Annotated in this window: 47 protein-coding genes and 1 riboswitch (2 of these 48 cut by a window edge); of the genes, 28 read left to right on the forward strand and 19 right to left on the reverse strand. The window is 66.3% G+C overall.

Going from position 1 to position 57,089, the window contains the following annotated elements:
• The 6 genes from acnD to pbpC all read left to right on the forward strand — a co-directional run.
• Positions 1–288, forward strand: partial view of a Fe/S-dependent 2-methylisocitrate dehydratase AcnD gene (gene acnD, locus AC3WTC_RS06905; RefSeq protein ID WP_333622722.1) — the 3' portion only. The gene continues 2,331 nt to the left of window position 1, outside the view; 288 of the gene's 2,619 nt are visible here — the last part of the coding sequence; its start codon lies off the left edge, out of view; it ends in the stop codon at positions 286–288.
• Positions 289–382: 94 nt separating this feature from the next.
• On the forward strand, positions 383–1,087 hold the full coding sequence (locus tag AC3WTC_RS06910) for a hypothetical protein (protein ID WP_492711167.1): 705 nt from the start codon (positions 383–385) through the stop codon (positions 1,085–1,087).
• Positions 1,088–1,121: 34 nt separating this feature from the next.
• Entirely contained in the window at positions 1,122–2,300 is a 1,179-nt protein-coding gene (gene prpF / locus AC3WTC_RS06915) for a 2-methylaconitate cis-trans isomerase PrpF (protein ID WP_492711169.1), read from the forward strand.
• A gap of 186 nt (positions 2,301–2,486) precedes the next feature.
• The gene (locus AC3WTC_RS06920) at positions 2,487–3,947 is read left to right on the forward strand and encodes a bifunctional 2-methylcitrate dehydratase/aconitate hydratase (RefSeq protein ID WP_492711171.1); all 1,461 of its coding nucleotides are present in this window, start codon (positions 2,487–2,489) and stop codon (positions 3,945–3,947) included.
• A 175-nt stretch (positions 3,948–4,122) separates the two neighbouring features.
• Entirely contained in the window at positions 4,123–9,030 is a 4,908-nt protein-coding gene (locus tag AC3WTC_RS06925) for an alpha-2-macroglobulin family protein (RefSeq protein ID WP_223482756.1), read from the forward strand.
• A 49-nt stretch (positions 9,031–9,079) separates the two neighbouring features.
• A complete protein-coding gene (gene pbpC / locus AC3WTC_RS06930; protein ID WP_492711173.1) occupies positions 9,080–11,464 on the forward strand; it encodes a penicillin-binding protein 1C in 2,385 nt (794 codons plus the stop codon).
• A 697-nt stretch (positions 11,465–12,161) separates the two neighbouring features.
• On the opposite strand, the gene AC3WTC_RS06935 is transcribed toward pbpC, so the two are convergent.
• Together AC3WTC_RS06935 and AC3WTC_RS06940 are read right to left on the reverse strand one after the other, a co-directional pair.
• Complete coding sequence (locus AC3WTC_RS06935) at positions 12,162–12,743, reverse strand: ferritin-like domain-containing protein (RefSeq protein ID WP_033831761.1); 582 nt, start codon at positions 12,741–12,743, stop codon at positions 12,162–12,164.
• A 30-nt stretch (positions 12,744–12,773) separates the two neighbouring features.
• Positions 12,774–13,256 (reverse strand): peroxiredoxin, encoded by a 483-nt coding sequence (locus AC3WTC_RS06940; RefSeq protein ID WP_025877032.1) that lies wholly within the window; start codon positions 13,254–13,256, stop codon positions 12,774–12,776.
• 259 nt (positions 13,257–13,515) lie between these two features.
• Between AC3WTC_RS06940 and AC3WTC_RS06945 the strand changes: the two genes are divergently transcribed.
• Positions 13,516–14,406, forward strand: a complete 891-nt coding sequence (locus AC3WTC_RS06945; RefSeq protein WP_025877033.1) for a DnaJ C-terminal domain-containing protein — start codon at positions 13,516–13,518, stop codon at positions 14,404–14,406.
• 179 nt (positions 14,407–14,585) lie between these two features.
• Here AC3WTC_RS06945 and pilH read toward each other — a convergent pair whose 3' ends face one another.
• Positions 14,586–14,957, reverse strand: coding sequence for a twitching motility response regulator PilH (gene pilH, locus AC3WTC_RS06950; RefSeq protein ID WP_005410644.1), 372 nt, complete (start codon positions 14,955–14,957; stop codon positions 14,586–14,588).
• A gap of 88 nt (positions 14,958–15,045) precedes the next feature.
• A complete protein-coding gene (locus AC3WTC_RS06955) occupies positions 15,046–16,041 on the reverse strand; it encodes a YhdH/YhfP family quinone oxidoreductase (RefSeq protein WP_032976611.1) in 996 nt (331 codons plus the stop codon).
• Positions 16,042–16,193: 152 nt separating this feature from the next.
• On the opposite strand from AC3WTC_RS06955, the gene hflK reads away from it, so the two are divergent.
• From hflK to AC3WTC_RS06980, 5 genes are all read left to right on the forward strand, one after another.
• Positions 16,194–17,330 (forward strand): FtsH protease activity modulator HflK, encoded by a 1,137-nt coding sequence (gene hflK / locus AC3WTC_RS06960; protein ID WP_492711186.1) that lies wholly within the window; start codon positions 16,194–16,196, stop codon positions 17,328–17,330.
• The gene (gene hflC, locus AC3WTC_RS06965) at positions 17,327–18,190 is read left to right on the forward strand and encodes a protease modulator HflC (protein ID WP_025877040.1); all 864 of its coding nucleotides are present in this window, start codon (positions 17,327–17,329) and stop codon (positions 18,188–18,190) included. The genes hflK and hflC overlap by 4 nt, the downstream gene beginning before the upstream one ends.
• Positions 18,191–18,257: 67 nt before the next feature.
• Positions 18,258–18,443: a DUF2065 domain-containing protein gene (locus tag AC3WTC_RS06970; protein WP_025877042.1), complete on the forward strand. Its 186-nt coding sequence runs from the start codon at positions 18,258–18,260 to the stop codon at positions 18,441–18,443.
• 286 nt (positions 18,444–18,729) lie between these two features.
• Positions 18,730–20,022 carry an adenylosuccinate synthase gene (locus AC3WTC_RS06975; protein ID WP_025877044.1) on the forward strand — a complete coding sequence of 431 codons (1,293 nt, stop codon included), beginning with the start codon at positions 18,730–18,732 and terminating at the stop codon, positions 20,020–20,022.
• Between the two features lie 144 nt (positions 20,023–20,166).
• Positions 20,167–20,823, forward strand: coding sequence for a hypothetical protein (locus AC3WTC_RS06980; protein WP_431601497.1), 657 nt, complete (start codon positions 20,167–20,169; stop codon positions 20,821–20,823).
• Between the two features lie 30 nt (positions 20,824–20,853).
• Here the strand turns inward: AC3WTC_RS06980 and AC3WTC_RS06985 are convergent, their stop codons facing one another.
• From AC3WTC_RS06985 to AC3WTC_RS07000, 4 genes are all read right to left on the reverse strand, one after another.
• Positions 20,854–21,510, reverse strand: coding sequence for a M23 family metallopeptidase (locus AC3WTC_RS06985; RefSeq protein ID WP_312401841.1), 657 nt, complete (start codon positions 21,508–21,510; stop codon positions 20,854–20,856).
• 4 nt (positions 21,511–21,514) lie between these two features.
• Positions 21,515–22,474 (reverse strand): L,D-transpeptidase family protein, encoded by a 960-nt coding sequence (locus AC3WTC_RS06990; RefSeq protein ID WP_492711189.1) that lies wholly within the window; start codon positions 22,472–22,474, stop codon positions 21,515–21,517.
• Positions 22,475–22,564: 90 nt separating this feature from the next.
• Positions 22,565–23,947, reverse strand: coding sequence for a hypothetical protein (locus AC3WTC_RS06995; RefSeq protein WP_492711191.1), 1,383 nt, complete (start codon positions 23,945–23,947; stop codon positions 22,565–22,567).
• A complete protein-coding gene (locus tag AC3WTC_RS07000; RefSeq protein WP_312401839.1) occupies positions 23,934–25,283 on the reverse strand; it encodes an AAA family ATPase in 1,350 nt (449 codons plus the stop codon). The genes AC3WTC_RS06995 and AC3WTC_RS07000 overlap by 14 nt, the downstream gene beginning before the upstream one ends.
• Positions 25,284–25,501: 218 nt before the next feature.
• Between AC3WTC_RS07000 and AC3WTC_RS07005 the strand changes: the two genes are divergently transcribed.
• On the forward strand, positions 25,502–27,628 hold the full coding sequence (locus tag AC3WTC_RS07005; RefSeq protein WP_025877051.1) for a methyl-accepting chemotaxis protein: 2,127 nt from the start codon (positions 25,502–25,504) through the stop codon (positions 27,626–27,628).
• 84 nt (positions 27,629–27,712) lie between these two features.
• On the opposite strand, the gene AC3WTC_RS07010 is transcribed toward AC3WTC_RS07005, so the two are convergent.
• Together AC3WTC_RS07010 and AC3WTC_RS07015 are read right to left on the reverse strand one after the other, a co-directional pair.
• Entirely contained in the window at positions 27,713–28,003 is a 291-nt protein-coding gene (locus AC3WTC_RS07010) for a hypothetical protein (RefSeq protein WP_223482762.1), read from the reverse strand.
• 14 nt (positions 28,004–28,017) lie between these two features.
• Positions 28,018–28,557 (reverse strand): hypothetical protein, encoded by a 540-nt coding sequence (locus AC3WTC_RS07015; protein ID WP_032976617.1) that lies wholly within the window; start codon positions 28,555–28,557, stop codon positions 28,018–28,020.
• Positions 28,558–28,708: 151 nt separating this feature from the next.
• Between AC3WTC_RS07015 and AC3WTC_RS07020 the strand changes: the two genes are divergently transcribed.
• Entirely contained in the window at positions 28,709–29,443 is a 735-nt protein-coding gene (locus AC3WTC_RS07020) for an alpha/beta fold hydrolase (RefSeq protein WP_492711194.1), read from the forward strand.
• Here the strand turns inward: AC3WTC_RS07020 and AC3WTC_RS07025 are convergent.
• A complete protein-coding gene (locus AC3WTC_RS07025) occupies positions 29,440–29,928 on the reverse strand; it encodes a hypothetical protein (RefSeq protein WP_049468652.1) in 489 nt (162 codons plus the stop codon). The genes AC3WTC_RS07020 and AC3WTC_RS07025 overlap by 4 nt on opposite strands.
• A gap of 21 nt (positions 29,929–29,949) precedes the next feature.
• Positions 29,950–32,046: a catalase gene (locus tag AC3WTC_RS07030; protein ID WP_492711196.1), complete on the reverse strand. Its 2,097-nt coding sequence runs from the start codon at positions 32,044–32,046 to the stop codon at positions 29,950–29,952.
• A 118-nt stretch (positions 32,047–32,164) separates the two neighbouring features.
• Here AC3WTC_RS07030 and AC3WTC_RS07035 point away from each other — a divergent pair, with 118 nt between their 5' ends.
• The 3 genes from AC3WTC_RS07035 (at position 32,165) to AC3WTC_RS07045 (ending at position 34,855) form a co-directional block, all read left to right on the forward strand.
• A complete protein-coding gene (locus tag AC3WTC_RS07035) occupies positions 32,165–32,887 on the forward strand; it encodes an AraC family transcriptional regulator (RefSeq protein WP_025877061.1) in 723 nt (240 codons plus the stop codon).
• Between the two features lie 81 nt (positions 32,888–32,968).
• On the forward strand, positions 32,969–34,339 hold the full coding sequence (locus AC3WTC_RS07040; RefSeq protein ID WP_032951979.1) for an amino acid permease: 1,371 nt from the start codon (positions 32,969–32,971) through the stop codon (positions 34,337–34,339).
• Between the two features lie 105 nt (positions 34,340–34,444).
• A complete protein-coding gene (locus AC3WTC_RS07045) occupies positions 34,445–34,855 on the forward strand; it encodes a VOC family protein (protein WP_025877065.1) in 411 nt (136 codons plus the stop codon).
• 100 nt (positions 34,856–34,955) lie between these two features.
• On the opposite strand, the gene gcvP is transcribed toward AC3WTC_RS07045, so the two are convergent.
• The gene (gene gcvP, locus AC3WTC_RS07050; RefSeq protein ID WP_025877067.1) at positions 34,956–37,823 is read right to left on the reverse strand and encodes an aminomethyl-transferring glycine dehydrogenase; all 2,868 of its coding nucleotides are present in this window, start codon (positions 37,821–37,823) and stop codon (positions 34,956–34,958) included.
• Between the two features lie 61 nt (positions 37,824–37,884).
• Positions 37,885–37,987, reverse strand: a riboswitch (glycine riboswitch).
• A 299-nt stretch (positions 37,988–38,286) separates the two neighbouring features.
• Between gcvP and AC3WTC_RS07055 the strand changes: the two genes are divergently transcribed.
• From AC3WTC_RS07055 to AC3WTC_RS07065, 3 genes are all read left to right on the forward strand, one after another.
• Positions 38,287–39,513, forward strand: coding sequence for a multidrug effflux MFS transporter (locus AC3WTC_RS07055; protein WP_025877069.1), 1,227 nt, complete (start codon positions 38,287–38,289; stop codon positions 39,511–39,513).
• A gap of 141 nt (positions 39,514–39,654) precedes the next feature.
• Positions 39,655–40,551 carry a siderophore-interacting protein gene (locus AC3WTC_RS07060; RefSeq protein WP_180830844.1) on the forward strand — a complete coding sequence of 299 codons (897 nt, stop codon included), beginning with the start codon at positions 39,655–39,657 and terminating at the stop codon, positions 40,549–40,551.
• Positions 40,552–40,628: 77 nt separating this feature from the next.
• Positions 40,629–41,021, forward strand: a complete 393-nt coding sequence (locus tag AC3WTC_RS07065) for a hypothetical protein (protein ID WP_025877073.1) — start codon at positions 40,629–40,631, stop codon at positions 41,019–41,021.
• Between the two features lie 121 nt (positions 41,022–41,142).
• Here the strand turns inward: AC3WTC_RS07065 and AC3WTC_RS07070 are convergent, their stop codons facing one another.
• From AC3WTC_RS07070 to AC3WTC_RS07085, 4 genes are all read right to left on the reverse strand, one after another.
• Positions 41,143–43,107, reverse strand: coding sequence for a M2 family metallopeptidase (locus AC3WTC_RS07070; RefSeq protein ID WP_025877075.1), 1,965 nt, complete (start codon positions 43,105–43,107; stop codon positions 41,143–41,145).
• 537 nt (positions 43,108–43,644) lie between these two features.
• The gene (locus tag AC3WTC_RS07075; protein WP_492711201.1) at positions 43,645–45,294 is read right to left on the reverse strand and encodes a phosphoethanolamine transferase; all 1,650 of its coding nucleotides are present in this window, start codon (positions 45,292–45,294) and stop codon (positions 43,645–43,647) included.
• The gene (locus AC3WTC_RS07080) at positions 45,291–46,043 is read right to left on the reverse strand and encodes a phosphatase PAP2 family protein (RefSeq protein WP_313282223.1); all 753 of its coding nucleotides are present in this window, start codon (positions 46,041–46,043) and stop codon (positions 45,291–45,293) included. Before AC3WTC_RS07080 ends, AC3WTC_RS07075 begins: the two co-directional genes overlap by 4 nt.
• A 112-nt stretch (positions 46,044–46,155) precedes the next feature.
• Positions 46,156–47,859 carry an ArnT family glycosyltransferase gene (locus AC3WTC_RS07085; RefSeq protein ID WP_492711203.1) on the reverse strand — a complete coding sequence of 568 codons (1,704 nt, stop codon included), beginning with the start codon at positions 47,857–47,859 and terminating at the stop codon, positions 46,156–46,158.
• A gap of 132 nt (positions 47,860–47,991) precedes the next feature.
• On the opposite strand from AC3WTC_RS07085, the gene AC3WTC_RS07090 reads away from it, so the two are divergent.
• Together AC3WTC_RS07090 and AC3WTC_RS07095 are read left to right on the forward strand one after the other, a co-directional pair.
• Positions 47,992–48,702: a response regulator transcription factor gene (locus AC3WTC_RS07090; protein WP_025877081.1), complete on the forward strand. Its 711-nt coding sequence runs from the start codon at positions 47,992–47,994 to the stop codon at positions 48,700–48,702.
• Positions 48,692–49,972 carry a sensor histidine kinase gene (locus tag AC3WTC_RS07095; protein ID WP_032951976.1) on the forward strand — a complete coding sequence of 427 codons (1,281 nt, stop codon included), beginning with the start codon at positions 48,692–48,694 and terminating at the stop codon, positions 49,970–49,972. Before AC3WTC_RS07090 ends, AC3WTC_RS07095 begins: the two co-directional genes overlap by 11 nt.
• An 87-nt stretch (positions 49,973–50,059) precedes the next feature.
• Here the strand turns inward: AC3WTC_RS07095 and AC3WTC_RS07100 are convergent, their stop codons facing one another.
• Positions 50,060–50,449, reverse strand: coding sequence for a VOC family protein (locus tag AC3WTC_RS07100; protein ID WP_025877085.1), 390 nt, complete (start codon positions 50,447–50,449; stop codon positions 50,060–50,062).
• Positions 50,450–50,605: 156 nt separating this feature from the next.
• On the opposite strand from AC3WTC_RS07100, the gene AC3WTC_RS07105 reads away from it, so the two are divergent.
• Complete coding sequence (locus tag AC3WTC_RS07105) at positions 50,606–51,856, forward strand: DUF819 family protein (protein WP_025877087.1); 1,251 nt, start codon at positions 50,606–50,608, stop codon at positions 51,854–51,856.
• 176 nt (positions 51,857–52,032) lie between these two features.
• Positions 52,033–53,172, forward strand: coding sequence for a DUF3103 family protein (locus AC3WTC_RS07110; protein ID WP_492711207.1), 1,140 nt, complete (start codon positions 52,033–52,035; stop codon positions 53,170–53,172).
• A gap of 357 nt (positions 53,173–53,529) precedes the next feature.
• Here the strand turns inward: AC3WTC_RS07110 and AC3WTC_RS07115 are convergent, their stop codons facing one another.
• The gene (locus tag AC3WTC_RS07115) at positions 53,530–54,510 is read right to left on the reverse strand and encodes an AraC family transcriptional regulator (protein WP_025878548.1); all 981 of its coding nucleotides are present in this window, start codon (positions 54,508–54,510) and stop codon (positions 53,530–53,532) included.
• Positions 54,511–55,201: 691 nt separating this feature from the next.
• Between AC3WTC_RS07115 and AC3WTC_RS07120 the strand changes: the two genes are divergently transcribed.
• The 4 genes from AC3WTC_RS07120 to cpaB form a co-directional block, all read left to right on the forward strand.
• Positions 55,202–55,384: a Flp family type IVb pilin gene (locus AC3WTC_RS07120; protein ID WP_025878547.1), complete on the forward strand. Its 183-nt coding sequence runs from the start codon at positions 55,202–55,204 to the stop codon at positions 55,382–55,384.
• 100 nt (positions 55,385–55,484) lie between these two features.
• On the forward strand, positions 55,485–56,030 hold the full coding sequence (locus AC3WTC_RS07125; protein WP_032975294.1) for an A24 family peptidase: 546 nt from the start codon (positions 55,485–55,487) through the stop codon (positions 56,028–56,030).
• Entirely contained in the window at positions 56,027–56,500 is a 474-nt protein-coding gene (locus tag AC3WTC_RS07130) for a TadE/TadG family type IV pilus assembly protein (protein ID WP_025878545.1), read from the forward strand. The genes AC3WTC_RS07125 and AC3WTC_RS07130 overlap by 4 nt, the downstream gene beginning before the upstream one ends.
• A 24-nt stretch (positions 56,501–56,524) precedes the next feature.
• Positions 56,525–57,089: the 5' portion of a Flp pilus assembly protein CpaB gene (cpaB, locus tag AC3WTC_RS07135; RefSeq protein ID WP_025878544.1), read on the forward strand. It continues 485 nt past the right edge of the window; only the first 565 of its 1,050 coding nucleotides appear in the window; it begins with the start codon at positions 56,525–56,527; the stop codon falls past the right edge of the window.

Raw genomic sequence — 57,089 nt, forward strand, 5'->3', positions numbered from 1 at the left:
CGCATCCACCGCACCAACCTGATCGGCATGGGCGTGCTGCCGCTGGAGTTCAAGCCGGGCACCACGCGCCTGACCCTGGGCATCGATGGCACCGAAACCTTCGACGTCATCGGTGAACGTACGCCGCGCGCCGAGTTGCGCGTGGTCATCCACCGCCGCGACGGCCAGGACGTGATCGTGCCGGTCACCTGCCGCCTGGACAGTGACGAGGAAGTGGCGATCTACGAGGCCGGCGGTGTCCTGCAGCGCTTCGCGCAGGACTTCCTGGAAGGCGCCAAGGTGGCGTAAGGCAGCGGCTGGCTGCCTTGTGTCAAGTTGCCGCCATGCTGGCTTCGGCCCGCATGGCGGTGGTCACGGAGGAGAGGGGCGTAGCCCCATCTGCATGGGAACCGCGTTCTACAACATCGCAGGCACGGTTAACACCGCCTTCATCCTGCTGAGCCTGTTGGGTGTGGGCGCGCAGTTTCGGTTGGTGCGCAACCGTCGGGAGCGTGCGGATGCGACTGACAGTGCCACTGCAGTGCTGTCGCTGAATCAGATTACGGTCAGCTTCCTGGCTTACCTCTCCTTCTTCATCTATGGCTACAGCGTCACACCATTCAATCATTTCATTGTCTGGCCGCGGTTGCTCGCCTCGGTGCTGGTGATGGCCATCCTGGTGGAGATCTGGCGTGACCGCCGGAGCCGCTCCGCGACGACCAGCCTGCTGACAGCCGCGCTGCTGTTGATCTGCGCACTGGCTGGTCTGGCTTGGGGCGATCGTCATGTGGATGAAGGCAGGGTGGTGGCCAGTGCGGTGATCGTGGTCATTACCGCGTTGTTGGCCCAGGGCTACGCTCATCAGATTCTGCTGATTCTGCGCAATGGCCATACCGGTGCGGTGTCGCTGCGGATGAGTCAGCTGATCCTGCTGATGGACCTGTCCACGATTGTGTTTGCCTCCGCCATGGGTCTGCGGCTGGGCTGGCCGTTGCTCCTGCTGGCTGTGGTGAGTGGCAGCACCAAGCTGGCCATCCTGTATCTGTTCCGTTGGCAACGCAGTGCGCAGGCTGACAGCCGCCGGCGGCGGCTGGCGTTGCAGTCCTGATGCTCCCTTCTTTTATTCTGTCGAGATGTCCACCATGACGTTCCTCCCGCAACTCCGTATTCCCGCTACCTACATGCGCGGTGGTACCAGCAAGGGCGTGTTCTTCCGCCTGCAGGACCTGCCCGAGGCCGCTCAGGTGCCGGGTGCCCCACGCGATGCGCTGCTGATGCGCGTGATCGGCTCGCCCGACCCGTATGGCAAGCAGACCGACGGCATGGGTGGGGCCACCTCCAGCACCAGCAAGTGCGTGATCATCTCCACCGCCTCGGTGCCGGGTCACGACGTGGATTACCTGTATGGCCAGGTGTCGATCGATACCGCATTCGTGGACTGGAGCGGCAACTGCGGCAACCTCAGCACCGCCGTTGGTCCGTTCGCGATCGCCAACGGCCTGATCGATCCGGCCCGCGTGCCGCGCGATGGCCTGTGCACCGTGCGCATCTGGCAGGCCAACATCGGCAAGACCATCATTGCCCATGTGCCGATGCGCGATGGGCAGGTGCAGGAGATCGGCGATTTCGAGCTGGATGGCGTGACCTTCCCGGCTGCCGAGATCCAGCTGGAATTCCTCGATCCGTCCGACGATGGTGACGCCGGTGCGATGTTCCCCACCGGCAACCTGGTCGATACGCTGGACGTGCCGGGCGTGGGTAGTTTCGAGGTGACGATGATCACCGCCGGCATCCCGACCATCTTCCTCAACGCCGCCGACCTCGGTTACACCGGCACCGAACTGCAGCCGGCGATCAATGAAGACAAAGCGGCGCTGGAGCGTTTCGAGAAGATCCGTGCCTACGGCGCGCTGCGCATGGGCTTGATCCAGAAACTGGAAGACGCGGCGACCCGCCAGCACACGCCGAAGGTAGCCTTCGTCGCCCCCGCGCAGGATTACGTGTCGTCCAGCGGCAAGGCGATCCAGGCCGCGGACATCGATCTGCATGCCCGCGCGCTGTCGATGGGCAAGCTGCACCACGCGATGATGGGCACCGCTGCAGTAGCGATCGGTACCGCCGCGGCGATCCCCGGCACGCTGGTCAACCGTGCTGCTGGCGGCGGCGAGCGCGAGGCCGTGACCTTCGGGCATCCGTCGGGCACGTTGCGCGTGGGTGCGCAGGCCGCACTCGTTGACGGCCAGTGGACGGTGTCCAAGGCCATCATGAGCCGCAGCGCCCGCGTGCTGATGGAAGGCAAGGTGCGCGTGCCGGCCGGGTGATGGCCTGGTAGTCGCCAACCTTGGTTGGCATGGCGCCGGCATTGCGCGGGTGGCGCTGCACCTGCTCTGGTAGGTGCCAACCTTGGTTGGCATGGAAGCGGCATCGCGCGGGTAAGGCCCAGCGCCAACCAAGGTTGGCGACTACCGGGTTTGTCGCAGCGTGCAACCCCACGAGGAGACCGAACAATGTCCGACAGTCACACCCCATCCAACGCCCGTGCAGCCTGGGATGCGCTGCTGGTGGACATCGTCGACTACGTGCGCGACACGCGCATCGACTCGCCGCTGGCGTTCCAGACCGCGCATCACTGCCTGCTCGACACGTTGGGCTGCGGGTTGGAGGCGCTGTCCTTCCCCGCCTGCAGCAAGCTGCTGGGCCCGCTGGTGCCGGGTATCAGCGTGACCAACGGCGCGCGCGTTCCCGGGACCAACTTCGTGCTCGATCCGGTGCAGGCGGCCTTCAACATCGGCGCGATGGTGCGCTGGCTGGATTTCAACGACACCTGGCTGGCCGCAGAGTGGGGCCACCCCTCGGACAACCTCGGTGGCATCCTCGCCGTGGCCGACTGGCTTGGCCGCAACGCGGCGGCGTTGCGACGCCCGCCGCCGACCGTGCACGACGTGCTGCTGGCGATGATCAAGGCGCACGAGATCCAGGGCGTGCTGGCGTTACGCAACTCTTTCAACCGGGTCGGCCTGGATCACGTGCTGCTGGTCAAGGTGGCCACCACCGCCGTCGTCGCGCAGATGCTGGGGCTGGACCGCGAGCGGATGCTCAATGCGGTGTCGCTGGCCTGGGTGGATGGACAGGCGCTGCGCACCTACCGGCATGCGCCCAACACCGGTTCGCGCAAAAGCTGGGCGGCCGGTGATGCGACCAGCCGTGGCGTACGCCTCGCGCTGATGGCCGCCACAGGCGAGATGGGCTACCCCAGCGTGCTCAGTGCACCGACCTGGGGCTTCGAAGCGGTATCGATGCATGGCCAGGCGCTGACCCTCGGCCGCCCCTTCGGCAGCTACGTGATGGAGAACGTGCTGTTCAAGATCAGTTTCCCGGCCGAATTCCACGGGCAGACGGCGGTGGAGGCGGCGATCATCCTGCACCAGCAGCTGCGCGCGCAGGGGCGAACGGCCGAGGACATCGAACACATCGCGATCCGTACCCAGGAAGCCTGCATCTGCATCATCGACAAGCAGGGGCCGCTGCACAACCCGGCCGACCGCGATCACTGCGTGCAGTACATGGTGGCCATCGCGCTGCTGCATGGGCGGCTGGTGGCCGAGGATTACGAGGACGACATGGCGGCCGATCCGCGCATCGACGCGCTGCGCGCGAAGATGACCTGCCATGAAGACCCGCAGCTCAGCGCCGACTACCTGGACCCGGACAAGCGCAGCATCGCCAACGGGCTGACGGTGCGCTTCAACGACGGCAGCGCGCTGCCGGAGATGCTGGTGGAGTACCCGCTGGGCCACGCACGCCGGCGCGCAGAGGGTATCCCGCTGCTGATGGACAAGTTCCGCCGGCACCTGGCGCACCGCTTCCCCACCGCCCAGCAGCAGCGCATCCTGGCCGCCTCGCTGGACCCGGTGGCCTTGGCGGCGATGCCGGTGACCGACTACGTGGACCTGTACCTGCCGGGGTAGGAAGCGCTCTGGTGGGTGCCAACCTTGGTTGGCATGGGCCCAACGCCAACCGGGGCTGGCGGCTACCGCGCCGGGCATGGCCCGGCGCTACCGTTCCGATGCATTCCTGCCGAATCCGCGTCAACGCCTTGACGCGACGCGCCTATAATGGCCACCTCGATCAAGGAGTGACGACATGAGCGGTCCGGCACGGCGGATGCGGTGGGGATGGACGGCAGCATTGCTGGCAGGAGGGCTGTTGCTGGGTCTGGCCGGTTGCCGCAACGACAGCGGGCAGCTGCCAAAGGCCAGCGGCGAAGCCATCGCCACCAAGGCCGAGCAGGTGAAGGAGTTCACCCTGCTGCGTGCCTACCCGGACCAGAAGAGTGAAGGCCTGTCGCTGGCGCTGGAGTTCTCGCGCCCGCTGGTCGGCACCCAGGACTTCGACAAGCTGGTGCGCTTCGAAGAGAAGGTCGGCAACGATGACAGCAGCTGGACCCTGTCCGATGACGGCCTGACCCTGCGCTATCCCTTCGTCGAAGCCGGCAAGGAATTCAGCCTGGTGGTCTCGCCGGACCTGCTGGCCGCTGATGGCAGCCGCTTGGGCAAGGAACTGAAGCAGAAGGTCTTCAGCGGCGAGCTGAAGCCGGTGGCCGGTTTCGCCTCGCAGGGCAGCGTGCTGCCGGCCAAGGACAGCCGCGGCCTGCCGGTGGTGTCGGTGAACGTGCCGGAGGTCGATGTCGAGTTCCTGCGCGTGCGCGAAAAGGATCTGCCGACCTTCTTCAGCCAGTACCAGCGCGGTGGTCGCCGTGGCAGCTGGGAACTGAGCAGCGACTACGAGCGCAGCCCGATCAACAAGCTGGCCGAACCGGTCTACGTCAACCGCTTCATCCTGGGCGGCAAGCAGAACGAGCGGGTGCTGACCTACCTGCCGACCCAGGACATCAAGGAACTGCAGGAACCGGGGCTGTATTTCGCCCTGCTCAAGCGCACCGGTGACTACGAGGGCGAGTTCGATACCGCGTTCTTCTCGGTCAGCGACATCGGCCTGCACACCCGCGCGTACAAGGACAAGCTGTTCGTCCATACCGCCGCGCTGAAGGACGGTGCATCGCTGAAGGGCATCGACCTGCGTGTGCTCGATGCCAAGGGCGAAGTGGTGCTGAAGGGTAGTACCGACAGCAACGGCAATGCGCTGCTGAACTACACCCTGGATGCCACCCACGTGCTGGTGGCAAGCAGCGGCAAGGACACCAGTTTCCTGCCCTTCAACCAGCCGGCGCTGGACCTGAGCGAGTTCGCCGTGGCCGGCCGTGACAACGCCTGGTTCGATGTCTATGCCTGGTCGGGCCGCGACCTGTACCGCCCGGGTGAGACGGTGCGCCTGTCGGCGCTGCTGCGCGACAACGACGGCAAGCCGATCAAGAGCCAGCCGGTGTTCCTGCGCCTGAAGCAGCCCGATGGCAAGACCTTCCGCGAAACCCGCGTGCAGCCGGGCGAACAGGGCTACATCAACTTCGAGCAGACCATTCCCGCCGAGGCGCCGACCGGGCGCTGGCAGGTGGAGTTCCGCACCGACCCGGCCAGCAAGGAAGCGATCCAGGGCATGACCCTGCGCATCGAAGAGTTCCTGCCCGAGCGCATGAAGCTGGACCTGGACAGCGCGCAGAAGACGCTGAAGCCGGGGGAAGACCTGCGCCTGCAGGCCAACGGCGCCTATCTGTACGGTGCCCCGGCCGACGGCAACCGCTTCACCGCGCGCATGGCGGTGGCCGCCGAGCAGAAGCCGGTGGAGGGCCTGCCGGGCTACTTCTTCGGCGACCCGACCCTGCAGCTGCCGCGCGAAGCCAAGGATGTCATCGACACCACGCTGCCGGCCAATGGCCAGCTGCGCGAAGACGTGTCGTTGCCGGAAGAGGCGACCAAGGCGAAGGCGCCGATCGCGGTGGTGCTGTCCGGCAGCCTGTATGAAACCGGTGGCCGCACGGTCACCCGCACCCTGAAGCGGGTGGTATGGCCGGCCGCCGCACTGGTCGGCGTGCGCCCGTTGTTCAATCCGGACGACGGCGCTGATTCCAACGGCAACGCGCGGTTTGAACTGATGCGCGTGGATGCGGCCGGCAAGCCGCAGCCGGCCAAGGGCCTGAAGATCACCCTGGTGCGCGAGCTGCGCGACTACCACTGGACCTTCAACGACAACCGCTGGGACTACGATTTCACCCGCCGCTTCGAAAACAAGGAAACCCGTACCGTCGATGCCGGCGGCAGCGCGGTGGCCTTCGACTTCCCGGTGGAGTGGGGCGAGTACCGTGTGGACGTGTTCGATCCGTCCACCGGCCTGACCAGCCGTTATCCGTTCCGCGCCGGCTGGAGCTGGGGCGATGACAACCGTGGCCTCGATGCCCGCCCGGACAAGGTCAAGCTGGGCCTGGACAAGACCGGCTACAAGGCCGGCGATACCCTGGAAGTGACGGTGACCCCGCCGCACGCCGGCAAGGGCGTGCTGATGGTCGAGACCGACCGCATGCTGTACGTGCAGGATATCGACGCCAAGCCCGGTGCCACCTACAAGATCCCGGTCACCGCCGATTGGGAGCGCCACGACGTCTACATCACCGCGCTGGTGTTCCGCGGTGGCAGTGCGCCGAGCAAGATCACCCCGGCCCGCGCGGTGGGCGTGGTGCACGTGCCGATGGATCGCAAGGGCCGCACCGTGGCCGTCGGCCTGGCCGCGCCCAAGCAGATGCGACCGGAGCAGGACTTGCCAGTGACGGTCAGCGCACCGCAGCTGGCCGGCAAGGTCGCGCACGTCACGGTGTCGGCCGTGGACGTGGGCATTCTCAACATCACCCGCTTCCCGGTGCCCGATGCCGGCGCGCACTTCTTCGCCCAGCGCCGCCTCGGCATCGATGCCTATGACATCTACAGCCGGGTGATCGAGAGCTTCGACGGCGGCAGCGGCAAGCTGAAGTTCGGCGGCGACATGGCGCTGCAGGCGTTGCCGCAGGCCAAGCGGCCGACCGCGCGCGTGCAGACCGTGGACCTGTTCTCCGGCCCGGTGCAGCTCGATGCCAAGGGCATTGCCCGCATCCGCCTGAAAGTGCCGGATTTCAATGGCACCCTGCGGGTGTCGGCGCTGGTCTACAGCGATGACCAGTACGGCAAGCGCGATGTGGAAACCGTGGTGCGCGCACCGATCCTGGCCGAGGCCAGCATGCCGCGCGTGCTCGCCCCGGGCGACCGCAGCACGGTGACGCTGGACGTGCAGAACTTCACCGGCAAGCCCGGTCAGTTCAACGTGCGCGTGGACAGCGAAGGCCCGCTCAGCCTGGGCGAAGGCACGCGCAGCGTGCAGCTCAATGCCGATGCCAAGACCACGTTGAGCTTCCCGTTGTCGGCGCGCGAGGGCCACAGCGTGGCCAAGGTGCGCGTGCGTGTGGATGGCAACGGCTTCAAGGCCGACCGCCGCTACGATCTGCCGGTACGTGCGGCGTGGCCGCAGGTACTGCGCTCGCAGGTGCGCACGCTCGATCCGCTGGCGGCGGTGAGCCTGGATGGCAGCCTGATGGATGGGCTGATGTCCGAATCGGTCAATGCCCGCCTGCTGGTCAGCCCGCTGCCGCCGATCCCGTTCGCCAGCGCGCTGCAGGGCGCGCTGAACTACCCGTACGGCTGTGCCGAACAGACCACCAGCAAGGGCTACGCTGCGCTGATCCTGGACCAGGCCACGTCGTCCATGCTCGGCGCTGACGGCCTGGACGCGAAGACCCGTCGCGAGCGCATGGAAGGTGCGTTCGGTCGCCTGGCGTCGATGCAGGTGGCCAACGGCAACTTCTCGATGTGGGGTGACGACGGCTACGTGAACCCGTGGCTGACCCCGTACATCGCCGAGTTCCTGCTCGATGCCAAGGACGGTGGCTTCGCGGTGCCGGACAACGTGCTGCAGAAGGCGCTGAACCGCCTGAGCGAAGACCTGCTGTCCGGTGGCAACCAGTTCTACGGCCAGGAAAAACGCGAAAGCCTGAAGTTCGCCAACCAGGCGTACTCGGGTTACGTGCTGGCCCGCGTCAACCGAGCGCCGCTGGGTACCCTGCGCACGCTGTACGACAACGAACGCAGCAAGGCCGTGGGTGGTCTGTCGCTGGTGCACCTGGGCGTGGCGCTGTCGCTGCAGGGCGATGCCAAGCGCGGCCAGGCGGCCCTTGCGGCGGGCTTTGCCAAGTCCAGCAGCGAGCGCCCGTCCTACTTCGGCGACTACGGCAGTGCCGTTCGTGATGATGCGCTGATGATCGCGCTGACCCACGAAAACAAGCTGGCCAAGCCGGCATGGGATGCACGCGCGGTTGATCTTGGCCGTGGCCTGGATGCGCGCCGCAACAGTGGCTGGATGTGGCTGAGCACGCAGGAACAGGTGGCCATCGCCCGCCTCGGCAAGGCACTGGCCGCCAACCAGAAGGCGCTGGTGGCCGGTGAGCTGGTGATCGGTGGCAACAGCGAGGCCATCGGCGAACGCAAGCTGTTTGGCCGCAACTTCGATGCAGGGCAGCTGGCAGCGGGCGTGCGCTTCACCCCGCAGGGACAGCCGCCGATGTTCGCCAGCATCGACGTGGCCGGCATTCCGCGCAGTGCGCCGGCGCCGGACAACAGCGTGATCGGCGTGGAGCGAAGCTACTTCGGCACCGATGGCAAGCCGTGGTCGCCGCGTCCGCTGAAGGAGGGCGAAGCGCTGATCGTGCGGGTCACCATCACCGCCGACAGCGAGATGCCCGATGCGCTGCTGACCGACCTGCTGCCGGCGGGCCTGGAGATCGAGAACCTCAACCTGGGCGATGCCAAGCAGTGGGCCGATGTGGTGGTCGATGGCATCACCATCAGCGACCGCAGCGAAGCGGCCGATACCAAGCACGAGGAGTTCCGCGATGACCGCTACGTGGCGGCGCTGAAGCTCTCGCGTGGCAGCAAGGCCAACGTGTTCTACCTGGTGCGTGCGGTCACTCCGGGTACCTACACGGTGCCGCCGTCGCTGGTGGAGGACATGTACCGGCCGCAGCTGCGTGGCGTCGGCCGCAGCAACCCGACCACGTTGACGGTGGTACAGCCGTGACCGTGCGGACGGGCCGCGACGGCGCGGCCCGTCCCACTGGATGCCGTGGATGAAGGTGGGATCGCTGAAAACGCGGCTGCCGCGCCTGCGGCAGCGGCTGCAACCGCTGTGGCCGTGGCTGCGCTGGGGCACGACGGCGTTGCTGGCGCTGCTGCTGGTACTGGATTTCGCCTTCCCTCCGCCGCTACCCCGGCAACGCGACACCAGCACGCTGGTGGTCGCCGCTGACGGCAGCCCGATGCGGGCGTTCGCCGATGCCGAGGGCGTGTGGCGCTATCCGGCGTCGGTCGACAGCGTGTCGCCGCTGTACCTGCAGGCGCTGCTGACCTACGAGGATCGCTGGTTCTGGCAGCACCCGGGCATCAATCCGCTGGCGATCCTGCGTGCCGGTGGGCAGCTGCTGCGGGGTGGCCGCATCGTCTCCGGAGGCTCGACCCTGACCATGCAGGTGGCGCGCATTCTCGATCCGCATACGCGCACGCCCTGGGGCAAGCTGAAGCAGATGCTGCGTGCGGTGCAGCTTGAGGTGCACCTGTCCAAGCGCGAGATCCTCGCGTTGTATCTGGAGCGCGCGCCCTACGGTGGCACCATCGAAGGCGTGGAGGCGGCCAGCTGGGCCTACCTGGGTAAGCCGGCCGCGCAGCTTTCGCATGCCGAGGCCGCGTTGCTGGCGGTGCTACCACAGGCACCCAGCCGTTTGCGCCCGGATCGTCATCCCGAAGCCGCGCAGAAGGCTCGCGACAAGGTACTGGCGCGCATGGCCGAGCTCGGCGCATGGACGCCGGAGGAAGTGGAAGATGCGCGCATCGAGAACGTGGTCGCACGCTCGCTGCGTCCACCGCTGCATGCGGCACTGCTGGCCCAGCGCCTGCACTCGGCGCATCCGGGGCAGGCGCGGATCCAGAGCAGCATCGACATCGGCCTGCAGCGCACCCTTGAAGAGCGCGTGGCCAGCTATTTCTCCACGCTGCCCGAGCGCACGTCAGCCGCACTGCTGGTGGTCGACAACCAGACCCTGCAGGCGCGTGCGTATGTCGGCACGCTGTCTTTCGGTGATCGGCAACGGCTGGGCCACGTGGACATGGTGCAGGCCTGGCGCTCGCCGGGCTCCACGCTGAAGCCGTTCCTGTATGCGATGGCACTCGATGATGGCCTGATCCATTCCGAGAGCCTGCTGGTGGATGCGCCGCAGAGCTTCGGCAGCTATCGACCGGGCAACTTCGACATGGCCTTCAACGGCCCGGTCAGTGCTGCCAGTGCGCTGCGCCTGTCGCTGAACGTGCCGTCGGTCGACCTGCTGCAGCGGGTAGGTGCGGCACGCTTCGCCGCGCGCCTGTCGCACGCCGGCATCCAGCTGCGCTTCCCGCCGGGCAGTTCGCCCAATCTGTCGCTGATCCTCGGCGGCACCGGCGCGCGGCTGGAAGACCTGGTCGGTGCGTTCGCTGCGCTCAACCGCAACGGCATTGCCGGCCGCGTGCGCTACACCGATGACGAACCGATGATCGAGCGGCGGCTGGCTTCGCCCGGTGCCAGCTGGATCGTGCGCGAGATGCTGGAATCGAATCCGCGCCCGGGATACGGCGTTGGCACGTTCGACGTTGGCGGGCGGCCGCGCGTGGCCTGGAAGACCGGAACCAGCTATGGCTACCGCGATGCGTGGGCGATCGGCAGTACCCGCCACTACACCGTGGGCGTGTGGGTGGGGCGCCCCGATGGCACGCCGTTGCCGGGGCAGTACGGCGCGGTCACCGCCTTGCCGTTGATGTTCGAGGTGGTCGACAGCCTGCCGCGCCAGCGCGGCGATGCGGCGGCCGCGCCGATGCCGGCCGGCGTGACCCAGGCAGACATCTGCTGGCCAACCGGGGAACTGGCCGAAGGGTTGCCAGCGGCACTCTGCCAGCGACGCCTGTCGGCCTATCTGCTGGACGGTGCGGCACCGCCGACGTTCCCCGAACGCGAGGCACGGCGATGGCAGCCTGGCCGCCAACGCTACCTGGCTGACGCGCGCACCGGACTGCGCGTATCGGCTGACTGCAGCGCGCCGCATGAGGAAGTCGCGCGGGAAATCGCGCGATGGCCGGCGCTGTTGTCACCCTGGCTACCCAAGGCCACCCGCGATGCCTCACAGCTTCCCGCACTGTCGCCGGACTGTCGCGATGATGGCCGCGAGGCCAGTGTGGCCCTGCATATCGATGGCCTCAACGAAGGCGCGACGCTGGCGCGTGCACCCAATGCCGAACACGGCGTACGCCTGCAGCTGCGCGCGTTGGGCAGCGAACAGGCCGTGGACTGGCTGCTGGATGGTCGATGGATCGCGCAGACGCGCGGTGCGCAGCTGATGCAGCGCGAGTTCTCCGATCCGGGGGCGCATACGTTGACCGCGCTGGCTGCTGACGGCGCCTGGACGCAGGTACGGTTCAACGTGCTGCGGTAGCGCCGGGCCATGCCCGGCGGATGTCACGTGATCGGGCACCAACCCGCCGGGCATGGCCCGGCGCTACCGGTCCGCCAGGACCCGGTAGGTGCCAACCTTGGTTGGCACACGCAGACGCTGCCCACCAAGGTGGGCATCTACCAGGGCGTTAGCCGGGCATGGCCCGGTGGTACCGACCCACCAGGACCCGGTAGATGCCAACCTTGGTTGGCATGCGCGGAAGCCGCCCACCAAGGTGGGCGACTACCAGGGCGTTCGCTGGCATGGCCCGGTGGTACCGATCCACCAGGACCCGGTAGTTGCCAACCGTGGTTGGTACGCGCAGAAGCCGCCCACCAAGGTGGGCATCTACCAGGGCGTTCGCTGGCATGGCCCGGCGCTACCGGTCCACCATGACCCGGTAGTTGCCAACCTTGGTTGGCACGCGCAGACGCCGCCCACCAAGGTGGGCATCTACCAGGGCGTTAGCCGGGCATGGCCCGGTGGTACCGACCCACCAGGACCCGGTAGGTGCCAACCTTGGTTGGCACGCGCAGAAGCCGCCCACCAAGGTGGGTATGTACCAGGGCGTTCGCCGGGCATGGCCCGGCGCTACCGGTCCACCATGACCCGGTAGGTGCCAACCTTGGTTGGCACGCGCGGAAGCCGCCCACCAAGGTGGGCGACTACCAGGGCGTTAGCCGGGCATGGCCCGGCGCTACTCCCCGATCCAGCCATCCAGCAGGTCGGCGAACTCGTCGGCGTGCTCCTCCTCCTGCGCCAGGATCTCCTCCAGGATGCGCTTGGTGGTGGTATCGCTGTCGCCGATGAAGTTGATCATCTCGCGGTAGCTGTCGATGGCGATGCGCTCGGCCACCAGGTTCTCGCGGACCATGTCGCGCAGGTCGCTGCCTTCCTTGTATTCGGCGTGCGAGCGTGCGGTCAGCGTGTCCGGATTGAGGTCAGGCTCGCCGCCGAGCTGGACGATGCGTTCGGCCAGCTTGCCGGCGTGCGCCTGCTCCTGCTGTGCGTGTTCGAGGAACTCGCCCTTGACCGCATCGGCCAGCATGCCTTTGGCCATGAAGTAGTGTCGGTAGTAGCGCAGCACGCATACATATTCGGTGGCCAGCGCGTCGTTGAGCAGCTTGATCACCACCTTGCGGTCGGCGCTGTAGCTGTCGGTGATCGCTCCGTCCTCGATGTTCTTCCGTGCCCGCTCGCGCAGGGTCTGGCGATCGCTGATGCCAGCGACCTTGGCGGAAGGGGAGGTGTTGCTGGCTTTGGCTGGCTTGTTGGACATGGCTGGCCGGTTTCCTCTGCAGTCAGGGTTTCAGGTGGGCAGGTGATCCAGTACGTAGTCGGCTGACGACACCTCGAACTGGCCGGGCTCCTCGATCCAGGCCGCGCGCACCGTGCCGTCCACCACGTACAGGGCAAAGCGACGCGAACGCGTGCCCATGCCGGATGAACTTGCATCCAGTTCCAGGCCAAGTGCACGGGTCAGTTCGGCATTGCCGTCGGACAACATCAGCAGACCGTCGGGTACGTGCTGGTCGGTGGCCCAGGCTTTCATCACGAACGGGTCGTTGACCGCCACGCAGTAGACATCGATGCCGCGATGGCGGAACGCCTCGAACTTTTCCACGTACCCGGGCAGGTGGCGGGCCGAGCAGGTGGGGGTGAACGCACCGGGCACGGCGAACAGCACCACCTTGCGCCCGTCGAACAGGGCGTGGGTATCGAGGGTCTCGATGCCTTCGCGGATGCGCTTGAGGGTGACTTCCGGAATACGGTCGCCGACATGGATGGTCATGGGAACTCCTTGCTGGGTGAGGGTAGGGGCCAGGAGGGGACGGACGCGTCAAGACATTGGAAAACCCATGTATACACCCCATCTCCGTCGTCCGCGGCGGGCGGTCAGCCACAGCATGGGGCCGGGCGATGGCAGGCGCATTGCGCTGGATCAGTCGGCCTCACCGTTGCCGCACGACCGGCGGCGTAGCATCGCCGGCGCGTAGAATGAACCCGGGGCGGCGCCCACCGGCGCGGCCGAAGCGAATTGAGGTAGCTGGATGGAATTCAAGGATTATTACGCCACCCTGGGGGTGGAACCGAGCGCGGGCGAGGCGGAAATCAAGACCGCCTATCGCCGGCTGGCACGCAAGTACCACCCGGACGTCAGCAAGGAGGCCGGGGCCGAGGACAAGTTCAAGGCCATCAACGAGGCCTACGAGGCGTTGCGCGATCCCGAGAAGCGCGCGGCCTATGACCAGTTGCGTGCGCAGGGCTATCGTCCGGGCGAGGAATTCAACGTGCCGCCGAACTACGGCGGTGGCGGTTTCAATTTCGAGGAAGTGTTCGGCGGCGGTGGCCCCAACGGTGGTTTCAGCGACTTCTTCGAGAGCCTGTTCGCGCGCCAGCGCGGGGGCCAGGGCGCAGGCCCCGGCCCGGGCTTCAGCAGCCATGGCCATGCGCCCAACCGCGATACCCGGGCCAAGCTGTCGGTACCGCTGGAGGCGGCCTACAACGGCGACAGCCTGCGCATCACCGTCAACGGCAAGCAGCTGGACGTGCGCGTGCCCAAGGGCATCCGTCCCGGGCAGGTGATCCGCCTGGCCGGGCAGGGCAATCACGGCGGCAACCTGCTGCTGGAAGTGGAGTACGCCGCGCATCCGCAGTTCGAGGTCGACGGCCGCAACATCCTGTACACGCTGCCGGTCACCCCGTGGCAGGCCGCGTTGGGCACCAGCATCAGCGTGCCGACCCTGGGCGGCGCGGTGGAACTGAAGATTCCGGCCGATTCCGACGCCGGTCGCAAGCTGCGGCTGCGTGGGCGCGGCCTGCCGGGCAGCCCGGAGGGCGACCAGATCGTCGAGCTGGAGATTGTCGCCCCGGCGGCGACGGACGACGCGCAGAAGAAGGCCTATCGGAATCTGGCCAAGGCGTTTGGCGAAACGATCTGAAATTCGCTTCGTTGGGTGCGGACCACGGTCCGCACGCCTTGCGGTAGTGCCGGCCGCTGGCCGGCAAAGGCGTGCCAACCAAGGTTGGCATCTACCAGAGCAAAGGCGTGCCAACCAAGGTTGGCACCTACCAGAGCAGAGGCGTGCCAACCAAGGTTGGCATCTACCGGAGCGGTGGGTCAGCCTTGACCGGCGAACACCCGCTCCAGCACTTCGGACAGTTCGTCTTCCGAGAACGGCTTGGTGATGTAGGCCTTGGCGCCCTGGCGCATGCCCCACATGCGGTCGGTGTCCTGGTCCTTGGTGGTCACCAGGATCACCGGAATATGCCGGGTCGCCTCATCGCGGGCGAGCGTGCGGGTCGCCTGGAAGCCATTGAGGTTGGGCATCACCACGTCCATCAGCACCAGGTCGGGCAGCTCGGCCTTGGCGGTCTCCACTCCGGCCGCACCATCGGTGGCGGTCAGGATCTGGTGCCCGAGCTTCTCGACGATGCGCTGTATCCCCAACAGCTGCGACGGTGAGTCGTCGACGATCAGAATGCGTGCCATGTTGTTCCCCATGTGATGCCGGAAGTGTAGTGCCGGCATCCTGTTGGCGGGAGGGCGACAGCTGCCGTCCGTCGCCTGCCTGCGACGTTCAGTCGATCCGCACCACCGTGCGGCCAAGCGAGCCGCCCGCCAGCATGCGATCGAACACCGCAGGCAGACCGTCCAGACCGACTTCGGCGGTGCAGATGCGGTCCAGGTGCTGCGGTTTCCACGCGTCACCCAAGCGTGCCCACACTTCTTCGCGCAGCGCGCGCGGGGCATTGGCCGATGAAACGCCGAGCAGCGAGACACCGCGCAGGATGAAGGGCATCACGGTCATGTCCAGCGTCGGGCTGGCGGCCAGGCCCGCACTGACCACGCTGCCGTAAGGCACGGTCTGGGCCAGCAGACTGGCCAGCATCGGCCCGCCGGCATTGTCCAGGCCACCGCCGAAACGTGCCGACTGCAGCGGACCGGTGTCGGCAAGGGCGTCACGCGGCAGCACCTCGGCAGCACCGATGCCGCGCAGGAAGTCGCTCTGTTCCGGTTTGCCGCTGATCGCGTGCACGGCATAGCCGGCGCGGCTGAAAATGTCCACGGCCAGAGCACCGACCCCACCGCTGGCGCCGGTAACCGCCAGTGGCCCAAGCTCGGGCGTCTGCCGGTTGTCCTGCAGGCGCAGCAGCGCCAGCGCGGCGGTGAAGCCGGCGGTGCCCAGCACCATCGCCTCGCGTGGGCTCAGGCCCGCCGGCTGGGCGATGACCGCGCTCGATTCCAGTCGCACGTACTGGCTGTAGCCGCCATCACGGGTTTCGCTGAGGCCGCAGCCGGTGGCCAGTACCGCATCGCCCTCGCGCCAGGCCGGATCGGTGGAGGCGACCACCGTGCCGGCCACGTCGATCCCGCCCACCAGCGGGAAGCGGCGCAGGATGCGGCCTTTGCCGGTGCCAGCCAGGGCATCCTTGTAGTTGACCGAGGACCAGTGGGCGCGGATCAGCACCTGGCCGGGGTTGAGGTCGTCCAGACGCAGCGGGACCAGGCCGCTGCGGTAGCCGGCGTCGTCTTTTTCGATGCGGAAGGCGGTGAACGGGGTGGTGGGGGCCATCGGCGTTGCCTGACTTCGAGGAAAACGCCACCTTACCCGCTCCAGCCCCTTTCAATCCTGCCGGTCCGCCCCATCTTGTATGATCGGTAGTGGTTAATGGCTGGCGTTGCGGGAAGGGCCCGCGTCGCAGCCCACATCTTGATGGAGCGTGCATGGCCTGGAATACACCCGGCGGCAACAAGGGCGGACAAGGCCCCGAGGACAATCGACGCGGGCCGTTCGGGTCGCGCGGCGGTGGCAATGGTGGCGGCTGGGGCGGATTGCCCGGACCGCTGAAGGACCTGTTCGACGGCGGCATCCTGCGTTGGGTGGTGGCGGCAGTGGTCCTGCTGGTGCTGTTCTCCAGCTTCCAGCTGATCGGCGAACAGCAGCGTGGCGTGGTGCTGCGCTTCGGCCAGTTCTCGCGCGTCCTGACCCCTGGCCCGAACTTCAAGTTGCCCTGGCCGATCGAATCGGTCACCAAGGTCAACGCCACCGAGATCAAGACCTTCTCGATCCAGGTGCCGGTGCTGACCCGCGATGAGAACATCGTCAATGTCTCGTTGAACGTCCAGTACCGCATCGATGACCCGCAGCAGTATCTGTTCGGCACCGTTGATGCCAACCAGGTGCTGGAACAGTCGGCGCAGAGCGCGGTGCGCGAGGAAGTCGGTCGCGCCGACCTCAACGCCGTATTGAACAACCGTGGCCCGCTGGCCGTGGCCGCCGAAGAGCGCCTGCAGACATTGCTGCGTGCCTTCAAGACCGGTCTGACCGTGACCGGCCTGACCCTGCAGGACGCCCGTCCGCCGGAGGAGGTCAAGCCGGCCTTCGACGAGGTCAACGGTGCCCAGCAGGTCAAGGAGCGCCTGATCAACGAAGCCCAGGCCTATGCGGCCAAGGTCGTGCCTGAAGCGCGCGGCCAGGCCTCGCGTGCCCGTACCACCGCCGAGGGCTACAAGCAGGCCGTGGTGTCCAAGGCCGAGGGTGATGGTCAGCGCTTCAGCCTGCTGCAGGCCCAGTACAAGGACGCACCGGAAGTCACCCGCAAGCGCCTGTGGCTGGAAACGGTGCAGCAGGTGCTGAGCGAGAACCGCAAGGTCATTGGTGGCGATGGCCGCCAGCTGATCTACGTGCCGATGACCGGTGATACCCGTGCCAGCACCTCGGGACCGGCGCCGGTGCCGAACCCCGATGTGGTGATGCCGTCGCTGCCGGGTACCACCGCAGTGGAAGCTTCCCGTGATCCGGGCCGGCCGGTGGGCCGCCCGACCGGGCGTTCGAGCGGCCGTGAGGAGGGCAGCCGATGAGAAATTCAATCTGGATCGCCGTTGTCGTAGCGGTGCTGCTGGGCCTGCTCGGCTCGGTGTACGTGGTCCGTGAGGACCAGACCGCCATGGTCCTGAACCTGGGCAAGGTGGTGCGTTCGGACATCAAGCCGGGCCTGCACTTCAAGCTGCCGGTGGTGGAAACGGTGCGGGTGTTCGACCGCCGCTTCCAGGTGCTGGACACCGCGCCGGCCCGTTACTTCACGGCCGAGCAGAAGGACGTCAGCGTCGACTTCTTCGCCATCGGTTACATCTCCAACGTGGGTGATTACTTCCGTGCCACCGGTGGCGATCCGCGTATCGCCAACGCCCGCCTGGCACCGATCATCACCGACTCGCTGCGTAACCAGATCAACTCGCGCACCCTGCAGCAGCTGGTCTCCGGCGACCGCAGCGAGCTGATCGCCGAGCAGCTGAAGGGCATCAACGAAGCCGTTGCCGGGCTGGGCATGCAGATGATCGACCTGCGCATCAAGCAGGTGGACCTGCCCACCGACAGCCAGGTGATCAATGACGTGTACGAGCGCATGCGCGCCCAGCGCAAGCAGGAAGCCGCCAAGCTGCGCGCCGAGGGCGAGGAGCAGTCGCTGACCATCCGCGCCCAGGCCGACCGTGACAGCACCGTGCTGATCGCAGAAGCTGAACGCGATGCCCAGCGCCTGCGTGGTGAAGGCGATGCCGAGGCCGCACGCATCTACGGCAAGGCCGGTTCGGCTGACCCGTCGTTCTACGCGTTCTACCGCAGCCTCGAGGCCTACCGCGGCTCGATGACTGACGGCAACGGCGTGATCGTGCTGGACAAGAACGACCCGTTCCTGCAGTACCTCAAGAACGATCGCTGAGTCCGCACGGCAGTACCTCACGGGGCCCGGCCATACGCCGGGCCTCGTGCTTTTCCGGAGTTCCCCCATGAAAGATCTGTTCGCCGCCGTCTGTCTGGTCGCGGTGCTGGAAGGCCTGTTGCTGTTCGTGGCCCCCGTGGCCTGGAAGCGCATGGCCGAACGCCTGCTGGACCTGCCCAGCCCGGCCCTGCGCAGCTTCGGTGGCCTGGTCCTGCTGGCCGGGTTGAGCCTGCTGTGGTGGGTACGGCATTAGCAGGGGTCAGATCCCTTTCCGCAGGAAAGGGATCTGACCCCATTCCGGACGTCCGGACGGGTGGCTGACCGGCTGGTGAAGCCGCCCGTCGGAAAGGTGGCACCGGACCCCGGAAACCCGGATAATGCACAAAAGCCGGACGGGCCTCCCCGTTCGGCTTTTTCCGTGTCTGGGCCTTCCATCGCCGGCCGCTCCCCGTTTGGAGCCGCCACCCAAGCGCTGGCCAGCCCCGCTGCGGTTTACCCGTCCGCGGCCCCGATGGCCGCAACAAATAGAGGAACCCGTCATGGGTCAGTCTGTCGTAGTGCTTGGTGCCCAGTGGGGCGATGAAGGCAAGGGCAAGATCGTCGATCTGCTCACTGAGGAAATCGGCGCCGTCGTGCGCTTCCAGGGCGGCCACAATGCCGGCCACACCCTGGTCATCAACGGCAAGAAGACCGTCCTGCACCTGATCCCGTCGGGCATCCTGCGTGACGATGCGCTGTGCCTGATCGGCAACGGCGTGGTGATCTCGCCGGCCGCGCTGCAGAAGGAAATCGCCGAGCTGGAAACCTCCGGTGTGGAAGTGCGTTCGCGCCTGAAGATCTCCCCGGCCGCGCCGCTGATCATGCCGTACCACATCGCCCTGGACCAGGCGCGCGAACGCGCTGCCGGCGGCAAGGCGATCGGCACCACCGGTCGTGGCATCGGCCCGGCCTACGAAGACAAGGTGGCGCGTCGCGGCATCCGCATCGCCGACCTGCATTATCCGAAGCAGCTGGAAGAACTCCTGCGCACCGCGCTGGATTACCACAACTTCGTGCTGACCAAGTACCTGAACACCGACGCGGTCGATTTCCAGAAGACCTTCGACGAGGCGCTGGCCTTCGGCGAATACGTGCAGCCGATGAAGTCGGACGTTGCCGGCATCCTGCATGACCTGCGCAAGCAGGGTAAGCGCGTGCTGTTCGAAGGTGCGCAGGGCGCGCTGCTGGACATCGACCACGGTACCTACCCGTACGTCACCAGCTCCAACACCACCGTGGGTGGTGCGCTGGCCGGTGCCGGCGTCGGCGCCGATGCGATCGACTACGTGCTGGGCATTGCCAAGGCCTACGCGACCCGCGTTGGCGGCGGCCCGTTCCCGACCGAGCTGGACGATGAAATCGGTCAGGGCATCCGCGACCGCGGCGCCGAATACGGTGCCTCGACCGGCCGCCCGCGTCGCTGTGGCTGGATGGACATCGTCGCGCTGAAGCGCGCCGTGGCCATCAACGGCATCAGCGGCCTGTGCATCACCAAGCTGGACGTGCTGGACGGCATGGAAAAGCTGAAGGTCTGCATCGCCTATGAATACAACGGCAAGCGTACCGAGTACGCGCCGCTGGACGCGCAGGGCTGGGAAGAGTGCACCCCGGTGTACCTGGAGTTCCCGGGCTGGACCGAAAACACCCACGGCATCACCAACTGGGACGACCTGCCGCCGGCCGCACGCGCCTACCTGCGTTCGCTGGAAGAGCTGGCCGGCTGCCCGATCAGCATCGTCTCCACCGGCCCGGACCGCGACCACACCATGGTCCTGCAGGATCCGTTCGCCTGAGCGATGCGGCGATGCCAGACGCTGCCTGGCAACGCTGCCGCACCGGTAGCGCCGGGCCATGCCCGGCGTCGCTGAAAGAAGAAGCCCCGCGAAAGCGGGGCTTTTTCGTTAGTGTGTACGCAATGCCAGCAGGGAAGCGGATCGATGACCGGCGATGTCAGCGCGAAAGGGACGCGGGTGCTGCGGATCACCCTCTGGGTGTTCTGGGGCCTGTGGGCAGTCGCCTGTGTGGTGTTGGCGGTGGGCGCCGTGGCCAACCACCTGGCGTCACGCACGCAGACCCTGCCGCTGGTACTGAGCCCCGGTGCGAGCGCGGAGATCACGGTCTACCGCTTCATTGATGATCGTCTGCGGTTGCGGCTGCGTTACCCGCCCAACGCCGCCGACCCGGCCCTCGACCCCGACGTGCTGATGCGTGTCGACACCCCCAACGAGCATGCGGATTTCCGTGCGGGCGTGCGTTCTGGCCCAGCCGGGACGGATGTTGTGCGCAGGCTGGAAACCGTTGAAACGGCTGTTTTTACCGCCGCGTACTTCGGCTATGGCCGCGGTGATTCATTGCCCCGTGGCCGCTCCTGGCTGCGGGTGACCGTGCTGGAAGTGGAGCCGGCGCTGGCCGGCAGGCCGGCAACGATCGAAGTGCAGCCGCCGTTGGATCTTCTGAAACTGACCGACCTCGATTACCTCTGGCTGTGGCCGTTCTTCTTCTGGAAACTGGCAGCGCTGCTGCTGCTGGTTCCAGGCATCGCACTGGTGATCTTCACCATCGCGCTGCGCAGGCAGCGTCCACGCACTGCCTAGCCGCCACGACCAGACCGTGCGGGTTGCGACTTAATCCCCTCCGTCCCCTTTTTTCAGCAATGGATAGGGATTGATCGACTCGCCCTTCCACCATTGCTTCTCCGGGCCCAGCACGTGCACTTCGAAATGCAGGTGCGGGGCTTCGGGGTTTGCGTTGCCGGTGCTGCCGACGTAGCCGATCACATCGCCGCGCTTGATGGTCTGCTTTTCGGCCAGGCCGTCGGCGTAGCGCTGCAGGTGCGCGTAGTAGTAGCACCAGCGGCCGCTGGGTTCGAACTGATAGATGGTCAGGCCGCCGCGTTCGCTGTCGAACAGCTTCTCGACATGGCCATCGGCCACCGCCAGCACCGGTGTGCCGGCAGCAGCCATGATGTCGATCGCATCGTGCACGCGGCCTTCGCTGCGTGCGTCGGTGAAGGTGTCCTGCAGTTGCGAGGGCGTGATGCCCTGTACCGGCAGCAGCAGGCCGGAGGGTGTGTCGCCCGTTGCTGCTGGGGCGGGCGCGGCGATTGCCGTTGTCGCCTGCTCCACGGGTACGGCACGGGCGCTGTCGGCCGCAGTGGAGGTCTGCGCCACTGCAAGGGGGCGGGCATCCCTGTCATCGGACGGCGTGCCATCGCGCTGCAGCCACCATCCGGCTGCCACGCCCATCACCAGCCCCAGTACGATCAGTTGCGCTAGTCGCATCGGCTCACTCCTGCATGACGACCGGTACCGAGGTATCCACCGCTGCAGCCACGCGCAGCGCATCCCAGTTGGTCATGCGCACGCAGCCGTGCGATTCGGTCTTGCCGACATGGCCGGGCACCGGCGTACCGTGCAGGCCGTAATGGGGTTTGGACAGGTCGATCCAGACCCGGCCGACCGGATTGTTCGGGCCGGGCGGAATCGTGGCCTTGCGATCGCCCTTCCTGGCATCCCAGAACAGCTTCGGGTTGTAGTGGAATGGCGGGTCCGGGTAGACGCCGAGGATCTTCCACTCCCCGATCGGCAGCGGGTCGTGCTCGCTGCCCGACGATACCGGTACCTGCGCGATCACCTTGCCCTGCGCGTCCAGCAGCTGCAGGGTGGAGTCGGATTTGTCGACCACCAGCTTGGTGGCCTTGGGCAATGCAGCGGGCGCAATGTTGGGCACCTGGATGCGGCTGCCGGCTTTGCTCAGATCCACACCGGGATTGAGCGCCTTCAGCAGCTCCGGTGCGGCATGGAAGCGCTCGCCCAGCGATTCCTCCACGCTGCTGAAGCCCAGTGCCTTCAGCTTGGCCTGGTCGGCGGGCTTTTTGGGAACCGCAATGAACGGACCGGCCACGTCCTCTGCGGTCAGCGTGTAGCTGGCAAGGGGGCCGACCGAGTCGGCCTGCAGAGCCTTCCAGGTGGCGTCGTCCAGTTCGCCGCTGACCGTCAGTCCGTGCGCTGCCTGGAAGCCGGACACCGCGCGGCGTTGATTGCTGCCCACTTCGCCATCGATTTCGCCCGGAGAGAAATTGGCGCGGTCCAGAAGTACCTGGGCGTGCAGGGGCGAGTGCGCCGCTGTATCCGGGCCGGCCTTTTCGGCGATGGGTGCTGGCAGCCCGGCGGGCGGGGGCGTCTGCGCAAAGGCGGGCGACATCAGTAGTGACAGTGACAGCACGGTGGCTCGGGCTGAATACATGGAGGACTCCAAGGGAACGCCTTCCCACAATGCCAGCACCGCACGAGCAGCCCGCGTGAAAACGCTGACCCACACCTGAGCCATGTGTCATTACGCGGCGTACGCGGCTCTGCGGATGTTGCCGGTCCGTACAGCGAACGCATAGCGCTCACCGTAGCGCCTGATTACGTCCAACGAAGGAAGGGTGGTCACCGCCAGCGGCGGATTCCAAGCTGGCAAGCTGCGGATGTCGATCCGTTCCGCTTTGCCTCCAGGAAGCCAGAACTCCAGCGAAATCGATGGCAGGACCGGGTCCCTTACCGCAAGGTGACGATGCAGCAGCAGTCCATACAACTCGATGTTGTCCAGATCCTTCCGCTCCTTCTCTTTCAGCTGCTTCGCCTTGTGCTCCTCCGCCAGGGGGCTACGCTGATGCCAAGTGGGAGCGGTGGGGTAGTACTTGAAATCGACCACGACCAACTGGGAGTCGCGCTGCAGCAACAGATCAGGCCGGCGACGGATTCCATTGTTGGCGAATACTAATTGCTGCTGCTGATTCCACGTCTCGCGGTGCTCGATGGCCATGGTATGGGGCGGGAGGTGAGTACTGTCGCAGGAGACGATTGAAGTTCCGCCTGTTTCGCTGGCCTGTTGCATGGCCTCATGCAGACACATGGATTCCCAGACAGGCCAGAAATCCCGCATGCCCCAGATCTGACCCTGCTGCACGCTACCTGCGAGCGCGGGGTGAAGGTAACGCTCCAGCGCCGCGTACAGGGTAAGGAACTCGGAGCTGCGTAGCGTCGCCTGCCTGTAGCATGTTCTCAGCAGCTGCTGGAGTCGCCTCTGCAGCAGCTCCTGCGCCAATGGGTCACCTTCATACAACGAGTCGCCTTGGCGCAGATGACGATGGCGGAAGTCCGTAGCACGCTGCATGCCATCTGGAGCGAAGCGTCCCCACATCATGCCGGGATCGATCTGTAGCAGATTGCGGTAAAAGTCATCTGCCAGGAAAAAGTACAGGCCGACGATGTCGGCAGTCCCGCGTTCGCATACGCTGCGCCGAGTGGGCAGTTTCGGAAAAAAGGGAGCGTCTTCGTCGTTGAACAACGCATGGTGAAGATGGCGATCTGCGTGCTGCAGGTTGCCATCCTGTCGCTCTGCCATCTGCGGTCGCAACGACAGCAGTCGCAATGGATTGGAACGGTTGAACAGCGAGTCGATACTGTATGCGTCGACGAACGAGGCGGGGCCCGATGCAAGCGCCCGTCCGAGAGTGTCTGCTTCAACGCCATCCTGATGATGCGTACTGCTTCGACTTGACTGGACGTTCTTGAAGGCCGCAAATGCCAAGTAGAGCAGACGAAATGCGTCGCGGGGCGCGATATCGGTCGCCATGCCATGCGGTATCCGAAGTTCGGTCCGGCCATTCTCAACGAAAAGGCCGACAGCTTCGGATCGGGCTGCTACGACGCTGACGTCATGCAGCTGCATGCAGCTCTGCCGAAGCGGTGAAGCTGCGGATGAATTCATCGCGCCGCGCGGCAAACTGCCCGAAGGTCCTCAGTGATTCCGGCGGAATCCGCAGCCAATCGGCGAGCGGGGATTTGTCCCTCTCGAAAACGTTGTCCCACAGGTAGAGAAACAGCTTCCCCTCGATATCGCTGGCGGGAATATGGTGAATGATGGGATGGACTTCCTGTGTACTGGCAAGCTTTTCGACGAAGTCCTCGATGATCATTCCATCTTTGGTCTGCGGGAAGTTTATCTTTGACTTGTAGTACGGGGACGTCTCGGTACCGGTGAAAGCAATGGCCTTCAACTTGCGCTTGGCGGATTCGTCAAAGCGCGAGAGCGTGTCGATTGCCTTCAGGGTCTCGGCATTGCAGGACGTCCGGAGCTTACAGAACTCTTCATCGAACATCTGGCTGAAGTCTGCGCCCTGCATGTACGCTGCAGCTCCGGGGGCCAGCCTGCGCAGTTCCGCGATCGTTTCCGCCTGACTCTGCTCCAGGGTAGCAGGCGGTGTCGTTGCAGCGACCAGCCGGGCCTTGATGAACCAAGGGCCGATCATTTTGTCGTCGAGATTTGGCGAGGTGCATTTCTCGATGATCATTGCATTGAGCGAGTCGATCAGCTTCTGCCAGGTTACAGAGGGGTGGCCTTCGATCGTTGCATTGGCCTGGATGGCAGGCACCGAGGTGAACTCGGCTGGACTGAACTCAAAGTTCCAGCGGCGCTTAAACGCGGAGTCCATGAAGAAAATCGACTCATCGCCGGTGTTCATGGTTCCGATCAGGTAGAGATTGGCCGGGAGTCTCAGCATGCGTGCCTCGGTGATGCGTTCGATCAGCTTGCAGGAGTCTTTGCCATCACGATCTGCGAGCCTGCCGATCTCATCGGTCAGCGCCTGCACCGTCAGCTTCGAAGCGCAGACGGAATAGCTGGATTGTCCGTCGTCATCACGGTCCAGCAACTGAAAAATGTCGCCGAATATCTCTGCACAGTTGCCACGGTTGATCTCGTCAATGAGCAGAACAACGTTGCGCGGAGGCGAATCCGCCGAGCTATGTTCAGAACGGTGGCAGGCAAGTGCCAGTGCGCGGATGAAGGGGCCGGCATGTACTTCGTAGTTGACCTTGTTGTCCTTGGACAAGGGCAACAGCCGGGAAACAAAATCTCCGTAGCCAAACTCGGCATGAAAGGTCACGGGGATGACCTCCTCGGCGCCGATGCCGAGTATCGGAGTCTTCTCGTACCGGGCCTTGTAACTCTTGCTCGTTCCCGGTGGACCGAAAATGATCAGCTGGTGGGGAAAGTCTTGGTTCATCAGACGTATCCATTCATCTCCAAGGATCGTTTCGATTCTAAGGGTGCAGATGTATGAGGGGGACCCTTGGCAGCATGTCGGATAACTTTAGGGTGAGTTCCGTCAGAAATCGCCACCATCAACTCACTGAACGGTAACCAGACGGATGCTGCGGCCGGCATCAAGCCGCGTCAGGCAGCGGCCGATATGGGCGCATCCCCCCGTTTTGGATTCACCCCATGAACTACTTGAGGAACGTCAGGGTCGCCTGGCGTCTTGGGCTTGGCTTTGGCCTGTTGTTGCTGCTGGTTGCCGCCGTGGTCGCTACCGGTGCCACCGCCACCATGGTGCAGAAGCGCGCGATGGAGCAGGTGGTCGAGGTCGGCGTAGCCAAGGTGCGGCTGCTGTCGGAGATGCTCGATGCCAACAACCAGATGATGGTCGTGCGCCGCGAGATGCTGATCCGCCAGGGCGAAGACCGTGCCAACGACGAGCAGCGCATCGCCGCTCTGGTCAAGCGCTACGAGGCCAGTTGGACGGCCTACCAGGCCCTGCCCGGCGATGCCGAAGGCAAGGTGATCGGCGAGACCATCGCCGCCAAGCGCGCGCTCGCCCGTCCGCTCAACAAGCAGACCAGCGAACTGATGGAACAGGGCGATTTCCCCGGCGCCGTGGCGCTGACCCTGGGCCCGGTGCAGGAAGCGGCCAATGGCTGGAACAAGGCACTGGCCGATGGCGTGGCCTATGAAGAAAAGGAAAGCCGCGAGGCCGCTGCCGAGGCGATCCGCCTGGGCGAACGCAGCCTGCTGCAGTTGCTGGTGCTGGGTGGCGTGGCGCTGCTGGCAGGCATCGCCGCATCGGTGCTGATCGGTCGCAGCATGACCGGCCCGCTGGCGCGTGCAGTGCAGCTGGCCGAGCGCCTGTCCAAGGGTGAACTGGACCAGGAATTCCGCCTGGGTGGCCGTGACGAGCTGACCCAGCTCGGCGAGGCCATGGCCAGCGTGCGCCAGAGCGTGCAGGCCGCCATCGGCGCGCAGCTGCAGATGGCCGAGCAGCATGAAGCCGGCGCGATCCGTTACCGGATGGACGCCAGTGCGTTCCCCGGCGACTTCGGTCGCATGGTGCAGGCCACCAATCACCTGGTCGAATCGCACGTGCAGGTGCAGCTGCTGATGGCCGAGGTGATGCAGCGCTATGCCATCGGCGACCTCAGCCGCGATCTGCCCGAGTACCCGGGTGAGAAGGGCACGCTGACCCGTACCCTGGCGGCGGTGAAGCAGAGCCTGATGGCGATCAACGCGCAGATCGATGAACTGGCCCGTGCCGCGCGCGCTGGCGATTTCAGCGTGCGTGGCGACGCCGCGGCATTCCAGTACCAGTTCCAGGCGATGGTGAACCACCTCAACGGCATGATGGCCAGTTCGCAGGCCAGCATCGCCGATGTCTCCGACGTGCTGCGCGCCATCTCGCATGGCAACCTCACCGCGCGCATGGAGGGCGAGTACGAGGGCGTGTTCGCGCGCATGCGTGACGATGCCAATGCCACCACCACGCAGCTGACCGGAATCGTGCGTGGCATCCAGGTGGCCGCCGACAGCATCAACAACGCGGCACAGGAACTGGCGGCCGGCAACAACGATCTGTCGCGCCGTACCGAACAACAGGCCGCGAATCTGGAAGAGGCTGCCGCCTCGATGGAAGAGCTGACCTCGACCGTGCGCCAGAACGCCGAGCTGGCACGCCAGGCCGACAGCGAAGCGCATGCGGCCGGCGTTGCCGTGCGCGAGACCGAGCAGGCCATGGCGCAGATGGCCACGGTGATGGGCGAGATCGACCAGTCTTCGGCGCGCATTTCGGAAATCTCCACGGTGATCGATGGCATCGCCTTCCAGACCAACATCCTGGCGCTGAACGCTGCAGTGGAAGCGGCGCGTGCCGGCGAACAGGGCCGCGGCTTTGCGGTGGTGGCCAGCGAAGTGCGTACGCTGGCACAGCGTGCCGGTGTCGCTGCCAAGGAGATCAAGGAGTTGATCGAGGACGCCGCTGCCAAGGTGCAGAGTGGTCTGGCCGTGACCGTGGAATCGGAAGCCGCCATTGCCCGCGTGGCCCAAGCGAGCTCGCGTACCACCCAGCTGATGAGCGACATCGCCGCCGCCAGCAAGGAACAGGCGGCCGGCATCGAGCAGGTCAACCAGGTGGTGGTGCAGATGGACCAGGTGACCCAGCAGAACGCTGCGCTGGTGGAAGAGGCGACCGCTGCCAGCCGCGCGCTGGAAGAGCAGGCGCATGCGCTGACCACGTCGGTGTCGGTGTTCCAGCTGGAGCAGGGGGCACGCATGCCCAGCCTGCCTGCACGCGCGGCGTAAGCCAACGACAGCGCGATGTTGGATGGCGCCCTGCATGCGATGACCCGCATGCGGGGCGTCGATGCACGCAACGGTTGAGGGCCGCTAGCGCCCGCGTGCCGAGCGTTCGATCAACCAACCGGCCGCGTACAGCAACAGCAGGGTTGGCGGAACCAGCACCGCATACGCGGTCGACCAGGGCATGCCGTACAACAGGCTGCCTGCGCCGATGGCATCAAGCGCGGCGGACTGCAGGGTGATGGGGAGTGCCATCAGGATGTAGGTACCCTTCGGGTCGGCGTCTGTCTGCGCGCCGTGGACCAGCCACGCGGTCAACAGCAGGTAGACCACGCAAAGCGCAAGGCCTGTCCAGCTCAGCAGTCGTCGCATCTTCATCTGCAGGCCTCCTGTCAACGGACGTCGAAGCGGGCCTGCAGGGGCAGGCTTACATTCCGCAACAGATCCCTGACCACCACCTGCGCGGTCCACGTGCCCTTCGGGTCACCTGCCTCGGCGACGAACTTCAGCTGCACACTGGTCATGTACAGCAGGGTTGGCGGGCCGGGCAGGGCGGCAGTGAAGCAGGGAACATCGCGTTCGTCGACACTGGTACTGCCGTCCGGGCGAAGCATGCGCAGATCGCAGTGCACCTTGGGTACGCGGTTCTCATCCAGTTGCGGGTTGGACAGGAATGTCAGCAGGAACAATTCTCCGCCCAGGTGGACTTCGCTGGCCTCGGTAAAGCTGGGAGTGCTCTCCGGTGGAGTTTCCCACTTGGCCCGCCAGTCGGCGTCGGAGGTGACCAGCAGGGATGCCGCAAAGCCATCGCTGGATTTCATGGCATCGGTCTGCGGCACCGCCTTGCCGTCGCCATTTATCCAGCCATCGCTGGCAAAGGTGGTCAGTGGCAGCATCAGGGCCATCATGGCCAGTGCGTAGGTCCCTCGCATCAACGCTCTCCTTGGTAGCCGCATCCTGCGGCAGAGCCGGCAGTATCGCGCAACCTTGGCCGGCACAGCAGAGGGAGAGCCAGGAAGAGGTTCCTTCGCCTGCCGATCCGGGCGATGCTTGCCAGCAAAGGAGCTGGCATGGGAACGGGACGTGAGGAAAAAACAGGGCTGTGATGCCGCGTCGGCCGCGCCGCTGCACGTACTGATGCTGCCAGGCCTGGATGGCACCGGCAGCATGTCGACCCCGTTGCTGTCCGCACTGCAGGCTCATGGGCTGACGACGCAGGCGATCGCGCTGCCTGCGCAGGGCGGGCAGGATTACGCCACGCTTGCCAGATGGCTGTGGCCGCAGCTGCCCCGCCACCCCTTCATCCTGCTTGCCGAGTCCTTCTCGGGGCCGTTGGCGATCGAGCTGGCCGCGCGCCCGCCCGCAGCGCTGCGCGGACTGGTGCTGGCCGCGACCTTTGCGCGCCGGCCCGTGCCATTGCCGGCAGCCGGCGCGGCACTGCGGTCACCGGCCTGGCCGGTGCCTCCCGTGGCGATGCTGGCGCGCCTGCTGCTGGGGCGGTGGCGCACCGGCGAGCACATGTCGATGCTGCGCGTTGCGTTGGCTCAGGTTCCAGCGACCACGTTGCGGCAGCGCGCCGCAGCGACCCTGCGGGTGGACGTACGCGCATTGCTGCCGCAGATCGGGGTGCCGACGCTGTGCCTGCAGGCGGGTCATGACCGGCTGCTGTGGCCACCGAGCGTAGCCGAGCTGCAGACCCTGCTGCCGGACGCGCGGCACGTGGCCCTGGACGGGCCGCATCTGCTGCTGCAGGCCTGTGCCGAACCGGCCGCCGCGGTGGTGGCCGGTTGGGTGAGGGCGCTGCCCGCTACCGGCTAATTGCCGGCGCGGGTGCGTGCGGCCTTCTTCGCCGCGGTCTTGCGTACCGCCTTTTTTGCTGCACGGGTCTTCGCGGCCTTCTTCGCTGCGGTGCTGCGTGAGGCGCTCTTCTGCGTTGCCTTCCCGGCGGCCGCCTTCTTTGCAGGGACCTTCGCAGGCGCCTTCTTCACCACCTTCTTTGCAGCAGTCTTCCTGGTGGCGGCCTTCTTCGCAGGCGTCTTCTTCGCAGCGGCCTTATTCGCCACCTTCTTCGCCGGCGCCTTGCTTGCGGAAGCCTTCTTCGCCGTTGTCTTTCTGGCCACCTTCTTCGTTGCCTTGCGCGCGCTGCCGCTGCGCTTGCCACCACCATCCTGCTTGTTCACGGTGGCCCAGGCGATGCGCTCGGCGGTGCCTTCACTGGCACCGCGTTCGCGCTCACTCTCTTCGATATGCTCGGCCTGGCGCTTCTGCTTGTCGGTATAGGCGGATTTGTCACCACGGGGCATGGGGATTCTCCTGTCGGATGGTCAGGCCAGCAGGCGCAGCTTCGGCTCGCGTGCCCACTGGCGGGTGGCGGCAGCGGCGAGGAAGGCCTTGCTGTCTTCGGCCTCCACGGTGCCGGCATCGTTGCCGACGCGCGCTGCCTTCAACAGGGCCTGTGCGCCTTCGTCACTGGCGATGGCTTTCAGGTGCGCCCAGGCATCGCTGACAAAGCCCACGGCTGCCGCTTCCTTGGCCAAGGCCTTGCCGGCGTCGGCACTCAGCACGACCGCCACTGCGTCGAACACCACCGACGGGGTACCGGCCAGCTGTCCATCGGCGGCCTGCGTTTTGCCGTCGCTGAGCGTGGCACCGCCAATTTTCGGTGCGACCAGCTTGACGCTGGCGCCGGCCTTTTCGGCGGACTTGCGCAGAGTGGCGATCACCCGTGCATCGGAGCCCTCGTCGAACAGGATGCCGATGCAGCGCCCCTGCAGCAGGGGCTTGTTGCGGCCGATCACGCGGACCTCGGGTGCGGCGGGCAGGTCCTGTGCAGGGGTTGCCGTCGGTGCCGGGGCGGGCAGGGTGCCCAGTGCCAGCCCGTCGGCCACGCGCTTGGCCAGTCCTTCGTCGATGTTGCGCAGATGGCTGACGGTGCGCACGCGCACCTTCTCGGTTTCCACCTTCGACAACTCGAACACCAGCGCCGAGGCCAGGTGCGCCTGTTCCGGTTTTTCCAGGCTGCGGAAGAACATCCGCGCCTGGCTGTAGTGGTCGGCAAAGCTCTCCGCGCGGGTGCGGCCCTTGCGCCCATCATCGGCGCTGGCGTGGCTGCGGAAACCGGCGGGCGTCTCGCGCGGGCTGTCTTCCTGCAGCGAACTGGGGTCGTAGGCCACGCGCCCCTTCGGCACCTGCATCTGCATGTGGCCATCGCGCTGATGGTTGGCGAATGGGCACTTCGGTGCGTTGATCGGAATCTGGTTGAAGTTCGGTCCGCCCAGGCGGATCAGCTGGGTATCCAGATAGGAGAACAGCCGCCCCTGCAGCAGCGGGTCATTGCTGAAGTCGATGCCCGGCGGCACGTTGGCCGGGCAGAAGGCGACCTGCTCGGTCTCGGCGAAGAAGTTGTCCGGCCAGCGGTCCAGCACCATGCGTCCGATCACCTGCAGCGGCACCAGCGACTCGGGGATGATCTTGGTCGGGTCCAGGTGGTCGAACGGGAAGCCATCGGCCTGTTCTTCGGTAAACAGCTGCACGGCCAGCTCCCACTCGGGGAAGTCGCCGCGCTGGATCGCCTCGAACAGGTCGCGGCGGTGGAAATCGTTGTCGGCGGCCTGCAGCTTCAGCGCCTCGTCCCAGACGGTGGACTGCAGCCCCAGCTTCGGCCGCCAGTGGAACTTGACGAAGGTGGAGTTCCCTTCCTCATCCAGCAGGCGGAAGCTGTGGATGCCGAAGCCTTCGATGGTGCGCAGCGAGCGCGGAATCGTTCGATCGCTCATCGCCCACATGATCATGTGCATCGATTCGGGCATCAGCGAGACGAAATCCCAGAACGTGTCGTGTGCGCTGGCTGCCTGCGGGAAGGCGCGGTCCGGTTCCATCTTCACCGCATGGATCAGGTCGGGGAACTTGATCGCGTCCTGGATGAAGAACACCGGAATGTTGTTGCCGACGAGGTCCCAGTTGCCTTCCCTGGTGTAGAACTTCACCGCGAAGCCGCGCACGTCGCGCGGGGTGTCGACCGAGCCGGCGCCGCCGGCAACCGTGGAGAAGCGGGTGAACACCGGCGTCTTCACCCCGACCTCGGTGAGGATCTTCGCCCGGGTCACCTTGCCCAGCGAGCGGGTCAGTTCGAAGAAGCCGTGGGCGGCCGAACCGCGCGCGTGGACGATGCGCTCGGGAATACGCTCGTGGTCGAAGTGGGTGATCTTCTCGCGCAGCAGGAAGTCTTCCAGCAGGGTGGGTCCACGCGGTCCCTGGCGCAGGGAGTTCTGGTTGTCTGCAACCGGAATGCCCTGGCTGCTGGTCAGTACCGGATGGGCGCCTCCTGCGAGCTGATGCAGTTCATCGCCCTGGCCGCGGCTGTCACGGTCGGCGGAGGTGGTGGCGGGAGCGCGCTTGCCGGTCGGCTTGCTGGCGGCCATGGAGGATCTCCTGGAGCGGGTAGGGGGCAGACTCCAGACAGTGGCGCCGCCGGCGTTAATGCACGGTCCCGTGGGAGTGAACGCGCAGACAAATCGGCGGCTCGGGTATGCTTGCCGCATGCGAGTCGAACCCGCCGACATCGAAGCCCTGTTCGACGCCATTCCGGACGTGCTGTTCTTCATGAAGGACCGCCAGGGCCGCTACACCTACGTCAACCAGACCATGCTGCGACGGCTGGGCCTGCGTGCGCGCAAGGACGTGATCGGACGCACCGCGGCCGAGATCTACCCAACCGGCCTGAGTGCGGACTATGTCGACCAGGACGCACGCGTGCTGTCCGGCGAGGTGATCGAGAACCTCATGGAGCTGCACCTGTTCGCCAACCGCGAACCGGGCTGGTGCCTGACCTGCAAACGCCCGCTGCTGGTGGACGGGCAGGTCGAGGGGCTGATCGGCATTTCCCGCGACCTCGGCCAGAAGGACAGCCTGGGGACCCAGTACGAGCAGCTTCGTCTGGCCTTGGCCCACCTCAATACGCACTACGCCGAGAACGTGCGGATGCAGACGCTGCTGGACATCACCGGGTTCTCGTTGTCCAAGCTGGAGCGCAGCTTCCGCAAGGTGTTCCAGATGACGCCGCAGCAGGTGCTGACCCGGCTGCGGATCCAGATGGCCATGCACCTGCTGCATGGCAACGAGAGCATCGCCTGCATCGGCCAGGCCTGCGGTTTCAGCGACCAGAGCGCGTTCACCCGCAAGTTCAAGGCTGAAACCGGTTTCTCCCCGCGCGCCTACCGCGCCCGTATCGGCGGCAATGTCGGCGAGCCGGTACCGGCCTGAGTTTCCTGCTGCGCTGTGCCTATCCCCGCGGCGGCTGGACACGGTAAGGTGTCGCCCTTGTAGCCGCCGCCAGCCCTGCCGATGCCCGCCACCCCCGATACGACCGCTTCGCCCTCCCGCCTCGGCCATTCGCTCAAGCCACGCCAGCTGATCATGATGGGGCTGGGCAGCGCCATCGGCGCCGGCCTGTTCCTCGGCTCCGGCGTGGGCGTGCAGGCGGCCGGCCCGGCGGTGCTGGTGTCCTACCTGGTGGCCGGTGCGCTGGTGATCATCGTGATGAACGCGCTGGGCGAAATGGCCGCGGCCAAGCCGACCAGCGGTGCGTTCTCGGTGTATGCGGCCGATGCCATGGGCGCCACCGCCGGTGCCACCGTGGGCTGGCTGTGGTGGGTGCAGCTGGTCATCGTGATCGCCGCCGAGGCGGTGGGGGCGGCCGGATTGCTGGCCACGGTCTGGCCGGTGGTGCCGGTACCGATGGCGGCATTGGCCTTCATGCTGTTCTTCACCGCGATCAACCTGCTCGGGGTGAAGAACTTCGGCGAGTTCGAATTCTGGTTCGCCATCCTCAAGGTAGCGGCGATCCTGGCCTTCATCGCCGTGGGCGTGGCGCTGCTGATGGGCTGGCTGCCGCAGGTGGCCTCGCCGGGCCTGAGCAACTTCACCGAGCATGGTGGCTTCGCACCGAAGGGCCTGGCCGGCATCGGCGCGGCGCTGCTGGTGGTGGTGTTCGCTTTCGGTGGCACCGAAATCGTGGCCGTCGCTGCGGCGGAGACCGAAGACCCCGAGCGCAGCATCGCCCGTGCCATCCGCACCGTGGCCTGGCGCATCCTGGTGTTCTACATCGGTTCGCTGAGCGTGATCATCGCTGTGGTGCCGTGGACCAGCGAAGCGCTGAAGTCGCCGTTTGCCGCGGTTCTCGATGTCGCCAATATTCCGGGCGCGGCCACCGCCATCACCCTGATCGCGGTGATCGCCCTGCTGTCAGCGCTCAATGCCAACCTCTACGGCGCCTCGCGCATGATGTATTCGCTGGCGCAACGCCGCGAAGCACCGGCCGTGCTGGGCTGGACCGATCCGCGCCAGGTGCCGGTGATCGCGGTGCTGGCCAGCGTCCTGTTCGGCTTTGCTGCCACCATCATGGAACTGCTGTTCCCGGACAAGGTGTTGCCGGTGCTGCTGAACATCGTCGGTTCCACCTGCCTGCTGGTGTGGACGTTGTCGCTGGTCTCGCAGCTGGTGCTGCGCCGTCGCGCCGACCGCCTGGGCACGCGCCTGCCGTTCCGCATGGCGGGCTTCCCGTGGCTGACCGTCTGTGCGCTGGCGATCCTGGCGCTGATCTTCGGCCTGCTGCTGAGTGAAGCGCATACGCGCCTGCAGTTCCTGTCGATGGTAGCGCTGACGGCGACCATCGCGGCCAGCAGCGCCATCGCCCGGCGCATGCGCGAGGCGTGATGGGGCCGCCGGGCATGGCCCGGCGCTACCGATACGCCGCGCCCACATTCCGCGTGCCATCCTGATCGGGTGGGCCATCACCGGCCCGACGAACGGGAGCACCGCATGCTGCGCAGCCGTCCCTTCCTGATGTTCACCGGCCAGGCCGAAGCGGCGCTGGCCCTGTACGCCGAAGCCTTCGCCGAATTCCGCCTGCTGGCCCTGCAGCGCCACCCGGACGGGGCGGGCGCGGGCGTGCCCGGGCAGGTCCGCCAGGCCATTTTCCTGCTCGGCGGCACCCACTACCTGTGCTTTGACAGCCTGGATGTGCACGACTTCACCTTCACGCCCTCGATGTCGCTGTTCGTCGAGTGTTCCGGCGCCGAATCATTCGAGCGTGCCGCGCGCGTGCTGGGTGACGGCGGGCACTGGCTGATGCCGGTGGGCGAGCAGGATTTCAGCAGCCGCTACGGCTGGGTGCAGGACCGCTTCGGCGTGTCGTGGCAGTTGAGCCTGGGGCAGATGCCCGACCCGTGACGCGTTCTGCCGCTGCGCTCGCCGGGCATGGCTCGTCGCTACCGGAAAACAAGAACGGCCCGCTTGCGCGGGCCGTTCTCATTTCCGATGCCGCGATGGCTTACGCCTCGACTTCATCATCCTTGTAGGCATCGACCGGGATGCAGGCACACATCACGTTCTTGTCGCCGTACACGTTGTCGACGCGGGCTACCGGCGGCCAGTACTTCTGCAGCTTCAGGCTCGGCAGCGGGAAGGCGGCCAGCTCGCGCGGGTAGGCGTGGGTCCACTCGCTGGCGGTCACGGCCGTGGCCGTGTGCGGGGCGTTCTTCAGCGGGTTGTCCTCGCGGTCCAGGCGGCCGTCTTCGATCGCGGTGATCTCTTCGCGGATCTGGATCATCGCGTCGATGAAGCGGTCCAGCTCGTGCAGCGATTCGCTTTCGGTCGGTTCGACCATCAGCGTGCCGGCCACCGGGAAGCTCAGGGTCGGGGCATGGAAGCCGAAGTCGATCAGGCGCTTGGCCACGTCTTCGGCACCGATGCCGCTTGTCTTCTCCAGCGGACGCACGTCCAGGATGCACTCGTGCGCGACCAGGCCGTTGCGACCGGTGTACAGGGTCTTGAAGTGCGGGGCCAGGCGCTTGGCGATGTAGTTGGCGTTGAGCTGGGCAACCTGGGTGGCCTTGCGCAGGCCTTCGGTGCCCATCATCGCGATGTACATCCAGCTGATCGGCAGGATCGAGGCGCTGCCGAAGCTGGCGGCGCTGACCATGCCGACCGGACCGTTGTCACCCAGCTTGCCCGGCAGGAACGGGGCAAGGTGCGACTTGACCGCACACGGGCCAACGCCCGGGCCGCCGCCGCCGTGCGGGATGCAGAAGGTCTTGTGCAGGTTCAGGTGCGAAACGTCCGAACCCCACTTGCCCGGCTTGGCCACGCCGACCAGGGCGTTCATGTTGGCACCGTCGGTGTACACCTGGCCGCCATGCTTGTGGATGATCTCGCAGATCTCCACCACCTCTTCCTCGAACACGCCGTGCGTGGACGGGTAGGTCATCATGATCGCGGCCAGGCGGTCGCTGTACTTCTCGGCATTGAGGCGGATGTCTTCAACGTCGACGTTGCCGTTGGCATCGGTCTTGGTGACCACGACCTTCATGCCGCACATCTGCGCCGAGGCCGGGTTGGTGCCATGCGCCGAATCCGGGATCAGGCAGATGTCACGGTGATCTTCGCCACGCGAGCGGTGGTAGGCGCGGATCGCCAGCAGGCCGGCGTACTCGCCCTGCGCACCGGAGTTCGGCTGCAGGCTGACGGCGTCGTAGCCGGTGCACTCGACCAGCATTGCTTCCAGCGAATCGATCAGTTCCTTGTAGCCAAGCGCCTGCTCGGCCGGCACCAGCGGGTGGATCTGCGAGAACTCCGGCCAGGTCACCGGAATCATTTCGGCGGTGGCGTTGAGCTTCATGGTGCACGAGCCCAGCGGGATCATCGTGCGGTCCATCGCCAGGTCCTTGTCGGCCAGCGAACGCAGGTAGCGCAGCAGTTCGTGCTCGCTGTGGTGGGTGTTGAACACCGGGTGGGTCAGGAACGCGGACTGGCGCAGCAGGCCGGCCGGCAGCGCATCGGCGGTGCTGGCATCGAGCGCGTCCACATCAACGGTGGCACCGAACAGCGCGCCTACGGCGACGATGTCGGCGCGGGTGGCGGTCTCGTCCAGGCTGATGCCGACCGAACTGCTGTCGATCGCACGCAGGTTGTAGCCGGCGGCACGGGCCTTGGCATGGATCGCGTCGGCGTCGACACCGGTGACGTGCAGCGTGTCGAAGAAGTCGGCACCGACCTGCACACCGGCAGTGCGCAGCGCGCTGGCCAGGATGGCGGCCAGGCGATGGGTGCGGCGGGCGATGCGGGTCAGGCCTTCCGGGCCGTGGTAGACGGCATACATCGAGGCCATCACCGCCAGCAGCACCTGTGCGGTGCAGATGTTGGAGGTGGCCTTCTCGCGGCGGATGTGCTGTTCGCGGGTCTGCAGGGTCAGGCGGTAGGCCGGGTTGCCCTGTGCGTCGATCGAGACGCCGATCAGGCGGCCCGGCATGGAACGCTTGTAGGCGTCACGGCAGGCCATGAACGCAGCATGCGGGCCACCGAAGCCGAACGGCACGCCGAAACGCTGGCTGTTGCCGACCACGATGTCCGCACCCCATTCGCCCGGGGCGGCCAGCAGGGTCAGTGCCAGCAGGTCGGTGGCCACGGCCACCAGGCCGCCGCGCGCGTGCACGGCATCGACCAGCGCCTTGTAGTCGCCCACCTGGCCGAAGGTGTCCGGGTACTGCAGCAGCAGGCCGAAGGCTTCCGCTTCCAGCGCTTCGGCCGGGGTGCCCACGCGCAGCACGATGCCCATGGGCTCGGCGCGGGTGCGCAGCAGTTCCAGCGTCTGCGGGTGCACGGCGTCGTGCACGAAGAAGGTGTCCGACTTCGACTTGGCCGAGCGCTTGGCCAGGGTCATCGCTTCAGCGGCGGCCGTGGCTTCGTCCAGCAGCGAGGCGTTGGCGATTTCCATGCCGGTCAGGTCGGCGCACAGGGTCTGGAAGTTGATCAGCGCTTCCATGCGGCCCTGCGAGATTTCCGCCTGGTACGGGGTGTAGGCGGTGTACCAGGCCGGGTTTTCCAGGATGTTGCGCAGGATCACGTTCGGCGTGTGGGTACCGTAGTAGCCCTGGCCGATGAAGCTGCGCAGCACGGTGTTCTTGTCGGCGATCGCGCGGATCTTCGCCAGCGCCTGCACTTCGGTGATCGACTCCGGCAGCGCCAGCGGTGCCGGCGACTTGATCTTGGCCGGCACGATGGCATCGGTCATCGCATCCAGCGAGGCGTGGCCGATGACGCCGAGCATCTGCGCGATCTCGGCATCGTTGGGGCCGATGTGGCGCTCGACGAACGCCGAATGGTGCTCGAGCTCACGCAGGGAAGGGGTGTTCTGGGACATGGCGAAGGATCCGTCAGGAAAGGGCACACGCACGGGCACAAGCCGCCGGTCGGCGGTCTGCGGGCGCCCCTCTGTCCTTTTGCCTGAGAGTTTAAAAGCGCGGAAAACCGCAGCTTCGTGCCCCTTCGGCGCCGGATCGAACCGGTCTCTCCAGAGTTCTGTTACGGGTGGTATCGGGCCTGAGCGATTACGGGCGTTGCGCCTTCGGCAGCGGTGACCTGCTTCTCCCACCGTGTTGCCCGCCGATTATAGCTCGTTGCCGGCGCCTGACGGTGGCCCGGGCTGGCCTCACGGGGCTGAATGGCCGATGGCCCGGGCGTGCGTTCTGTGCATCCGTGCATGGCATCGCGCGCATTCCCCACCTATGATGGTGGGATTCTCGTATTCATCTGGCGCCGTCCCTGCTGCAGGGGATCGGCGCCCGCCGTGCGTGTCATGCATGGCCCTGCCGGACGCTTGCCCGATGACCGCCGCCGTTGCTCCTTCCACCCGCCGCATGGCCCTGTTGCTCGCTGGCCTGGCCATGTTCGGTCCGTTCTCGATCGACACCATCTTTCCCGCGTTTCCGCAGCTGGCCCAGCGTCTGGCGGTGGACGAGGTGGCGGTGCAGCAGACCATCAGCGTCTACCTGCTGTTCTACGGCCTGATGAGCCTGGCCCATGGCCCGCTGTCCGATGCGTGGGGACGCAAGCGGGTGATCCTCGGCGGCCTGGTGATCTTCGTCGGCGCCTCGGTGGGCTGTGCGTTGTCTACCGACCTGACCACGCTGCTGGCGTTCCGCGCACTGCAGGGCCTGTCCGCCGGCGTGGGCATGATCGTCGGCCGCGCGGTGATCCGCGATCTGTACCACGGCCACGACGCGCAGCGGCTGATGAGCCAGGTGTCGATGCTGTTCGGTATCGCCCCGGCCATCGCGCCGATCATCGGTGGCTGGATCCTGCTCAGCGGTGCCGGCTGGCCGCTGATCTTCTGGTTCCTGGTGGTATTTGCGCTGGTGCTGCTGGCGGCCACCGCGCGCTTCCTGCCGGAAACCCATCCGGTGGAGGCGCGGATCGCCCTGTCGCCACGCACGTTGCTGCGCGATTACGTGCGCATCGGCTTCAATCCGCGGTTCCTGCGCCTGGCCCTGGCCGGCAGCATCGGGTTCGGCGGCATCTTCCTGTACATCTCCTCGGCGCCGGCCATCGTGATGCAGCACCTGCATCTGGGTGAAGGTGGCTTTGCGTGGTTGTTCATTCCCACCATCGGCGGCATGACCACCGGTTCGTTCCTGTCCGGGCGCATGGCCGGGCACAGCACACCGACCCGGCAGGTCGCGCTCGGTTTCACCCTGTGTGCGGTCTCTGCCGTGTTGAACATCGGCTACGTCACCCTGGCGCCGCAGTTCGCGCTGCCGTGGGCGGTGATGCCGATCTTCCTTGGTGGCATGGGCATGGCGCTGATCTTCCCGATCCTGGCGCTGGCGGTGCTGGACATGTATCCGCTGCAGCGCGGCCTGGCGTCGTCGCTGCAGGCGTTCGTGCAGCTGATGATCAGCACCGTGGTGGCCGGCGTGGTATCGCCGCTGCTGCACAACAACCCGCTGCACCTGGCACTGGGACAGGCGGGCTTCTTCGCGGCCGGCTTCGTGTTCTGGTACTGGGAGCACCAGCGCGAGCGCGCATCAGAGGCAGCCAGCACGGCGCATTGAGCGTCGTGCAGGGGTAGGGCGCGTCATCACGCGCGGATCCGTTGCGGCGCTGCGGGCAGGGATTAGGCTGGGGTTTCCAGCGAGCCGGTTCGTGGGTGCACGACAGCCAGCCATTCCGATGTCGTCGCATGAGGTACCCGCATGGCTGCGCAGCAGACCTACCGCCTGTTCGAGGTGGCGCTGAAGGAGCGCCGCGTTCTTTCTCCTTCTTTGGACCGCATGGTGTTCACCGGCGCCGACGTGGCGCACATGAAGACCGAAGGCCCGGACCAGCGAATCAAGGTGTTTTTCCCCTTGCCCGGCCAGGACGCGCCGGACGTTCCCAGCGGCGAAGACTGGTATGCCCGTTACCGGGCACTGCCTGATGACGCGCGGCCGCCGATGCGCACCTTTACCCTCCGCCAGCTGCGTGCCGGCGAGTGCGAGGTCGACGTCGACTTCGTGCTGCATGGCCAGACCGGACCGGCCTCGCGCTGGGCCACGCATGCACGGCCGGGCGACCGCGTGGTGCTGCTGGCCCCCGATGCCGACTGTGCGGACAGCAGCGAGGGCTGGGAATGGAAGCCGCCAGCCGGGGTAGGCCAGGTGCTGCTGGTGGCCGATGAGACCGCATTGCCGGCGGTGGCCGGCATCCTCGATGAACTGGCCGGGCTGGCCGATCCGCCGCGCACGCTGGCCCTGCTGGAGATCGCCCAGGCCGGTGATGCGGTGCCGTTGAAGGCACCGGCCACGGCCGAACTGGTGTGGTTGCCACGCGGGCAGCAGGCCCATGGGCAGCGGTTGCTGCAGGCAGTACAGGCGCGGCTGGCGGCGGCCGCGACCGTCGCCGAGGCTGCCGAGCTGGACGACATCGACGTTGATGCGCAGATCCTGTGGGAGCAGGCTGACGCCAGCGCGGACGGCGCGCTGTATGCCTGGGTAGCGGGCGAGGCCGGCGCGGTGATGGCGATCCGCCGGCATCTGCTGAAGGACTGCGGCCTGGATCGCCGCGCGATCACCTTCATGGGGTACTGGCGGCAGGGGCGGGTACTGGACTGAGCCGCTACCGCACGGGCGTGAACCGGCATGCAGGGGGTGTGGGTTATCCTTGCGCCCCCGCAATGCAAGCCCCACTGATGTCGACCTCTTCCAAATCCCGCCGCGACCAGCGCCGTCGCCAGGAACAGCAGGCTGCCAACAAGGCCGCCGCCACCGCCTCGCCCGTCGAGCCGCACGCCGAGCTGCGCGACACGCAGCGCACGCTGCTGGCCGGCATCGTCCGTCGCGATGGCGAATGGGTGCTGGGCATGGATGGCCGCATCGCCGGCCAAAGCGAGAGTGCGGCCCAGGTACTGGCGCTGATCATGCAGGCCGGTGAACTGCACGAACGGCAGGGCACGCCGGTGCGCCTGATCTATTCGGATGCACTGCGCGATGCGGCGCAGGCCGAAGCCAACGAGAAGGGGCAGACCTTCGAGGAATTCAAGGCCGCGCTGGCCGCGCAGCTGGCGGCGAAGAAGAGCAACTGATCGTCATCGCGGTAGCGCCGGGCCATGCCCGGCGGCTTTTCATTACGCCGCTGCGCTCGCCGGGCATGGCCCGGCGCTACCGAAACGGAAAAGGGCGGATCCTCGCGGATCCGCCCTTTTTTCATTTCGCCGCCGGTGCCGCGTTGGCCTGCCAGCCGCACATCTGGCCTTCGTTCTGCTGCTTCAACCAGGCATTGACCGGGCTGAAGTACTCGATCATCGGGCCGGCATCGAGCTTGTCCGAGCCGGTCAGTTCCTTCAGCGTGGCCTGCCACGGCTGGCTGGCACCCTTGCTCAGCATCGCCCAGTACTTCTGGCCGGCTTCCTTGTTGCCGTAGAAGGTGCACTCGTGCAGCGGGCCCTTGAAGCCGGCGGCATCGCACAGGCCTTTGTAGAACTGGAACTGCAGGATGCGCGCCAGGAAGTAGCGGGTATACGGGGTGTTGCCCGGCACGTGGTACTTGGCACCCGGGTCGAAGAATTCCTCGCCACGGGCGCTGGCCGGGGCCACGCCCTGGTACTTGGCCTTCAGGTCCCACCATGCCTTGTTGTAGTTGTCCGGGGTGATCGAACCATCGAACACGCCCCAGCGCCAGCGGTCGATCATCAGGCCGAACGGCAGGAACGACACACCCGACAGCGCCATGCGCATCTGGTTGTTGATGACCGCTTCGCGGCTCTCGGTCGGCGCGTCGACCAGCCCGATCGAGCTGAGGTACTTCGGCGTCATCGCCAGCACGATGGTGTCGCCGATCGCTTCATGGAAGCCATCGTTGGCACCGCCCTGGAACAGCGGCGGCAGCGGGTTGTAGGCCAGGTCGTAATAGATGTGGCCCAGCTCGTGGTAGATGGTGGTGAAGTTCTCTTCGTTGGGCTTGATGCACATCTTGGTGCGCACATCGCCTTCCATGTTCATGTCCCACGCACTGGCGTGGCAGACCACGTCGCGGTCATCGGGCTTGATGAACTGGGTCTTGTCCCAGTACGACTGCGGCAACGACGGCATGCCCAGCGATACGTAGAAATCCTGTGCACGCTCGGTCATCTGCTTGGCGGTGCGCAGTTCGGCTTCGCGTTGCGCCTTGTACTGCGCGGCTACGTTCGCATCCTTGCCGGCCTTGGCCAGCGCCGCGCTCAGGTTGGTCTGGTACTGCTTTTCCAGCGCTGCAGTGATGTCCAGGCTGCCGGCGCCCGGGTACGGTTCCAGCTGGTCCCACAGGTTGGACCAGTCCTGCTGCCACATGTTGCCCATCAGGTGCGCGGCGATCAGGCCGTTGCCCACCTCGGCCTTGTCCTTGCCATAGGTCTTGTCCAGCTTGCCGCGCGCGTAGCAGTGCAGCTGCTCGTACATCGGCTTGACCTGTTCCCACAGGCGATCGGTTTCCGGGCCGATCTGCTCCGGCGGCATGTCATAGCCACTGCGCCACATCTGCCCGGCATCGGTGAAGCCCATGCCCTTGGCACCTTCATTCACCAGGCCGACGAACTTCTGGTAATCACCGCGCATGCTCTTGGTGGTGCTGTGCCAGCCCTGCCAGGCATCGAGCTGCTGGTCATAGTCGCGGCTGCGCGCCAGCACCTGCTCCAGTTCGCCCAGCTGGCGGCAGGAGTTGGGATCGTTGGCGTCGGTGCAGTACTTGCCTGCGCCGTAGCTGCCTTCCATGCGGGTGGCGATCTGGGTCAGTTCGGCCAGCTTGGCCGGGTCGCGCGGCGCCGGCATCGACGACATCAGCTTCAGCAGGTGGATCGCGCGCTTGCTGTCTTCGCTCATCGGCTTGCCGTCGAACTTGCCGGCCTGCTCGATCCAGCTGTTGAGCTGGGTCAGCGAACGCTCGTTGGCCTTGGCCGCGATGCGCTCTGAATCGCTGTTGATGTAGGTGGAGGACAGCCACTGCGCCGAGGTCATCTCCGGGTAGGCCGCCTTGAATTCGGCATTGATGCGGGCCACGAACTGGTCAGCGGTTTCGCCGGCCGGTGCACTGCTGCTGGCGGTCTCGGTGCCTGGGGCGGCTTCCTTCTTGCAGGCGGCCAGGGCCAGCGTGGCGGCGGCGATTGCCGAGGCCAGCAGGAGATGACGGTGTTTCACGGGCGATCCTTGGGTGGTGAACGACCGCCGAAGGCTAGTGGGCAGGCGTTGCCACCGCAAGTGGCGGAAGTCGGCCGGGCGGCGCCCAGGGACCGCGACATCGCATGCGCGCTGTCGCTCCCACGCTTCGCTGCGCGAAACGCGGGCCCCACTTACCAGCTCCCAGACCCCCGCCGCTTCGCGGCCGCCCCCTGACTCAGGGGGCTCTGCCCCAGACGCAATTCGGTGATGGCAGTAGATCCACGCCATGCGTGGATGAGATCTGTCAGAAATCGAGACTCAAATTCGGATCCGACCCCGTGCCGACCAACGGTCGGCACCCACCAACAGCAGCGGAAATCTGTCGAAGGCGGGGTGGGTCCGGTGGCGGGAGTGTCCGCGGCATGGATGCCGCGGCCAAGCCCCCATGGACGGGTTTACGGCGTCTCCCGCCACCGGACCCACCCCGCCATCCCTCAGGAAACCCGCTTCTGCGTTTGCTTCGGCTGTTGCTGTTGCTTGCAGCAGGTGCAGGGCTGCAAGCCCTGCCGAACAACCCTAACTCTCGCAGCCGGCGAACAGGTCGCGATCCCGCTCGTACAGCGAGGTCTTCACCTGCATCAGCCCCAGCACCGACGGGAACAGGTTGTCGTGGTCGGTGTAGCTGGCCGAGCGCTTGCGCACGCACTGCAGGTCCAGTCCACGGCTGCTGGCGAAGCCCGGCGAGAACCACATCGTCATCGGCACCCGGGTCTGCTCGGCCGGTGCGATCGCGTACGGCACACCGTGCAGGTACAGGCCCTTTTCGCCCAGCGATTCACCGTGGTCGGACAGGTAGATCATCGCCGTGTCGTAGTCCTGCAGGCCCTGCAGCGTGCCGATGGTCTTGCTCAGGAAGTGATCGGTGTACAGCACGGCGTTGTCGTAACTGTTGGTGATCTCTTCGCGCGAGCAGCGACCAATGTCCTGGGTGTCACAGGTCGGGGTGAAGCGACGGAAGGCGGCCGGGTAGCGTTCGAAATAGGCCGGGCCATGGTTGCCCAGCTGGTGCAGCACCACCACCCGATCACCCGGGCGCGCACGCACCTGCGTCGCCAGGTCCTGCAGCAGGATCTCGTCCATGCAACGGCCATCGGCACACAGCCCCGGCGTGGTCGCGTCCGACAGCGACTGGAAATCCAGGCCCTCGCATACGCCCTTGCAGCCGGACTGGTTGTCGCGCCACAGCGGTGCGATGCCCGCGCGGTTCAGTACATGCAGCAGCGATTGGTGCGCACGGATCTTCTTTTCGTCGTACTCGTGGCGTCCCCACGGCGAGAACAGGCAGGGCAGCGAAACCTCGGTGCTGGTACCGCAGGAGTGCATGTCCGGGAAATTGACCACCGCCGCCTGCGCCAGCTCCGGCGTGGTATTGCGGCCACCATTCAGGCCCCAGTTCTGCGCGCGCACCGTTTCGCCCATCACGATCACCAGCAGGCGTGGCTTGCTGGTCGCTGCGCGCGGGGTCGCCTTGGCATCGGTACCGATCGGCAGCTTCGGCGCGCGTTGCACCGGGTTGTCGCCGCGCAGGGCACGCGGCAGCCCCAGCAGCACATTGGCCGGCGTGGCCAGGTAGCGCACTTCGCGCTGGTTGCGCATCAGCGCCGACACATCCTGGAAGGACACCAGCGCGCCACCGAGTGCGGTGACCGCAGCGACCAGCAGGAAGCCGATGCGCCACAGCAGGCTGCGGCCCCAGCTGCGGCGGCGCAGGTCAACGCGCCACAGCACCACCATCGGCAACACAGCCAGCAGCAGGACCGGCCACAGCAGCGACACCGTCATCAGTTCGCGGCTTTCCTTGGGGTCGGTAGCCAGCACGTTGCGCAGCATGTCCGCATCCAGATAGATGTGGTAACGGCTCATGTAGTGCGCGGCAAACGCGGTGACCAGCAGCAGCAGGCTGATCACCACCTTGGCATTCCAGCGCCACACCAGGATGCCCAGCAGCACACCGTGTGCACCCAGCAGCAGCAACAACAGCGAAAGCGCATAGCGCAGGCTGCCCGGATGGCTGGCCATGGCGCTGTGCCAGAACAGGCCATTGCCGGCCACAGCGAAGAACAGGCTGGTCAGCACGATCAGCGCTTCGGTGGACAGCTGTGGCCGCCATGCGCGGATGCTGGCCAGTGTCGGCAGCCGCAAGGAACGTTGGACCGATGCGTTCATGCAATCGCCTCCTGGCGGGTCGAGCGATCCAACTGGCGGCGGACCATCAGGTACAGGCCCAGCGACAGCAGCCAACAGACCAAGGCGGTGGCAACGTCATGCGAAAGGAAGTGGGCGCCGCGCAGCTGTTGGCCGATGCCGAACACCAGGCCGCTGCCGAGGCCGATCCACAGCCCGGCCCAACGCCAGGCGGGGCGCCACAGCAGCGCGAAGAAGTACAGGCACATCCATGCGTATCCCGCGCTTGCGTGGCCGGCGGGGAAGCAGGCGCGGGCGGCCATGCCGGTCGGGCGGCTGCTGAGAAGACCGACGAACGGGTCGTGTCCGCCATAGCGCAGCAGATCCCACGGGCAGTCCATCGGCACCAGCGACTTCAGCAGCGAGATCAGCCCGGTGCCGAGTGCCACGGCCACCACCACATACAGCAGCGCCCAACGCAGCGTGCGATCGCGGCCGCGGCGCCAGTGGTGGAAGCACAGCAGCATCGCCACCAGTGCCGCAGCGGTGCTCAGCCACTTGCCGGCCTTGTGCACCACCGAACGCGTCAGCCATGCATCCTGCAGCGCCCAGCGGCCGCCTTCCAGCCGGAACAGATGGTCGGCCAGCCACTGGTCGCCACCCAGGCCCATCAGCACGGTGAACACCGCAACGCCGATGACAGAAGGCAGCCAAAGATGGGTAACGGCAAAACGCGACGCCAGCAGCGAGGGCGCAAAGGAGACTGCCGGGACAAGAGGGCGAGCGGGCATGCAGGGAAGGGGCCGTTACGGGAATCCGCGGCCATGCTCGTCACTGGCATGTCGGAGAAGGGTCGTACACGCGTTTGCGCCGGGTTAATCGGTGCCCGGCGCGAATCATCGTTCAGTCTTCGTCGTCGTTGGCGCCTGCACGCTCGGCATGGCAGGCCGCATCCCAAGCGGTGCCCGGAAGCAACTGCCAACGATTGCGATTGGCAACACCGATCTCGATGACCTGGGCCGGATCGACACAGGGGCTCATGGCCTTGTCCAGTACCAGCAGCCAGCGCTTGTCCGGCGCCTCGGCCAACCATGGACCGGCGTCGTGCCACTGCTCTGCCCACGGCCGCTTGAAGCCGAACTCGCGCACCGACCGGTCGGCCTGCAGCAGGTTCTGTTCGCGCCAGGCCACCAGCGCCAGCTCCGCATCGGGGCCGATCCGTGTGCCCACCCGGCGCATCACCGCCGACGCCGAGGCGTAGGGGTCCAGCGCCGGTATCAGCACCAGTCCGTACAGCATCCACAGCAGGCCGTGGGTGAGCAGTACCAGCGTGGCCGCGCGTCGTATCCGCAGCCACACCGCCAGCGTCGCCACGGCGATGGCGAAGGTCAGCAGGCCATCGCCGAACACGGGCAGCAGGGTGTCGGGCATCGCCCGCCGGGCCAGCTGCGCCTGCGCCCAGGGGCTGTCGGTCAGCATCATCACGCCAAGCGCGCCGGTGGCCAGCATCAGCAGCAGGCTGTAGCCGAACAGGTAGCGGCGCACGCACAGGCGACGCAGCAGGCCGGGCAACAGCGGCGCCACCGCCAGTGCCATCGCCGGCAGCATCGGCAGCACGTACACCTCGCGCTTGCCGGGGCTGGCAGTGAAGAACAGCAGGACCAGCGCGGCCCAGCCCAGCAGCAGCCACTGGCGCTGGTCGCCGCGACGCAGCCGGCGCCACCACGGCTTGACCATCAGCGGCAGCAGCAGGGCACCCGGCAGCCACAGCGTGGCGATCACCTGCAGGTAGTACCAGACCGGCTGGCGATGGTGCCAGGCGTTGGCATAGCGGGTGCCGGTCTGCTTGAACAACAGCTCGTGTGCGTACGACTGCAGCGATGCACTGGGTTCATGCAGCAGCGCCCAGCCCAGCGGTGCCAGCCACACCGCGGTACCCAGCAGGAAGGCCGGAATCAGCCACAGCAGGCTGGCGGGGTGGGGGCCGTCCACCGGCTGGCCGCGACGGCGCTGGTACAAACGCCAGCCCAGCCAGGGCAGCACCATCAGCAAGGGCAGGAAGCCCACCCCCTTGGTCACCGTGCCGACGCCGGCAGCAAAGCCGGCCAGCCACAGGGCCGGCAGGTTACGGCGCTCGCAGAGGTGGCGCAGCAGGCCCCACAGGGCCAGCGTGGTCATGCCCACCAGCACCATGTCGATCTGCGCGCGCTTGGCCATCAGGCCGAACTGCAGGGTGCAGAACAGTGCGCCAAGCGCGTACAACGAATGCCGTGGCGACCATAGACGGCGTGCCAGGTCGGACACCAGCCACAGGCTGAGCAGCGCGGCCAGCAGCGACGGCAGCAGGAACGACCACTGCCAGCTGCCGACCACCTGGTGGGCGGCGGCCTGCAGCCACATGAACACCGGCGGCTTCTCGGCGTACAGCTCGCTGCCCCGGTGTGGCAGCAGCCACTCGCCGCTCTCCACCATGGCACGTGCGGCCAGGACGAAGCGTGGTTCGTCCGGTGGCTGCGGCTGGCGCATGCCAAGCCCGGCCGCCAGCGCCATCACGATCAACAACCACAGCAGCGGCAGGTGCCAACGGCGGGGCAGGGCAACGGGCACGGCAGGCTCCGGGAGCAAAACGGCCATTCTGATGAGGGGCACGTGGGAAAGCCGTCGGAGCGGCCGGCATGGCGACCGCATTCCGACATCCGCAGCGCTACCATGGCATGAACTTCCGTGGATGTTTCGTGCATGCGCCTGTTGGTGATCGAGGACAACCGCCAGTTGGTGGCCAACCTGTTCGACTATTTCGAGTCGCGCGGGCATGTGCTCGACGTGGCCCCGGATGGCATCACCGGCCTGCACCTTGCCGGCAGCCACCCGTATGACGCGGTGATCCTGGACTGGATGCTGCCGCGCATGGAAGGCCCGGAGGTGCTGCGGCGGCTGCGCTCCGAGCATGCCTCGGAAGTGCCGGTGATCATGCTGACCGCACGCGACGAACTGCCGGACAAGATCGCCGGCTTCCGTGCCGGCGCAGATGATTACCTGACCAAGCCATTCGCATTGCCGGAACTGGAAGTGCGCCTGGAGGCGCTGCTGCTGCGCGCTCAGGGTCGCAATCCGCGCAAGCGCCTGCAGGTGGGCGACCTGGTGCTGGACCTGGCCAGCCTGGAGGCGCAGCGCGCCGGCCAGGTGCTGCACCTGTACCCGGCCTGCCGCAAGCTGCTGGAAGTGCTGATGCGCGCCAGCCCGGGCGCGGTCACCCGGCAGCAGCTGGAATTCGCCCTGTGGGGTGACGAACCACCGGACGGCGACCTGCTGCGCTCGCATGTGTACGAACTGCGCCGCAGCGTGGACGGCCCCTTTGCCGACAAGCTGATCCACACCCTGCCACGGGTGGGCTACCGGCTGGCGTCCACCGCAGGCGCGGACGCACGGAACGATGACGATGGCGCGTAAGCCCGGGCCGCTGTACCGGCGGGTGGTGTGGTGGCTGCTGGGCTACCTGGCGCTGATTTCGCTGGCGGTGTTCAGTGTGGGCAACTACGTGCACGAACACGCCGAGCACGCGGCGTGGCGCGCGCTGCTCAATTCCGAACTGGACAGCATCGTCGAGCACACCGAGCACGAGCCGCACTATCGCTGGCAGGACTCGGACACGCTGAGCCTGTTCCGCTTCAATGAAGCCAACATGCCCGCCAGCCTGCGCACCCTGCATCCGGGGTTGCATGACGGGGTGATGATCGGCGAGCGCGAGACGGCGGTGATGGTGCGCGATACCGGCTCGATGGGGCGGGTTGCGTTGGCCCTGGACATCTCCGATTTCCACGATCTGGAACAATTCGCAACGCGCTGGGTGATGCTGGCCGGCATCATCATGATCTTCGTCACCGTGTTGATGGCCTCCTTCGGCATGGAGCGCATGGTGCGCCCCTTGAGCCTGCTGGCCCAGCACATCGGTGCACTGCGGCCCGGCGTGCAGGGCCAGCGCATTGACGTCGATCCGCGCGGCAGTTCCGAGCTGCACACCATCGCCGATGCGCTGAACGATTACCTTGATCGCAACGAGCAGTTCGTCGAGCGCGAGCGGGTGTTCATCAGTACCGCAAGCCATGAACTGCGCACGCCGATCGCCGTGATGACCGGTGCGGCCGAACTGGCGCTGGAGCAGCCCGGCCTGCCTGAGCGCGCACGACAGCAGATGCAGCGCGTGCTGCGTACCGCGCAGGGCGTTGAGCAGCTGATCGAGCTGTTGCTGGTGCTGGCGCGTGATCCCGCTCGCCTGGCTGCCCGTGCCGAGCGCATCGCGCTGGACCAGCTGCTGCCGGAGATCGTCGACGACCATCGCCACCTGCTGGGCGACAAGGACCTGAGCATCGGCATCCAGGCCGCGCCGGTCGACATCGTCGCGCCGCTGGCGGTGGTGCAGGCAGCGATCGGCAACCTGCTGCGCAATGCCATCGAGAACAGCGGCCGCGGTCATATCGAGCTGCGCCTGACCTCGGCAGCGGTGTTGACCCTGCAGGACCCCGGCCATGGCATGAGCCCGGAGGAGATCGCAGCGATCCACGCGCGGATGGCCCGCGGTGAGCGCGGCGACCGCGGCGGCATCGGCCTGGAACTGATCGCGCGGCTGTGCGAGCACCTGGGCTGGACCCTGCAGCTGCAGCCCTGCCAACCGCGCGGCACCCTGGCCTCGCTCGACTTTGGTACATCGCGGCCAGGCTGACCTGTCCGTCGACCAGGGTCGACGCCTACCAGGCAATGGCCGCGTGCGTTCCGGTAGGTGCCAACCTTGCTTGGCACGCTGGCCGCGTCACCGCCCCGTTGGCCGCGCCACGTGCTGGTCGATCAGGATCACGTTGCCATCGGGATCGGTCAGCTGCAGATAGGCCGGACCTTCGCCATCGGGATCGGCACGCGCTGTGAGCGCGATGCCCTTGGCGTCCAGCTCGGCCTGTACCTCACGCACGTCCTGGAAGGACGCCAGTTCCTGCTTGTGCTGGTCCCAGCCGGGATTGAAGGTGAGCAGGTTGCCCTCGAACATGCCCTGGAACAGGCCGACCACGATGCCGTTGTTGCGCAGTACCAACCAGTTCTGCGCCGCATCACCACCGGTCACCGAGAACCCCAGCGCTTCGTAGAACGCACGTGAGGTGGCCAGGTCCTTCACCGCCAGGCTGACTGAAAAAGCGCCGAGTTGCATGGGGCAGGCTCCAGTAGGGAATGCAGCGATTCTCGGCAGGCCCACGCGCTGCCGCAAGCAGCGCAGCATGACCCTGCGTGAAGACTATGTTAATTTCGACCCGCGCCGCTTATGCGGCGCTTTTCTTTTCCGCTCTTTCGATCGACAGAGGATCCCATGCCGACCGAACCCGCTACTGCCCTGATCAGCAACGACATCGTTGGCCTTGGTCTGATCGCCGCCACCCTTGCCCTGATCTTCTGGGCCGCCAGTGGCCCGACGCCCCTGCTGAAGAAGATCTTCGCCTGGGTGCCTGCACTGCTGCTGTGCTATTTCATCCCCGCCATCTACAACACCGCCGGTGTCATCGATGGCCACAACACCTCGCTGTACAACCCGGTCGCCCGCGATGTGCTGTTGCCGGCGGCGCTGGTCCTGCTGACCCTGTCGATCGACCTGAAGGGCATCGCCAAGCTGGGGCCGAAGCTGCTGCTGGTGTTCTGCGCCGGCACCGCCGGCATCATGCTCGGCGCCATCGTCTCCTTCCAGGTGATGAAGCTGATCCATCCGGAAACCGTGGCTGGCGACACCTGGGCCGGGATGGCCGCGTTGGCCGGCAGCTGGATCGGCGGTGGCGCCAACATGGTCGCCATGCGCGAAGTGTTCGGCACCGATGCCACCACCTTCGGCCAGTTCGCGGTGGTCGACGTGGCCTGCGCCAGCCTGTGGATGGCGATCCTGTTGTTCATGGCCAACCGCGCCCAGCAGATCGATGCCCGCAACGGTGCCGACACCCGCGCCATCGATGAGATGAAGGCGCGCATCAGCGCCTACGAGGCACAGAACGCGCGCATCCCCAGCATGACCGACCTGATGGTGATCGTCGGCGTGGCACTGGGCGGCGTCGGCCTGGCCCATGCCATCGCCGCACCGCTGTCGGGCTGGTTCAAGGCCAATGTCAGCTGGGCCAGCCAGTTCAGCCTCGACAGCCAGTTTGTGTGGGTGATCCTGCTGTCCACCGCGATGGGCCTGACGCTCAGCTTCACCCGTGCACGCCGGCTGGAAGCGGCAGGCGCCTCGCGCCTGGGCACCGTGTTCCTGTATTTCCTGATCGCCTGCATCGGCATGCAGATGAACCTGTTGTCGCTGCTGGATCGTCCGTGGCTGTTCCTGCTGGGGGCCATCTGGATGGCCACCCACGTGCTTGTGCTGTGGATCGTGGCCAAGCTGGTGCGTGCGCCGCTGTTCTTCTTCGCGATCGGTTCGCAGGGCAACATTGGCGCCGCCGCCTCGGCACCGGTGGTGGCGGCAGCATTCCATCCGACGCTGGCGCCGGTGGGCGTGCTGCTCGGCACGGTCGGTTATGCCACCGGTACCGGCCTGGCGTATGTGACCGGGCTGATCCTGAAGTGGATGGCCAACGGCTGAGCCCTCTCGCGGCCAGCGACGGAAATCAGGAACGGGTAGAGCCGAGCCCACGCTCGGCTGCTTTTCGCGGGACGCTGCCGGAACTGTGCGGCACATACCGGAACGTATGGCGCGTGCGCCGTAGCGTGGGAAGCTCCTGCCGGCGTTGCCGGCGACGTTTGATGGGGCCGTCGATGATGAAGCAATGGAGGTTTCGGGTTTCCGCACTGGTGCTGTTGCTGGCCAGCACGGGGGCCTTCGCGCAGGGACCGGTGAGGGCCGGCGGCGCCGATGTGCAGGTGCTGACCGATGCCGGTGCGCGCGAGGTGGCGGCACTGATCGCCCAGCCAGGGTTCGCCGATGCAGTGCGCAGCTCGCTGCATGCGGCGCCGGAGCAGGGCGTGCCGGTGCAATCGCTGATGGGCCGTTTCGATCCGAAGGCGCATACGCTGGCCAGTGCATCGCTGGCTGCTGGCGATCGCCAGCTGCGCCAGCGCAAGGGGCTCCCGGCACAGGGGCAGGGGCTGCTGCAGCTGCGTGCGTACGTGCCCGAGGGGCACTCGCTGGCGGCCATCAATGCGCATCCGCTGTGGGTGGCCAGTCTGCCGCGTGGCAATGATCGCGACTGGACCACGATCACCGCCTACGACGCGCAGGGCCGCGCGCATGTACTGGATGCGAAACGGGCCCCGGACTTTCCGGTGCTGATCGTCGACGTCGACACGCGGCGTGCCGTGCAGGAGGGCATGGCCCTGGTCAATGCGGGGCTGAAGGCCCGCGGCCTGCAATCGCCCGAACGCATCCAGCTGTCGGCTGACGGTACGCAGGCGTCGCTGGATATCACCCGCCTGGACCGCATCCGCCTGGCGGACGACCAGGAGCCCTGGGCGCTGGGGGCAGCCGAGGTGTTCGCTGTTGTTTCCGGTCTGCAGGTGGGCGCCACCGCACCGGAGATGGTCACCGTCGACATGCCGTACCTGGACTACGACGGTACCGACTACACCCCGCAGCAACCGCTGATCATCTGGGGCAACTATCGCTTCAACGCCGCCAACGTGCAGCTGTTCGAAGATGACGGCGATACCAACTACCAGGAGCTGCTGGTGGCGCTGAGCAACGGCGTCAAAGCCGCACTGGGCGCCTTCGCTCCTGAGTATGCCGTCATCGCCGACATCGCAGGCGCGATCCTCAAGGCCATGCCCACGTCGTGGTTTGCCAACGACATCGACTATATCGACAGCTACTACCTGTTGCAGCGCGGCCAGGCCTACCAGGACCGGATGGGAGCGGCCAACAACGCCAAGGTCACCCTGACCCCGATCACCCTCACGGAATAGTCCCGCCGGGTGGCGCTCGCAACCGCCGGCATCCACGAACAGAAAGGGGCCTGATCCGTTCTCCAGGGAAAACGGATCAGGCCCCGGATGATTCGCACCGTCACCGGAAATCTGTCAAAGGCGGGGCGGTGTGGGCTTGCAGGACCGTTGGCGCCATGGATGGCGCCATCGAGCCCCCATGGACGGGTTTACGGCGTGTCCTGCAAGCCCACACCGCCCCGCCCACCGACAGAAAACCCAGAGCCGGCTGTTGCTTTGGCTTTGGCTTTGGCTTTGGCTTTGGCTTTGGCTTTGGCTTTGGCTTTGGCTTTGGCTTTGGCCTCTGCGGGTGCCGGGCGGCAGCCCGGCCGATACCCCTCAGGCTGGCTGGCCGAGCTGTGCCGGCGCGCGCATCAACGTGTCACGCGGCAGTTCGCCGAACACTTTCCGGTAGTTGTCGGCAAAGCGGGAAAGATCCCACAGCCCGCAACTGAGGGCGATGGCCTTGACCGAGCGCCGGTTGGAATCGGCCATCGACAGGCTGCGGCAGGCCGCGCACAGCCGCAGCATCGACAGGTAGCGATTGGGCGAGGTGCCGAACAGATCCTCAAACGCATAGCGCAGGCCACGCTCGCTGACGCCGGCGGCGTCGCAGATTTCATTCATGTAGATATTGCGGCGAAGATTGAGGCGCATGAAGTTCTCCGCCCGCTGCGCGATCAGGTAATGCGTGCGGCGAGCGCGGCTGCAACTGGGCCGATCGGCTGGGCCGGCACCGAGCAGCGCCTGGACATGCTCGTGCAGCAGGCGCTCGGTTTCTTCCGGCTGCAGCCCACCACCCTGCCCCAGCTGCGCGTGCAGTTGCTGGTAATGGCGTACCAGCGGCATCGCATCATCGCCAAGGTTGAACAGTGAAAGCGCCTGCCCCGCCGGTGGCGTGCTGCGCAGGCTCAGCTCGGTCAACTTGCGCTGCACGCGCGCGACCGGCACCAGCATCAGCGTCATCTGGGTACCAGGGCTGAGAGTGAATTCACTGATGCCTTCGGGCATCACGGTCAAGGCCATGCCCGGCGTCAGCGGCACGCCATGGCACCAGCTCAATGCATCATCGGTGGTGTGCAGGTAGCCGAGCATTGCCCAGTCCGGCGGCAGCATGAAACGGCCGCGGCAGTGGAAGCCACAGGTGATGCTGCAGAACAGGGCTTCCTCGTGAACGCGCGAAGCAAATGCCGCGCGCGGACCATTGCCATCGAGCAGCAACAGTTCCACATCGCACACGCGGAGCACGCCGCTCAGCGTGGCCAGGTCGATTGACCTGAGATCGCCGTCGTCGTTGTCTTCCACCCCACCATCGACCATGACAGTGTCGTCCCCCGTTTGGCCTGCCGCACGACCCCGCCCCCACTGCCTGACAGGGCGCACGCCGTTTCCAAGAGCATCGTCCGTTGCCGAGATGGACGCTGCGATGCACGCGCGTCCCTCCCTGAAAATGCAAAACCTTGAATGCGAGTATGCCCGATAATCGGCAGTCGTAAACAGGATGTTTCGACGCTGCGGAATTATCAACTGCGTGAAGAAAATGTGCGCGCCGATGGCATGGTTTTCGCATGCGCGCGGATGGGCATCACATTATCTGCACGACCATGAATCGTTTTGCGCAGGAACGGATTTACGTCACAGATCCGCGCCGGAATATTCAGGCATCCAGCGAATCTGCCGAATTTGCATATAGGTTCCGGTTGCAGGGAACCGCCATTCAGGCAAAGTCGAATACACGGTGATCGGGCACGCAGACAGCGGCCACACCCAGGGGGACAGCATGACCATGCACGTACGAGATACCGTTTCGATCACCGGCCTGGAGCTGGGTGGTCGTGGTTGCGCGGCCGCTGCCCTGCCCGGGAATGATCACCCTGCTTGAGCACAGCGGGATTGCCCGCCGTGCCTCCTCCGCCAGGATGGCGGGGGCCTACGGACGGTCCCGGCGGAGCCGGGCCACCGGCCATGCAGGTGTCCTGCAGCAACTGACAGGTAGAGGGAGACAACCGTCATGAACGCATCGATCCGCAAGTTCCTGAAAGAAGAAGATGGCGTGACCGCGCTCGAATACGGGCTGCTGGCCGCCGTGATCGCCGGCATCCTGATCGTGGTGGGCAGAACCCAGATCACCGCGTTCTTCACCACGTTGTTCACCCGCCTGCAGGCCATTGCCACCGACGCCACCACCACCTAGCCAGCGCGCAGGGTGCAGCACCTGCGGTCGCTTCGATGGCGGCCGCGGTGGCCGATGAAGGGTTCTGCAACTGTCCAGTGACGGACAACGAGGGTGTGCGATGACACTGCTGGGATTGCTGGCCATGGGAGTGTGCCTGCGGATTGCGATCAGCGATCTGTACGCCCGCCGCGTGCCCAACACCTGGCTGCTGGCCGCGTGCGCGATCGCCGTGCCCCTGATCATCGCCGGCCAGTTCAATGCCACGCGCACGGCCTGGGCGCCACACCTGCTGGGCGCAGTCGTTGGCCTGCTGGCATTGTTGCCGTTCTATGCGGTGCGCTGGATGGGCGCCGGCGATGTGAAGTTCTTCGCCGTGCTCGGCCTGCTGCTGGGCTGGAAGGCATTGCTGCCGGTCTGGGTGTTGGCCAGCCTGGCCGCAGGCGCCCACGCCGTGCTGGTGCTGGCCGGTCGGCAGTTGGCCGGTCACCTGCCGCTGCGCCTGCAGATGCAGGTAAACCGCGCCAGCACGCACTTGAATGGCCACGCTGCCCTGCGCGAACTGCATGCCGCGCGCGAGGGGCGACAGGGCATTCCCTACGCAGCCTACCTGGCCTTCGCGGCGATTGGCTGGGTGTTGGCAACCACCTATGGAGGCGTCGCATGAAAGCGTTCGCGCGCCAACGCCAACGCGGCGTGGCCAGCATCGAATTCGCGTTGATGCTGCTGCTCGGCCTGGTGCCGCTGCTGCTGCTCACCTTTTCCGGCGTGCTGATCATGGCCGCGCAGCAGACGCTGGCGACGGCCTCGGCTGAGGGCGCGCGTGCTTCGCTGCGCTTTGGCAACGCCGGCGAGCGGCGCACCGCCGCCTGCCTGGCGGCCCGCCGCTCCATGCAATGGCTGTTGCAGTTTTCCGGGCAGAACCCGGACTGCAGCGGCGGCGGCACCGGCGCTATCGTGGTCTCGCCGCAGGCGCCCTGCGCCGGCCTGGCGACGGTGCAATGCATGACCGTGACGGTGAGCTACGACTATGCGTCCCATCCCTTCCTGCCCGGCACCGCCACGCTCTATGGCTGGGTGATGCAGGCCCCCATCCGCAGCGTCGCGGTCGCCCAGCTGGACCTCGGCAGCAACTGACGATCGGTACAGGAGACGATTTTCATGCTCAAGTTGACCCGCATCGCCGCCATCGCGCTGATCGCGCTCGCCGTGCTGCTGGCCGTGGTCGCCTTCGTGATCGGGCGGAAGCCTGCGGCCTCGGCGGACAACCCGAGCACGATCGTGAAGGCCGATGCGCAGACCTTCAGTGTCGTTGAAGCCACCGCGCGGCTACCCGCCGGCGAGCCGATCAGCGCCAATGGCGTGCGGCTGACACAACGCACCGCGGAAGTGCCGGGGGCCGTTGCCGACCTGGCAGCGGTGGTTGGCAAGGTGCCGGTGCAGGACATCAGCGAAGGCAGCGCGATTGCTGCCAGCCTGCTGGCACAGGGCTTCTCGCTGCAGCTGCGGCCGGGTGAACGGGCATTGGCGGTGCCGGTCGATGAGCTGGTCGCGGCAGGCAATCGCATCCTGCCCGGTGATTTCGTTGACGTCTTCCTCAACCTGCGCAGCGCCGCTACCAGCTACAACGGCCAGCAGGACATCGCACAGACGCGGTTGCTGCTGTCACGCCTGCGCGTGCTCAGCTACGGACAGCAGGACATCGCGGCAGCCCCGACGAGCAGCC

The organism is Stenotrophomonas sp. FW305-C-20-S1, assembly GCF_058783335.1.

Bases quoted from the DNA above. Each gene is read 5' to 3' on its own strand.
- AC3WTC_RS06910 (WP_492711167.1), top strand. From the start codon at position 383: ATGGGAACCGCGTTCTACAACATCGCAGGCACGGTTAACACCGCCTTC.
- prpF (WP_492711169.1), top strand. From the start codon at position 1,122: ATGACGTTCCTCCCGCAACTCCGTATTCCCGCTACCTACATGCGCGGT.
- AC3WTC_RS06920 (WP_492711171.1), top strand. From the start codon at position 2,487: ATGTCCGACAGTCACACCCCATCCAACGCCCGTGCAGCCTGGGATGCG.
- AC3WTC_RS06925 (WP_223482756.1), top strand. From the start codon at position 4,123: ATGAGCGGTCCGGCACGGCGGATGCGGTGGGGATGGACGGCAGCATTG.
- pbpC (WP_492711173.1), top strand. From the start codon at position 9,080: ATGAAGGTGGGATCGCTGAAAACGCGGCTGCCGCGCCTGCGGCAGCGG.
- AC3WTC_RS06935 (WP_033831761.1), bottom strand. From the start codon at position 12,743: ATGTCCAACAAGCCAGCCAAAGCCAGCAACACCTCCCCTTCCGCCAAG.
- AC3WTC_RS06940 (WP_025877032.1), bottom strand. From the start codon at position 13,256: ATGACCATCCATGTCGGCGACCGTATTCCGGAAGTCACCCTCAAGCGC.
- AC3WTC_RS06945 (WP_025877033.1), top strand. From the start codon at position 13,516: ATGGAATTCAAGGATTATTACGCCACCCTGGGGGTGGAACCGAGCGCG.
- pilH (WP_005410644.1), bottom strand. From the start codon at position 14,957: ATGGCACGCATTCTGATCGTCGACGACTCACCGTCGCAGCTGTTGGGG.
- AC3WTC_RS06955 (WP_032976611.1), bottom strand. From the start codon at position 16,041: ATGGCCCCCACCACCCCGTTCACCGCCTTCCGCATCGAAAAAGACGAC.
- hflK (WP_492711186.1), top strand. From the start codon at position 16,194: ATGGCCTGGAATACACCCGGCGGCAACAAGGGCGGACAAGGCCCCGAG.
- hflC (WP_025877040.1), top strand. From the start codon at position 17,327: ATGAGAAATTCAATCTGGATCGCCGTTGTCGTAGCGGTGCTGCTGGGC.
- AC3WTC_RS06970 (WP_025877042.1), top strand. From the start codon at position 18,258: ATGAAAGATCTGTTCGCCGCCGTCTGTCTGGTCGCGGTGCTGGAAGGC.
- AC3WTC_RS06975 (WP_025877044.1), top strand. From the start codon at position 18,730: ATGGGTCAGTCTGTCGTAGTGCTTGGTGCCCAGTGGGGCGATGAAGGC.
- AC3WTC_RS06980 (WP_431601497.1), top strand. From the start codon at position 20,167: ATGACCGGCGATGTCAGCGCGAAAGGGACGCGGGTGCTGCGGATCACC.
- AC3WTC_RS06985 (WP_312401841.1), bottom strand. From the start codon at position 21,510: ATGCGACTAGCGCAACTGATCGTACTGGGGCTGGTGATGGGCGTGGCA.
- AC3WTC_RS06990 (WP_492711189.1), bottom strand. From the start codon at position 22,474: ATGTATTCAGCCCGAGCCACCGTGCTGTCACTGTCACTACTGATGTCG.
- AC3WTC_RS06995 (WP_492711191.1), bottom strand. From the start codon at position 23,947: ATGCAGCTGCATGACGTCAGCGTCGTAGCAGCCCGATCCGAAGCTGTC.
- AC3WTC_RS07000 (WP_312401839.1), bottom strand. From the start codon at position 25,283: ATGAACCAAGACTTTCCCCACCAGCTGATCATTTTCGGTCCACCGGGA.
- AC3WTC_RS07005 (WP_025877051.1), top strand. From the start codon at position 25,502: ATGAACTACTTGAGGAACGTCAGGGTCGCCTGGCGTCTTGGGCTTGGC.
- AC3WTC_RS07010 (WP_223482762.1), bottom strand. From the start codon at position 28,003: ATGAAGATGCGACGACTGCTGAGCTGGACAGGCCTTGCGCTTTGCGTG.
- AC3WTC_RS07015 (WP_032976617.1), bottom strand. From the start codon at position 28,557: ATGCGAGGGACCTACGCACTGGCCATGATGGCCCTGATGCTGCCACTG.
- AC3WTC_RS07025 (WP_049468652.1), bottom strand. From the start codon at position 29,928: ATGCCCCGTGGTGACAAATCCGCCTATACCGACAAGCAGAAGCGCCAG.
- AC3WTC_RS07030 (WP_492711196.1), bottom strand. From the start codon at position 32,046: ATGGCCGCCAGCAAGCCGACCGGCAAGCGCGCTCCCGCCACCACCTCC.
- AC3WTC_RS07035 (WP_025877061.1), top strand. From the start codon at position 32,165: ATGCGAGTCGAACCCGCCGACATCGAAGCCCTGTTCGACGCCATTCCG.
- AC3WTC_RS07040 (WP_032951979.1), top strand. From the start codon at position 32,969: ATGCCCGCCACCCCCGATACGACCGCTTCGCCCTCCCGCCTCGGCCAT.
- AC3WTC_RS07045 (WP_025877065.1), top strand. From the start codon at position 34,445: ATGCTGCGCAGCCGTCCCTTCCTGATGTTCACCGGCCAGGCCGAAGCG.
- gcvP (WP_025877067.1), bottom strand. From the start codon at position 37,823: ATGTCCCAGAACACCCCTTCCCTGCGTGAGCTCGAGCACCATTCGGCG.
- AC3WTC_RS07055 (WP_025877069.1), top strand. From the start codon at position 38,287: ATGACCGCCGCCGTTGCTCCTTCCACCCGCCGCATGGCCCTGTTGCTC.
- AC3WTC_RS07060 (WP_180830844.1), top strand. From the start codon at position 39,655: ATGGCTGCGCAGCAGACCTACCGCCTGTTCGAGGTGGCGCTGAAGGAG.
- AC3WTC_RS07065 (WP_025877073.1), top strand. From the start codon at position 40,629: ATGTCGACCTCTTCCAAATCCCGCCGCGACCAGCGCCGTCGCCAGGAA.
- AC3WTC_RS07075 (WP_492711201.1), bottom strand. From the start codon at position 45,294: ATGAACGCATCGGTCCAACGTTCCTTGCGGCTGCCGACACTGGCCAGC.
- AC3WTC_RS07080 (WP_313282223.1), bottom strand. From the start codon at position 46,043: ATGCCCGCTCGCCCTCTTGTCCCGGCAGTCTCCTTTGCGCCCTCGCTG.
- AC3WTC_RS07090 (WP_025877081.1), top strand. From the start codon at position 47,992: ATGCGCCTGTTGGTGATCGAGGACAACCGCCAGTTGGTGGCCAACCTG.
- AC3WTC_RS07095 (WP_032951976.1), top strand. From the start codon at position 48,692: ATGGCGCGTAAGCCCGGGCCGCTGTACCGGCGGGTGGTGTGGTGGCTG.
- AC3WTC_RS07100 (WP_025877085.1), bottom strand. From the start codon at position 50,449: ATGCAACTCGGCGCTTTTTCAGTCAGCCTGGCGGTGAAGGACCTGGCC.
- AC3WTC_RS07105 (WP_025877087.1), top strand. From the start codon at position 50,606: ATGCCGACCGAACCCGCTACTGCCCTGATCAGCAACGACATCGTTGGC.
- AC3WTC_RS07110 (WP_492711207.1), top strand. From the start codon at position 52,033: ATGAAGCAATGGAGGTTTCGGGTTTCCGCACTGGTGCTGTTGCTGGCC.
- AC3WTC_RS07115 (WP_025878548.1), bottom strand. From the start codon at position 54,510: ATGGTCGATGGTGGGGTGGAAGACAACGACGACGGCGATCTCAGGTCA.
- AC3WTC_RS07120 (WP_025878547.1), top strand. From the start codon at position 55,202: ATGAACGCATCGATCCGCAAGTTCCTGAAAGAAGAAGATGGCGTGACC.
- AC3WTC_RS07125 (WP_032975294.1), top strand. From the start codon at position 55,485: ATGACACTGCTGGGATTGCTGGCCATGGGAGTGTGCCTGCGGATTGCG.
- AC3WTC_RS07130 (WP_025878545.1), top strand. From the start codon at position 56,027: ATGAAAGCGTTCGCGCGCCAACGCCAACGCGGCGTGGCCAGCATCGAA.